At 63.2% G+C, this 56,159-nt stretch carries 58 protein-coding genes and 1 tRNA gene (1 of these 59 running past the window's edge); 37 read left to right on the top strand and 22 right to left on the bottom strand.

What is annotated here, in order from left to right:
- The 6 genes from VSX60_RS10070 to VSX60_RS10095 all read left to right on the top strand — a co-directional run.
- Positions 1 to 109, top strand: a 109-nt coding sequence (locus tag VSX60_RS10070) for a formate--tetrahydrofolate ligase (protein ID WP_327624117.1), incomplete at its 5' end; no start/stop codon positions are given.
- Positions 110 to 124: 15 nt separating this feature from the next.
- Complete coding sequence (locus tag VSX60_RS10075) at positions 125 to 979, top strand: universal stress protein (protein WP_327624034.1); 855 nt, start codon at positions 125 to 127, stop codon at positions 977 to 979.
- Positions 980 to 1,160: 181 nt separating this feature from the next.
- Entirely contained in the window at positions 1,161 to 2,108 is a 948-nt protein-coding gene (locus VSX60_RS10080) for a Bug family tripartite tricarboxylate transporter substrate binding protein (RefSeq protein ID WP_327624035.1), read from the top strand.
- Positions 2,109 to 2,161: 53 nt separating this feature from the next.
- Entirely contained in the window at positions 2,162 to 2,665 is a 504-nt protein-coding gene (locus VSX60_RS10085) for a tripartite tricarboxylate transporter TctB family protein (protein WP_327624036.1), read from the top strand.
- Positions 2,666 to 2,711: 46 nt separating this feature from the next.
- The gene (locus tag VSX60_RS10090; protein ID WP_327624037.1) at positions 2,712 to 4,235 is read left to right on the top strand and encodes a tripartite tricarboxylate transporter permease; all 1,524 of its coding nucleotides are present in this window, start codon (positions 2,712 to 2,714) and stop codon (positions 4,233 to 4,235) included.
- Positions 4,236 to 4,238: 3 nt separating this feature from the next.
- The gene (locus tag VSX60_RS10095) at positions 4,239 to 6,017 is read left to right on the top strand and encodes a hypothetical protein (RefSeq protein ID WP_327624038.1); all 1,779 of its coding nucleotides are present in this window, start codon (positions 4,239 to 4,241) and stop codon (positions 6,015 to 6,017) included.
- A gap of 73 nt (positions 6,018 to 6,090) precedes the next feature.
- On the opposite strand, the gene VSX60_RS10100 is transcribed toward VSX60_RS10095, so the two are convergent.
- From VSX60_RS10100 to VSX60_RS10130, 7 genes are all read right to left on the bottom strand, one after another.
- Complete coding sequence (locus VSX60_RS10100) at positions 6,091 to 7,143, bottom strand: ketopantoate reductase family protein (RefSeq protein WP_327624118.1); 1,053 nt, start codon at positions 7,141 to 7,143, stop codon at positions 6,091 to 6,093.
- 316 nt (positions 7,144 to 7,459) lie between these two features.
- Positions 7,460 to 8,440 (bottom strand): alpha/beta hydrolase, encoded by a 981-nt coding sequence (locus tag VSX60_RS10105; protein WP_327624039.1) that lies wholly within the window; start codon positions 8,438 to 8,440, stop codon positions 7,460 to 7,462.
- Between the two features lie 89 nt (positions 8,441 to 8,529).
- Entirely contained in the window at positions 8,530 to 9,468 is a 939-nt protein-coding gene (locus VSX60_RS10110; RefSeq protein WP_327624040.1) for an ornithine cyclodeaminase family protein, read from the bottom strand.
- Complete coding sequence (locus VSX60_RS10115) at positions 9,465 to 9,923, bottom strand: GNAT family N-acetyltransferase (RefSeq protein ID WP_327624041.1); 459 nt, start codon at positions 9,921 to 9,923, stop codon at positions 9,465 to 9,467. Before VSX60_RS10115 ends, VSX60_RS10110 begins: the two co-directional genes overlap by 4 nt.
- Before the next feature lie 97 nt (positions 9,924 to 10,020).
- Complete coding sequence (sseA, locus tag VSX60_RS10120; protein ID WP_327624042.1) at positions 10,021 to 10,866, bottom strand: 3-mercaptopyruvate sulfurtransferase; 846 nt, start codon at positions 10,864 to 10,866, stop codon at positions 10,021 to 10,023.
- Positions 10,867 to 10,967: 101 nt separating this feature from the next.
- Positions 10,968 to 11,732 (bottom strand): alanyl-tRNA editing protein, encoded by a 765-nt coding sequence (locus VSX60_RS10125; RefSeq protein WP_327624119.1) that lies wholly within the window; start codon positions 11,730 to 11,732, stop codon positions 10,968 to 10,970.
- A gap of 5 nt (positions 11,733 to 11,737) precedes the next feature.
- Positions 11,738 to 12,778, bottom strand: a complete 1,041-nt coding sequence (locus VSX60_RS10130) for a cysteine synthase A (protein ID WP_327624043.1) — start codon at positions 12,776 to 12,778, stop codon at positions 11,738 to 11,740.
- 293 nt (positions 12,779 to 13,071) lie between these two features.
- Between VSX60_RS10130 and VSX60_RS10135 the strand changes: the two genes are divergently transcribed.
- The 3 genes from VSX60_RS10135 (at position 13,072) to VSX60_RS10145 (ending at position 16,234) form a co-directional block, all read left to right on the top strand.
- Positions 13,072 to 14,103 (top strand): hydroxyacid dehydrogenase, encoded by a 1,032-nt coding sequence (locus tag VSX60_RS10135; protein ID WP_327624044.1) that lies wholly within the window; start codon positions 13,072 to 13,074, stop codon positions 14,101 to 14,103.
- A 210-nt stretch (positions 14,104 to 14,313) separates the two neighbouring features.
- Entirely contained in the window at positions 14,314 to 15,726 is a 1,413-nt protein-coding gene (mgtE, locus tag VSX60_RS10140) for a magnesium transporter (protein WP_327624045.1), read from the top strand.
- Between the two features lie 106 nt (positions 15,727 to 15,832).
- On the top strand, positions 15,833 to 16,234 hold the full coding sequence (locus VSX60_RS10145; protein ID WP_327624046.1) for a MerR family transcriptional regulator: 402 nt from the start codon (positions 15,833 to 15,835) through the stop codon (positions 16,232 to 16,234).
- A gap of 24 nt (positions 16,235 to 16,258) precedes the next feature.
- Here VSX60_RS10145 and VSX60_RS10150 read toward each other — a convergent pair whose 3' ends face one another.
- Positions 16,259 to 17,215 carry a heparan-alpha-glucosaminide N-acetyltransferase gene (locus VSX60_RS10150; RefSeq protein WP_327624047.1) on the bottom strand — a complete coding sequence of 319 codons (957 nt, stop codon included), beginning with the start codon at positions 17,213 to 17,215 and terminating at the stop codon, positions 16,259 to 16,261.
- Between the two features lie 95 nt (positions 17,216 to 17,310).
- On the opposite strand from VSX60_RS10150, the gene VSX60_RS10155 reads away from it, so the two are divergent.
- The 3 genes from VSX60_RS10155 (at position 17,311) to VSX60_RS10165 (ending at position 20,357) form a co-directional block, all read left to right on the top strand.
- Positions 17,311 to 18,141 (top strand): aldo/keto reductase, encoded by an 831-nt coding sequence (locus VSX60_RS10155; RefSeq protein WP_327624048.1) that lies wholly within the window; start codon positions 17,311 to 17,313, stop codon positions 18,139 to 18,141.
- On the top strand, positions 18,141 to 19,472 hold the full coding sequence (locus VSX60_RS10160; protein WP_327624049.1) for a mechanosensitive ion channel family protein: 1,332 nt from the start codon (positions 18,141 to 18,143) through the stop codon (positions 19,470 to 19,472). The genes VSX60_RS10155 and VSX60_RS10160 overlap by 1 nt, the downstream gene beginning before the upstream one ends.
- A gap of 135 nt (positions 19,473 to 19,607) precedes the next feature.
- Positions 19,608 to 20,357: a YdcF family protein gene (locus VSX60_RS10165; protein WP_327624050.1), complete on the top strand. Its 750-nt coding sequence runs from the start codon at positions 19,608 to 19,610 to the stop codon at positions 20,355 to 20,357.
- Between the two features lie 36 nt (positions 20,358 to 20,393).
- Here the strand turns inward: VSX60_RS10165 and VSX60_RS10170 are convergent, their stop codons facing one another.
- Entirely contained in the window at positions 20,394 to 20,690 is a 297-nt protein-coding gene (locus VSX60_RS10170; RefSeq protein WP_442873079.1) for a DUF3253 domain-containing protein, read from the bottom strand.
- On the bottom strand, positions 20,687 to 21,370 hold the full coding sequence (locus tag VSX60_RS10175) for a DUF599 domain-containing protein (RefSeq protein ID WP_327624051.1): 684 nt from the start codon (positions 21,368 to 21,370) through the stop codon (positions 20,687 to 20,689). The genes VSX60_RS10170 and VSX60_RS10175 overlap by 4 nt, the downstream gene beginning before the upstream one ends.
- Positions 21,371 to 21,632: 262 nt before the next feature.
- Here VSX60_RS10175 and VSX60_RS10180 point away from each other — a divergent pair, with 262 nt between their 5' ends.
- Together VSX60_RS10180 and VSX60_RS10185 are read left to right on the top strand one after the other, a co-directional pair.
- Complete coding sequence (locus tag VSX60_RS10180) at positions 21,633 to 21,758, top strand: hypothetical protein (protein ID WP_327624052.1); 126 nt, start codon at positions 21,633 to 21,635, stop codon at positions 21,756 to 21,758.
- Positions 21,759 to 22,013: 255 nt separating this feature from the next.
- Positions 22,014 to 22,451: a DUF1489 family protein gene (locus VSX60_RS10185; protein WP_327624054.1), complete on the top strand. Its 438-nt coding sequence runs from the start codon at positions 22,014 to 22,016 to the stop codon at positions 22,449 to 22,451.
- Between the two features lie 383 nt (positions 22,452 to 22,834).
- On the opposite strand, the gene VSX60_RS10195 is transcribed toward VSX60_RS10185, so the two are convergent.
- Positions 22,835 to 24,316, bottom strand: a complete 1,482-nt coding sequence (locus VSX60_RS10195; RefSeq protein ID WP_327624055.1) for a D-alanyl-D-alanine carboxypeptidase — start codon at positions 24,314 to 24,316, stop codon at positions 22,835 to 22,837.
- Positions 24,317 to 24,658: 342 nt separating this feature from the next.
- Here VSX60_RS10195 and VSX60_RS10200 point away from each other — a divergent pair, with 342 nt between their 5' ends.
- The 5 genes from VSX60_RS10200 to VSX60_RS10220 all read left to right on the top strand — a co-directional run bounded on the left by VSX60_RS10200 (position 24,659) and on the right by VSX60_RS10220 (position 29,309).
- The gene (locus VSX60_RS10200) at positions 24,659 to 25,045 is read left to right on the top strand and encodes a phasin family protein (RefSeq protein ID WP_327624056.1); all 387 of its coding nucleotides are present in this window, start codon (positions 24,659 to 24,661) and stop codon (positions 25,043 to 25,045) included.
- Between the two features lie 202 nt (positions 25,046 to 25,247).
- Positions 25,248 to 25,637, top strand: coding sequence for an ATP-dependent Clp protease adapter ClpS (gene clpS, locus VSX60_RS10205; protein WP_327646339.1), 390 nt, complete (start codon positions 25,248 to 25,250; stop codon positions 25,635 to 25,637).
- A gap of 8 nt (positions 25,638 to 25,645) precedes the next feature.
- Positions 25,646 to 28,144: an ATP-dependent Clp protease ATP-binding subunit ClpA gene (gene clpA / locus VSX60_RS10210; protein ID WP_327624058.1), complete on the top strand. Its 2,499-nt coding sequence runs from the start codon at positions 25,646 to 25,648 to the stop codon at positions 28,142 to 28,144.
- 71 nt (positions 28,145 to 28,215) lie between these two features.
- Positions 28,216 to 28,953 carry an AzlC family ABC transporter permease gene (locus VSX60_RS10215; protein ID WP_327624059.1) on the top strand — a complete coding sequence of 246 codons (738 nt, stop codon included), beginning with the start codon at positions 28,216 to 28,218 and terminating at the stop codon, positions 28,951 to 28,953.
- Positions 28,953 to 29,309, top strand: a complete 357-nt coding sequence (locus VSX60_RS10220) for an AzlD domain-containing protein (RefSeq protein WP_327624060.1) — start codon at positions 28,953 to 28,955, stop codon at positions 29,307 to 29,309. The genes VSX60_RS10215 and VSX60_RS10220 overlap by 1 nt, the downstream gene beginning before the upstream one ends.
- 29 nt (positions 29,310 to 29,338) lie before the next feature.
- Here the strand turns inward: VSX60_RS10220 and VSX60_RS10225 are convergent, their stop codons facing one another.
- The 4 genes from VSX60_RS10225 to VSX60_RS10240 all read right to left on the bottom strand — a co-directional run bounded on the left by VSX60_RS10225 (position 29,339) and on the right by VSX60_RS10240 (position 32,326).
- Positions 29,339 to 29,761, bottom strand: a complete 423-nt coding sequence (locus VSX60_RS10225) for an HIT family protein (RefSeq protein WP_327624061.1) — start codon at positions 29,759 to 29,761, stop codon at positions 29,339 to 29,341.
- Positions 29,762 to 29,857: 96 nt separating this feature from the next.
- A complete protein-coding gene (locus tag VSX60_RS10230; protein ID WP_327624062.1) occupies positions 29,858 to 31,084 on the bottom strand; it encodes a GNAT family N-acetyltransferase in 1,227 nt (408 codons plus the stop codon).
- A 38-nt stretch (positions 31,085 to 31,122) separates the two neighbouring features.
- Positions 31,123 to 31,857 (bottom strand): glycerophosphodiester phosphodiesterase family protein, encoded by a 735-nt coding sequence (locus VSX60_RS10235; protein WP_327624063.1) that lies wholly within the window; start codon positions 31,855 to 31,857, stop codon positions 31,123 to 31,125.
- Between the two features lies 1 nt (position 31,858).
- Complete coding sequence (locus VSX60_RS10240) at positions 31,859 to 32,326, bottom strand: RidA family protein (RefSeq protein ID WP_327624064.1); 468 nt, start codon at positions 32,324 to 32,326, stop codon at positions 31,859 to 31,861.
- A 136-nt stretch (positions 32,327 to 32,462) separates the two neighbouring features.
- On the opposite strand from VSX60_RS10240, the gene VSX60_RS10245 reads away from it, so the two are divergent.
- The 11 genes from VSX60_RS10245 (at position 32,463) to VSX60_RS10295 (ending at position 45,347) form a co-directional block, all read left to right on the top strand.
- On the top strand, positions 32,463 to 33,296 hold the full coding sequence (locus tag VSX60_RS10245) for an EipB family protein (protein ID WP_327624065.1): 834 nt from the start codon (positions 32,463 to 32,465) through the stop codon (positions 33,294 to 33,296).
- Positions 33,297 to 33,506: 210 nt separating this feature from the next.
- A complete protein-coding gene (gene rpsB, locus VSX60_RS10250) occupies positions 33,507 to 34,403 on the top strand; it encodes a 30S ribosomal protein S2 (RefSeq protein WP_327624066.1) in 897 nt (298 codons plus the stop codon).
- A gap of 339 nt (positions 34,404 to 34,742) precedes the next feature.
- A complete protein-coding gene (tsf, locus tag VSX60_RS10255) occupies positions 34,743 to 35,669 on the top strand; it encodes a translation elongation factor Ts (protein ID WP_327624067.1) in 927 nt (308 codons plus the stop codon).
- Between the two features lie 334 nt (positions 35,670 to 36,003).
- Complete coding sequence (locus VSX60_RS10260; protein WP_442873080.1) at positions 36,004 to 37,572, top strand: DegQ family serine endoprotease; 1,569 nt, start codon at positions 36,004 to 36,006, stop codon at positions 37,570 to 37,572.
- Between the two features lie 91 nt (positions 37,573 to 37,663).
- Positions 37,664 to 38,926, top strand: a complete 1,263-nt coding sequence (locus VSX60_RS10265; protein ID WP_327624121.1) for a replication-associated recombination protein A — start codon at positions 37,664 to 37,666, stop codon at positions 38,924 to 38,926.
- Positions 38,927 to 39,082: 156 nt separating this feature from the next.
- The gene (locus VSX60_RS10270; RefSeq protein ID WP_327624069.1) at positions 39,083 to 40,699 is read left to right on the top strand and encodes a BCCT family transporter; all 1,617 of its coding nucleotides are present in this window, start codon (positions 39,083 to 39,085) and stop codon (positions 40,697 to 40,699) included.
- A gap of 96 nt (positions 40,700 to 40,795) precedes the next feature.
- Positions 40,796 to 41,173 carry a fluoride efflux transporter CrcB gene (crcB, locus tag VSX60_RS10275; RefSeq protein ID WP_327624070.1) on the top strand — a complete coding sequence of 126 codons (378 nt, stop codon included), beginning with the start codon at positions 40,796 to 40,798 and terminating at the stop codon, positions 41,171 to 41,173.
- Between the two features lie 35 nt (positions 41,174 to 41,208).
- On the top strand, positions 41,209 to 42,195 hold the full coding sequence (locus tag VSX60_RS10280; RefSeq protein WP_327624071.1) for an RluA family pseudouridine synthase: 987 nt from the start codon (positions 41,209 to 41,211) through the stop codon (positions 42,193 to 42,195).
- A complete protein-coding gene (locus VSX60_RS10285) occupies positions 42,195 to 42,896 on the top strand; it encodes an HAD-IA family hydrolase (protein ID WP_327624072.1) in 702 nt (233 codons plus the stop codon). The genes VSX60_RS10280 and VSX60_RS10285 overlap by 1 nt, the downstream gene beginning before the upstream one ends.
- Before the next feature lie 45 nt (positions 42,897 to 42,941).
- A complete protein-coding gene (locus VSX60_RS10290) occupies positions 42,942 to 43,664 on the top strand; it encodes an ATP12 family chaperone protein (protein WP_327624073.1) in 723 nt (240 codons plus the stop codon).
- A gap of 150 nt (positions 43,665 to 43,814) precedes the next feature.
- Positions 43,815 to 45,347 (top strand): acyl-CoA carboxylase subunit beta, encoded by a 1,533-nt coding sequence (locus VSX60_RS10295; RefSeq protein ID WP_327624074.1) that lies wholly within the window; start codon positions 43,815 to 43,817, stop codon positions 45,345 to 45,347.
- An 11-nt stretch (positions 45,348 to 45,358) separates the two neighbouring features.
- On the opposite strand, the gene VSX60_RS10300 is transcribed toward VSX60_RS10295, so the two are convergent.
- The 3 genes from VSX60_RS10300 to VSX60_RS10310 all read right to left on the bottom strand — a co-directional run bounded on the left by VSX60_RS10300 (position 45,359) and on the right by VSX60_RS10310 (position 48,092).
- Entirely contained in the window at positions 45,359 to 46,354 is a 996-nt protein-coding gene (locus VSX60_RS10300) for a sensor domain-containing diguanylate cyclase (protein ID WP_327624075.1), read from the bottom strand.
- A gap of 170 nt (positions 46,355 to 46,524) precedes the next feature.
- Complete coding sequence (locus VSX60_RS10305) at positions 46,525 to 47,307, bottom strand: molybdopterin-binding protein (protein WP_327624076.1); 783 nt, start codon at positions 47,305 to 47,307, stop codon at positions 46,525 to 46,527.
- The gene (locus VSX60_RS10310) at positions 47,307 to 48,092 is read right to left on the bottom strand and encodes a cytochrome b/b6 domain-containing protein (RefSeq protein ID WP_327624077.1); all 786 of its coding nucleotides are present in this window, start codon (positions 48,090 to 48,092) and stop codon (positions 47,307 to 47,309) included. The genes VSX60_RS10305 and VSX60_RS10310 overlap by 1 nt, the downstream gene beginning before the upstream one ends.
- A gap of 240 nt (positions 48,093 to 48,332) precedes the next feature.
- Between VSX60_RS10310 and VSX60_RS10315 the strand changes: the two genes are divergently transcribed.
- Positions 48,333 to 49,391, top strand: a complete 1,059-nt coding sequence (locus tag VSX60_RS10315) for a type III polyketide synthase (RefSeq protein WP_327624078.1) — start codon at positions 48,333 to 48,335, stop codon at positions 49,389 to 49,391.
- The gene (locus tag VSX60_RS10320; protein ID WP_327624079.1) at positions 49,384 to 49,929 is read left to right on the top strand and encodes an isoprenylcysteine carboxyl methyltransferase family protein; all 546 of its coding nucleotides are present in this window, start codon (positions 49,384 to 49,386) and stop codon (positions 49,927 to 49,929) included. Before VSX60_RS10315 ends, VSX60_RS10320 begins: the two co-directional genes overlap by 8 nt.
- Positions 49,930 to 49,935: 6 nt before the next feature.
- Here VSX60_RS10320 and VSX60_RS10325 read toward each other — a convergent pair whose 3' ends face one another.
- Positions 49,936 to 50,388 carry a YaiI/YqxD family protein gene (locus VSX60_RS10325; RefSeq protein WP_327624080.1) on the bottom strand — a complete coding sequence of 151 codons (453 nt, stop codon included), beginning with the start codon at positions 50,386 to 50,388 and terminating at the stop codon, positions 49,936 to 49,938.
- A 78-nt stretch (positions 50,389 to 50,466) separates the two neighbouring features.
- Between VSX60_RS10325 and VSX60_RS10330 the strand changes: the two genes are divergently transcribed.
- The gene (locus VSX60_RS10330; protein WP_327624082.1) at positions 50,467 to 51,420 is read left to right on the top strand and encodes a DMT family transporter; all 954 of its coding nucleotides are present in this window, start codon (positions 50,467 to 50,469) and stop codon (positions 51,418 to 51,420) included.
- Positions 51,421 to 51,439: 19 nt separating this feature from the next.
- Here the strand turns inward: VSX60_RS10330 and VSX60_RS10335 are convergent, their stop codons facing one another.
- Entirely contained in the window at positions 51,440 to 51,796 is a 357-nt protein-coding gene (locus VSX60_RS10335; RefSeq protein ID WP_442873081.1) for a helix-turn-helix domain-containing protein, read from the bottom strand.
- Between the two features lie 189 nt (positions 51,797 to 51,985).
- Between VSX60_RS10335 and VSX60_RS10340 the strand changes: the two genes are divergently transcribed.
- A complete protein-coding gene (locus VSX60_RS10340; protein WP_327624083.1) occupies positions 51,986 to 54,004 on the top strand; it encodes an acetyl/propionyl/methylcrotonyl-CoA carboxylase subunit alpha in 2,019 nt (672 codons plus the stop codon).
- Positions 54,001 to 54,279 (top strand): acylphosphatase, encoded by a 279-nt coding sequence (locus VSX60_RS10345; protein WP_327624084.1) that lies wholly within the window; start codon positions 54,001 to 54,003, stop codon positions 54,277 to 54,279. Before VSX60_RS10340 ends, VSX60_RS10345 begins: the two co-directional genes overlap by 4 nt.
- Here the strand turns inward: VSX60_RS10345 and lipB are convergent.
- Complete coding sequence (gene lipB, locus VSX60_RS10350) at positions 54,276 to 55,028, bottom strand: lipoyl(octanoyl) transferase LipB (RefSeq protein ID WP_327624085.1); 753 nt, start codon at positions 55,026 to 55,028, stop codon at positions 54,276 to 54,278. The two genes, VSX60_RS10345 and lipB, sit on opposite strands and share 4 nt — an antisense overlap.
- Positions 55,029 to 55,186: 158 nt before the next feature.
- Between lipB and VSX60_RS10355 the strand changes: the two genes are divergently transcribed.
- Positions 55,187 to 55,271, top strand: a tRNA-Leu gene (locus VSX60_RS10355).
- Between the two features lie 142 nt (positions 55,272 to 55,413).
- Positions 55,414 to 55,623, top strand: coding sequence for a DUF6538 domain-containing protein (locus tag VSX60_RS22560; RefSeq protein WP_442873082.1), 210 nt, complete (start codon positions 55,414 to 55,416; stop codon positions 55,621 to 55,623).
- Positions 55,624 to 55,640: 17 nt separating this feature from the next.
- Here VSX60_RS22560 and VSX60_RS10365 read toward each other — a convergent pair whose 3' ends face one another.
- On the bottom strand, positions 55,641 to 56,159 hold the 3' portion of the coding sequence (locus VSX60_RS10365; protein WP_327624087.1) for a triose-phosphate isomerase. The gene runs 246 nt beyond the window's last position; the window shows 519 of its 765 coding nt (coding positions 247-765); its start codon lies beyond the right edge, outside the window — the gene reads right to left on this strand; it ends in the stop codon at positions 55,641 to 55,643.

The raw sequence follows: 56,159 nt of genomic DNA on the forward strand, positions 1-56,159 counted from the left end.
CGTCGTGGTCGTCTGCGGCGAGATCATGACCATGCCGGGCCTGCCGCGCGTGCCCTCGTCGGAATCCATCCGGCTCAATGACGAAGGCCTCATCGAAGGCCTGTTCTAGAAGGGATATGCGACCGTGATCCGCGAGATACTCGTTCCGGTACGTGGTGACGGCAAGGGCGACAACGTCCTTGCCCATGCCTCCGCCTTGGCCAGACGGTTCAAGTCACACGTCGTGGTGACCCATTGCCGTCCGAGGCCACAGGACCTGCTGCCCTATGGGGTCCCGGTTCCCACGTTCCTCAAGGATCAGCTGCAAAAGCAGGCGATCGAATTGGCCAACCAGGTCGAGAAGAGCTTGAAAAGCGAATTCGACATGCTGGTTCAAAAATTCGATCTGACGGTCTCCGATGAGCCGATCGCGGGAACGGCGACAGCGACTTGGGTGGAGGAAGAAGGACGCCAGGTCGAAGTGATCAAGCGCCATGGCCGGTTGGTCGATTTGATCGCGGTGGCGCAGCCGGATCGAGCCGGGATGCTCGGCGTCAACAGCCTCAAGGCAGCGCTGTTCCACACGGGCCGGCCCGTGCTGTTGTGTCCGCCGACCGACACGCCGCCGTTGCAGATCGGCACGCACATCGTCATAGCCTGGAACGGTTCGACCGAGGCAGCGCGGGCGGTCGCGCTGAATATCGGACTTTTGGAAGACGCCAGCACCGTCACGATCCTCACCGGTGGTGAGGAGGCGTACGGGACAACGTCCGAAGATCTCGCCAGCTATCTCAAGAACCGTGGGATTACGGCTGAGATCGAGAGGTTTTCGGCCGGCCACAACGTCGGCAAGGAGTTGCTGGAACGCTGCCGGAAGCTCGGGGCGGACCTGATGGTCATGGGGGCCTATGGCGACAGCCATGAGAAGGAGATCATGTTCGGAGGCAACACGCAGACGGTCATCGAATCGACATCGATACCGGTGGTTCTGGTTCATTAGGGAAGAGGTTCAGTGTGGTCCGGGAAATTCCGGACCGATTGTCATCGATTGACGAAGTCCCTAGAGCCTGATTTACAATAAGAACAGCCGTGTAAAACGGCGAGTGTGAATATCGTGCTTGCTAATGCAAGTAAAATTTTAATGGGAGGAAGACAAAATGAATATCAATAGAAGAGTTCTCATGAGTGTCGTCGGTGCGACCGCATTGGCTTCGACTCTGTTCACGGGCGTTGCCAATGCATGGGAGCCGACCAAGCCGGTCGATTTCGTGATCATGGCCGGCGCTGGTGGCGGGGCGGATCAGATCGCCCGCTTCATCCAGTCGGTTGCCGAGAAGAAGAAGCTGACCGTCCGGCCCCTCGTGCCGAACAACAAGGGTGGCGGCTCCGGCGCTGAGGCGCTGATCGCTCTCAAGGGGGCCAGCGATCCGGATCATACGATCCTCGTCACGCTGAATTCCTTCTTCACGACGCCGCTGCGCCAGGAAAATCTGGGCGTCGACATCACCACCTTCACGCCGATCGCGATGATGGGCGTCGATCCGTTCGTCCTTTGGGTCCACAAGGATTCTGGCATCACGAGTTTCGAGCAGTGGGTCGAGAAGGTGAAGGCCGAGGACGGGAAATACGTCATGGGGGGCACCGGCAAGGGACAGGAAGACTCGCTGGTCATCGCCTGGATGGAGAAGAACTACGGCGTCAAGATCAAGTACATCCCGTACAAGGGCGGCGGCGAGGTCGCCAAGGAGCTTGCGGGCCAACAGATCATGGCGACCGTCAACAATCCGTCGGAAGCACGCGGGTTCTTTCAATCGGGCGATGTTGTGCCCTTGGTAGCGTTTTCAGATGAGCGGCTGCCGAACCTTCCCGATGTTCCTACCATCAAGGAGCTTGGTAAGGACTTCAGCTACTACAATCAGCGGGCCGTCGTCGGTGCGCCGGGTATGTCGGAGGAAGCCGCGCAGTATTACCGCGATCTCTTCGGGACTATCTACGATTCCGAGGAATGGCAGGGCTACATGAAGTCCGAGAGCTTGGAAGGCCTTCCCATGAATGCCGACGAGCAGAAGACGTATTGGACGACGCAGGTCGATCGCCACAAGGAGCTGTTGAAGGAAATGGGTGAATAAGCCCAAATCCTGACTGAACGATAGCAACGATACTAAGTCTAGGGAGAGCCGGCATGCGCCGCGCAGAAATCGTAACCGCGGGCGTGCTGGCCCTCCTTTCAATATACTTGATGTGGAAAAGTACGGAGCTGGATGTCGGCTATATTCGGGGTGAAGGCCCTGGGGGGGGTGCTTGGCCATTCTGGCTGGCCGGTGTCATGCTGGTTTGCACCGGTGTCATTGCTTTCAATTGGTACCGGCGGACGTCGCCGCCGTCGCAGTCGACCGAACCTTTTCTCGACCCCTATGGGCAAAAGATGCTCGCGCTCGTGGGCGGTGGCATCATCGGGTTCGTCGCGCTGGTGAACATCCTGTCGATGTACGGCGCGATGTTCGTGTTCCTCATCTACTATCTGCGCTTTCTTGGACGTCACAGTTGGGTGATGACGATGACCCTCGCCACCGCGATACCTGTCGTCTTCTTCTTCTTCTTCGAGGCGCTTATGCGCATCACCTTGCCCAAGGGCATGGCGTTTCTCGAGCCGGTGTTCAATGCGTTGAACACGATCATCTACTGATGCGAACGGCTCAGGCAATTATCGAGCCCGCGGGGAGGCGGCAGTTATGATGGAAATTCTGGGGCTACTGGGGGACGGCTTCTGGCTGGCAATCCAGCCCGTCAATCTGATGCTGATCATTATCGGTGTCACGCTGGGACTATTCATTGGCGCGATGCCGGGTTTGGGATCGGTCAATGGCGTTGCCATCCTGCTTCCCATCACCTTCCTCGTGCCACCGGCCTCGGCCATCATCTTTCTCGCCGCGATCTATTACGGTGCCATGTATGGCGGCGCGATCAGTTCGATCACGCTGGGCATTCCGGGGGCTTCGACGGCGGTCGCGACGACCTTCGACGGACGGCCGCTGGCTCTGAAGGGCCGCGCCAGTCTGGCCCTTATCACGGCCGCGGTCGCGTCTTTCGTCGGCGGCACTGTCTCCAACGTGCTGTTCACGGCCTTCGCGCCTCCGCTGGCAACCGTGGCGCTCAGCTTCGGACCGCCAGAGATCTTCGCGCTGATGTTGCTGGCCTTCGCAACCTTTGTGGGCTTGGGCGGCGATGACATCCCGAAGACGATTTTCTCGATCTGCATTGGACTGGTTTTCGCGGCCGTCGGTTATGATGAGATTTCGGGGGCTCCGCGTCTCGTTTTCCTCGGCATTCCGGGCTTCCTGCACGGTGTGAACTTCCTGGTTCTGGCCATCGGCGTCTATGGCATCGGCGAGATGCTCTGGACCATCGATTCCACCCGCGGCAAGATCACCTCGACGATGGCGAAGATGTCGTTCCGCGGCATCAACGACGACACCAGGGAGGCGTTTCGACGGGGTTGGAAAGGCATGGGCATCGGCTCGTTCCTCGGGTTCTTCGTCGGCATCCTGCCCGCCGCCGGCGCTACTCCCGGTTCGCTGATGTCCTATGGTGTCGCCAAGATGTTCTCGCGCAATCCGAAAGAATTCGGGCAGGGCCATCCGGGTGGTGTCGCCGCACCGGAGGCGGCGAACAATTCCGCCTCGACCGGCGCCATGCTGCCGATGCTGACGCTCGGTATCCCCGGTTCTCCGACGACGGCCATCCTGCTTGGCGGCATGGTCATCTGGGGTCTGACGCCAGGGCCGCGCTTGTTCACCGATCAGCCGGAATTCGTTTGGGGCCTCATCGGTTCGTTCTACGTCTCGAACTTCTTCGCGCTAGTCATCAACATCGCCTTCATCCCGCTGTTTATCTGGATGTTGCGGATGCCCTTCACGGTCCTGGCACCGATGATCTTCATCCTGTCGGTCGTGGGTGGTTATGCCGCGACACAGGACATGCACGACGTCTGGCTGATGTTGATTTTCGGCTTCGGGGCGTTCTTCCTGCGCAAGCTCGATTACCCGGTGGCGCCGGCGGTGCTGGCGATCGTGCTCGGACCGATTGCCGAGCCGACCTTGCGGCAATCGCTGCTGTTCTCATCGGGCGATCCGTCGATCTTCTTCACGCGGCCGATCGCCGGACCGATCACGGTCATCGCCTTGATCCTGATCTTCCTGCCGCTGTTCAAGCTGATCTGGGACAAGACGCGGCGTCCGACCTCGAAACCTGCCTGATCGATGGCGGTCACCGAAAGCCCGGGGGACACGGGGGCCGAATTCGGCCCCTGGAATCCCGGGCTGAGTTCGACGATACCGCAGCGGCTTTTGCCGCTGTCGACCATGTTCCGTCCGGAAAATGTCGAGACCGGCTTTAGGGAGGCTCGCGAACTCGCCGACTTCAGCGGGCTCGACCCCAAGGACACGATTGCCTTTCGCGCGGAACGCTTGATCGTCCACGAACTGCTGATCCGGGTGACGGCGGATCTATCGGTGCCGGACGGGCCGGAATACGAGGAACTCGGAATCAACATGCGCGGGATGACCGCGCGGATCTACGACGAGCACGTCAGGCCGCGGCTCGGCGGTTTGAAGTCGGAGCACGAGCGGCTCGTCAGCCGGGCTCGCGATTTCTTCGCGGCGGAATTGCAACGACTGGACCGACCGCAGGCGTCGCCAGGCGCGGCACCGACAGCGAAAAGTGGTTTGCTGGACAGGTTGCTTGGCAGGGAGCGAAAGACGCCGTCACCTAAGGCCTTCCCGGATGACAGAGCCGCGCTCGAAGCCGCCACCGCCCGCTGGGCGGGGATGCAAGATTCGTTCGAGGCGGCCTGCGCCAATGCCCTTGCCACGGTCACCAGCGCGGTCGTCCGCACCCATGGCCGGTTGCCCTTTGACAAGACGATGATCGTCGACCTTGCGGCCAATTTTTTCGTCAACGACTATGGCAGCGCGCGATTGGGTTCCGCGCTGGATCCGATTATCGAATCGGCGGCGAAGGTCGAAGGCTATCGGTATCTTCCGACCCAGACGGAGCCGTTCGTCATGAACGTGAAGGGGGCGTCGGCCGCCGGGAAGAGTACCATCCGGCCGCATCAGCGCGCCCTGGCCAAAAAGCTCGGTGTGCCCTGGGAGGACTTTGCCCTCGTCAGCCCGGATTACTGGCGCAAGCATCTCCTCGACTACGGTTCGCTGGGGGCTGATTACAAATATGGAGCGATGCTCACCGGTCACGAATTGGAGATCATCGACCGGAAGCTCGACCGCTACATGGCCGAAAAGGCCGACCGGGGAACGATGCCGCATCTTTTGATCGACAGGTTCCGCTTCGACAGTTTCAGAACCGGTGACAATCAGGATCGCGGCAGCAATCTGCTGACCCGGTTCGGCCACACCGTGTTCATGTTCTTCATGGTCACCCCGCCGCCACACACCGTGGAACGGGCCTGGAAACGCGGGCTGACGACCGGACGGTACAAGGCCGTGGACGATCTTCTCCACCACAATATCGAGGCCTATACCGGCATGCCCGCGCTGTTCTTTTCCTGGGCGTTATCGGACAAGAAGGTTCACTACGAATTTCTCGACAACGATGTGCCGAAAGGCGAGCGCCCGCGTACAATAGCCAGCGGCTGGAACCGCCGGATGAACGTCTATGACGTCGATGGGTTGCTGAATATCGAGCGGTTCAGGAAAATAGATGTTCGCGCATCGGGTCCCGGCGAGGTTTACCAGGAGGGAGCCGATATCCTCGCGGAAAACCTGGAATTTCTGCGGCAATGTAGCGAGCGCCTCGACCAGGTTCGGTTCGTCAATCCCAAGACCGGCGAGCGATACGGCCTTATCGGGACGGAGAGCCGGGCGTGGTGGGACCGCAGCTTGTCATCCTGTCCGGACGAGCTCTCGGACCTCCTGGAAGGGGTCGTTGCGGACGCCGCGACGCATCCTCGAAGCGATACCGCAACCGGTGGCTCGGATATTGGGGACGAAATGAACTACATCATTGGCCAGCTGCATTAAACGCGCCGGCAAGCCGCGCCGCTGATCTGTTCCGGTTTCCTGCAAGGCGCCGAGGCGCCTTGCAGGAGCGATGTCACGCCGCCTTCACGCAATTCGCGGCCAGTTTCCGGTCGACTGTGTCGACCGTCACGTTGAGGGCAGGGTGCTCCATGCCGAGCGACAGTCCAATCCGCTGCACCAACTTGTCCACGCGTTCGATGGTCGTCGCACCGCCGGCAATTGCCCGCGCCGCCGACGATGGCTTCAACAGATTTTCAGCGGCTTTGGCATATTTGTCGAACGGCACAGGATCCTCCGGCGACGCCCCGAGACGGCTGACGATCTCGTTGACGAACCCGTAGATCTCTCGCGACAAATCGATGTCGCCATGGACCGCGTCGCGGATGGAGATGGGGTCTCCGGCGGTGATGCAGCGGTAGTTTCCCGTCGCCAGCATGCTCCACTTGGCAAGCGGAACATACAGCGAATCATGCACGCGAAGCTTGACGGGCACCTCGTGGCCGTCGAGCCGCACGGCGTCGATGTCGGCCGCCAGTTCGGCCAGCAGCCTGTCGTGATCCGGGTTGTCGAAACGCGCGACCTTGAAGTTGGTCGGAAGGCCGACATGCAGGACGTTGGCCTTGTCTTCGGGCGGGCGGAAGGCTTGCGGGTCCGGCGAGCACAGCGTCATCAGCGCAGGGTCGAACTGGTCCCAGATGCGGGCATCGGTGTAGGCGGTCCCGAGCTTGCTACAATCCAGCCCCGGCAGGCGCTTGAGGTAGGGCAGGGGCGGCATGTTCATGATCGACATGCACGGGACCGCCGCTTTGGCCGTCCGGTTCAGCAAATGCCTGAGGGCGGGATCTCCGTATTGCGGCTCCTGCATGGCGAGACAGACAAGGTCGTAATCCGCGGGATCGATTGCCTCCGGCGTGCTCGCGTCCACGCGCCCGGGCAAATCGCGGGAGAATATGCTCCGATGGGCATCTTCACCCTTGAGGCGAATGCGCACTTCTGTTCCCTCGTCGTTGATCAGGGCCGCCGTGGCGGCCCTGCAGAGCAGGGTGACATCGTGGCCGGCCATTGCCAGTTTCGTGCCCAGCAATGAGCCATATGAGGCGCCGAGTATGAGAACCTTATGAGGCATTGAGTCTGCTCCCTTATTGCCGTCTGGGGTGTCAGCCACATTATCTGGTATACCTAACACCAGAATGCGGGTTCTTCCAGACCGCTTGTCTGAATAGTTGTCGTTACGCGAAAGGTTGGTGGGAAAAGCAGAGGCTCGGCTCCGGCTGAGGCAGAGCTTCGCTACCCCATTCAACCATTATGCGAGGATGATGGACGGCGGTGCTGACTAAGTAAAATTCGGAAAATTTATCCGACCCATAAATAAAACTATGGGTGTATCCGAGATGCGCGCTCGGTGCCCACCCACCCAAGCGACTACGTGGCAAGCGCCGTGCTCAGGGTGATGGCAGCGATCTGATCCAACCGGTGATCTGGGCGGCAAGGGCGTCGGTCGTCTCGGGAGACAGAATATCGCCGGCGATGACGTGATTCTCCGGATCTCCGCTGGACGGCACCAGAACGGTCTTCGTCGGGCCGCCCCAGCGCGCCAACACGTCCTCGGTGGCGGCTGGATCGACAATCTGGTCCTGTGGCGAGAACAGCGCGAGGGCCGGGATCGTGATGGTGGACAGGTCTAAAGCCAGGGTGGCGCGGATGAGCGCGGCCATGGGAACGAGCGCGCCGATCGGGTAGGATGTCGTCCAGTTCTCGGCCTGCTTCTGATTGACGGGCGCAAAGCCATGCGTGGCACCTCCGATCCGCGGCAGGACTTTCCGCGCAAAGGGTAGATCCAGAAGGAACGCCCGGCGGTCCTTTAGGCCGAAATTCGGCGAAACCAGCACCAACCCTTCGACCCGGTCCATCAGGCCTGGAATGGTGGCGCCCAGCGTCGCCAGCGTGCCGGCGGTCGAGGTCCCGATGACGATGACGCGGTTGCCGATCGTTCGGCCAATGGCGATGGCCTCTGCGAGATCGTTGACCCAGTCGTTGACGCGTGCCTGTTCCATCGCGGCCGGATCGCGGCCGTGGCCTGTGAGCCGGGTGTAGAAGAGGTTGGCGTCGAGAGCCTTGGCGATCTTGTCGGCGAGCGGGCGCGTTTCGGCCTTCGTCGCTGAGAAGCCATGGACATAGACGATGGCGAGCGGCGTCATGGCGCGTGAGGCGGGAAAGGCCCAGACGATTTCCTTTTGGGCATTCTGCCGCAGGTTGGGGATGTCCGCCTCGCTGCGCAGAAGATAGGCGACGGGGTCGCCGCCGATCACCGCCGGATCGAACCGGACCGTCGTGTCGACCGGTTCGCGCGGGGCGAGGTACCAGAAGCCGGCTGCCGCCAGCAACAGGACGAAGACGAGGGCAAGGGAGAGACGCAGGATCACGGGAACCGTCCATTCGCGGCGGGAGACGATTCTGCTCTACCGCGTCTGACGCCGTCGGAAAACCATCGGCCGGGAATCCGCATCGCGCCTCAGCCCGCCGCCTCGACGACACGGCGGATGAGGGCCCCGACCATCAGGTCGAGATGCGCGCCGCCGCCGTTCTTGAAGGCGGTGATGGCGTCGGGTCCGCTGCGCCCGGCCGTGCCGGCGCACAAATCCGCGAGGTCGCCGCAGATCGTCTCTTCGACGATTGTCCCGGCGTCAAGCGGGATTTGAATCTCGCCGATATGGCCGAATGTGGTGCGACGCGAATCGACGAAAAGCTCGGAGCGCGTCAGTACCGCGTCGTCGGCCTCGCGCATGTCGGGGCGGAACGCGCCGATCAGATCGACATGGGTACCAGGCTTCAGCCATTCGCCCTTGAGGAACGGCTCGGTGGCCATCGTCGCGGTCGAGACGATGTCCGATTCGCCGACGGCGGATGCGAGATCGATGGCGACCGCGACTGGGACGCGGGCGCTGGAATACTCGGACGCGAGACGCTCGGCTTTCTCGGTCGTTCGGTTCCAGACGGTGACTGCCTCGAGGTCAGGAAAGATCTCGCAATAGGCTTCGATCAGCGAGTTGGCGACGGTGCCGGCGCCGCATATCAGCAACCGGCGGGAGTCCGGGCGCGCCAGCAGCCGGGCGCCGAGGACGGAGTCGCCGGCGGTTTTCCATTTGGTGACCAGAATGCCGTCGATCATGGCGACCGGGGCGCCGGTGGCATCATCGAACAGGATCATTCCGCCCTGGATCGATGGGAGCGGCGGGGCCTTGCCCGGATTGTCCGGATAGATGGTGACGGATTTCAGCGCGATGCCGAGCCCTTCGATCCAGGCGCCGCGATTGAGCATGCTGCGGCCCGACTGCGATAGCAAAAGGTCGCCGATCTCGGCCTCGGGCAGCCGGTGGCCTTCGGCGATCGCGTCGGCGACGGCCGTCCAATCGAGCAGCGGGTCAGCCTCGTCGAAACCGATGAACCTCATGTGGTTGCCTTCGCCGCGGCCTGTGTTTTCGCCTCTATTGCCGGCGTCTGGACCCGCCGGGTCGCATAGGGACGAAATCCATGCTTGTGGTAGAGCGGCAGCGCCGCCGGATGGTCGAGCGTGTTGGTTTCCAGCGTCAGACGACCGGCCCCCTCGGCGAACCCGACCGTGATCGCCTTGCTCAACAGGTAGTCGGCGAAGCCACGGCCGCGAAACGCCGGCAGGATACCGAAATGCACGATCCGCGCTTCGCGGAGGGCAGGGCGCATCTCGATCTCGAACCAGCCGGCGACAATCTCGTCGCATAAGAGCACGAAGATACGTGTCGTCTCATTGTGAATTTCCCGGCTCAACTGGTCGTCGGGCAGCAGCCGCGAGGTCCAGTGATGGGCATCGCCGAGCGCCCGGTAAAGCATCCGGTAGCTGTCGAGCCGGATGTCATGAACGCGCGTCACGGCGAGCGGTTTGTCGCAGGGCGGCGGTGGCACCTCGGTTTGCGGAGGCTCTCGCATTTCCAGGCTAATCACCTGTGTCGTCAGGAGACGCATCGTATCAGCGCCCGGTTTCGACCGGCGTATCGGCGGCCGAGCCCCACTCGGTCCATGAGCCGTCGTAAAGGGCGCACTGGCGGTTTCCGAGCGATTCCAGCGCAAGGTTGAGGACGGCGGCGGTGACGCCCGAGCCGCAACTGGTCACCACCGGCGCCTCGGGATCTAGCCCGGCCTCGGCGAAGATGGCCCGCAACGCCGCTTCCGATTTCAGCCGACCATTTTCGGAGAGCGCCATGAACGGCACGTTGAAGGCGCTCGGCATGTGACCGGCGCGCACCCCGGCGCGCGGTTCAGGCGCTTCACCGGTGAAACGGGCGGCGGAGCGTGCGTCGGCGATCTGCGGGCGGCCGCCCGCCACCGCGGCCTTGACCTCGTCGAGCGAGGCGACGGCGCTGCGATCGAAGGATGCGGCGAAGGAGACGGCTTCGGGTGAGGCGGCTCCGGTCTCGACCGGCAGCCCCGCCTCTTGCCAGGCCGGAAAGCCGCCGTCGAGCACGCGCACGTCTTTCGCCCCGAAGGTGCGCAGCAGCCACCAGACGCGCGGTGCGGTGAACAGGCCGACGCCGTCATAGACGACGATCGTATCGGTCTCCGAAACGCCGAGATCACCTACAGCCGCGGCGAAGACGTCCGGCGAGGGCAGCGTGTGGGGCAGGTCTGAGGCCGGATCAACGATTTCGTCTTGGTCGAAGAAGACAGCGCCGGGAATGTGCGCGGCGTCGAACTCGGGCCGGCCGAGACGGTTCTGCGCCGGCAGGTACCAGGAGGCGTCGACGATTGACAGGCCCGGCCGGCCGAGATGTTCGGCAAGGTCGGCCGGGGCGATGAGAAACGGGTTCTGGCTCATGGGAGGCCTCGGAAAGGGCGCACCGCGATGATAAGACGGGCGGTCAATTAGAATAGTCCAGCGGCGCGCGCAGCGGCAAGCCCGCGGGCCTGGCGAGAGGGTCAGCCGGGCAAGGGACCGAAACGGATGCGAAAGCGCCGGTTCGACTTGCCCTTCTTTTCGATCTTGCCGATGTGGATGTCGCCGACCTCGCCGGTTTCCTGCACATGAGTGCCGCCGCAGGGCTGGGTATCCACCGAGCCGTTTTCGCCGATGCACACCAATCGGATTCGCCCCGAACCGCGCGGTGGCTTGACGTTGGCGGATTTGACCAGCCCCGGATTGGCATCGAGTTCAGCCTCGGTGATCCAGCGGGTGAAGACCGAATGGTTTGCCGCAACGAGGTCCATCAGCTGCGCGGTCACGCCGGCCTTGTCAGCGGAGGCGTCGGGGATGTCGAAGTCGATGCGGCTCTCCTCCTCGCCGACGGCGGCGCCGGTGATCGGGAACGGGCAGACGACGGTGAGAAGGTGGCAGGCGGTGTGCATCCGCATCAGTTTGTAGCGCCGCTTCCAGTCGACATGCAGCACCAGGGTCTCGCCGGCGGTGGGGAGGGACGCGCCTTCCTCGGCGAGCATCACAACCGTTGCCTTGTCGGGCGCATACACCGTGTCGACGATCTTGATCTGACGTCCGTCAGCGGTCTCCACGAAGCCGCTGTCACCCGGTTGGCCACCACCAGCAGCGAAGAAATTGGTGCGCTCGAAGACCAGGCCACGCTCTCCCTCGATGCGCGTCAGAGGCGCTTCCAAGGTCGAAAGATAGGCGTCGTCCTGATAGACGCGCTCGGTCGCTGCGAGCGCGGCGGCACCGCCCGGTCCTCCCAACACGGTCACCCGACTGGCTCGAACGGAATGTCGAACGCCGGCTTCTTCTCGATCCATTCGGGCACCGGAAGGTCCTTGGAGCGCAGGAAGTCAGGGTTGAACATCTTCGATTGATACCGATTGCCGTAGTCGCACAGGATGGTCACGATGGTGTGGCCGGGACCCATTTCCCTGGCCATGCGGATGGCGCCGGCGATGTTGATGCCGGACGAGCCGCCAAGGCACAATCCTTCCTCCCTCACCAGGTCGAAGACGATCCTCAGCGCTTCGTCATCGGGGATTTGAAAGGCGAAATCCGGCGTGTAGCCTTCCAGATTGGCGGTGACCCGGCCCTGGCCGATGCCCTCGGTGATCGAGGAGCCTTCCGACTTCAACTCGCCATGGGCGTACCAGTTGTAGAGGGCGGCACCCATCGGATCGGCGATCGCGGTCTTGATCTGCCCGGAGCGGCGTTTGAGCCCCTTGGCGACACCGGCCAGCGTGCCGCCGGTGCCGACGGCGCAGACGAAACCGTCGACCTCGCCGGCCGTCTGGTGCCAGATCTCCTCGGCGGTGGTCACCACATGGCCTTCGCGGTTGGCGACATTGTCGAACTGGTTCGCCCAGATCGCGCCGGCCGGATGACTTTTCGCCAGCTGCGCGGCAAGGCGCCCTGACAGCTTCACGTAATTGTTCGGGTTCCGGTAAGGAACCGCCGGCACTTCGATCAGCTCGGCGCCCATCAGGCGCAGCGCGTCCTTCTTTTCCTCGCTCTGGGTCTCGGGAATGACGATCACGGTGCGATATCCGAGCGCGTCGGCAACCAGCGAAAGACCGATGCCGGTGTTCCCCGCCGTGCCCTCGACGATGATGCCGCCGGGCTTCAACAGGCCTTTTTCCTCGGCGTCGCGGACGATGAACAGGCCGGCGCGGTCCTTGACCGACTGTCCGGGGTTCAGGAATTCCGCCTTGCCGTAGATTTCGCATCCGGTCGTCTCGGATGCCTTGTGGAGCCGGATCAGCGGCGTGTTGCCGATGGCATCGAGAACGGAATTGTATCGGGACATGAGGCGAAGGACTCGAAAAGCGCGTGGGACAGGGTTCGAGCGAACCTATGGCCGCCGGGCGGGCGAGGCAAGACGATCCTTGCGAAGCGACCGCGTTGTTCCTTCACCACGGCCGCAGTAGCGCGGATCGCGCCAGCTTTACGCCGGCCGCTCCTCCCGATCGCGCTTCGGTCGCATATGCCGGTATAGTGTCGCGGCTTTCGTCTTGCGGGGCTGTCGTCATCCGTGGTGTGAGTCGTGCAATCCGAAGGCGGTTCGCAGCCGCCACCTTCAACCGCGTCGGAGCGCAGTCCATGCCGAAGCCCCGCCTTCCTCTCGTCATCAGCGCGCCCGAGCCAAGGTCGCTGGACCTGATCTTCTCGCCCGAGGCGCGGCTGGAACTGCATCGGCGCTACGACATCCACGACGCGGACCCGGCCGGCGTTGGATCGCTTGCGCCCGATATCCTGGCACAGGCGCGCTACATCATTGGCCAGCCGCCGCTGACGCGCGAAGCGATAGAGCGGATGACGTCCCTGCGCTGTATCTTCAACGTCGAGAGCAATCTCCTCGACAATATGTCCTACGATACGCTGTTCGCGCGCGGCATCCACGTCGTGACCACCGGGACGGTGTTCGCGGGACCGGTGGCCGAACTCGGCCTTGCCATGGCGCTCAATCTTGCACGCGGCATCGTCGATGCAGACCTCGCGTTCCGTGAGGGCAGCGAACTTTGGGGTAGCGAGGGCAATCGGACGGCGCGGCTCCTGTCCGGGGCCGATATCGGGATCATCGGCTTTGGCGATCTCGGTCGAGCGCTCAACCGGTTGCTTACCGGCTTCCGCCCGCGTGTGCGGGTCTTCGATCCCTGGCTGCCGTCCTCCATGCTGGTGGAGGCGGGCACCGAACCGGCGGGCCTCGACGAAGTTTTCGCCGAAAGCGATTTCATTTTCGTGGTTGCCTCGGTGACAAGCGAAAATCGCGGCTTTATCGACCGCGATAGCTTCGCGAAGATGCGTCCCGGCGCTGCCTTCATCCTGCTCAGCCGCGCCGACGTCGTCGATTTCCCGGCGCTGATGGACGCTGTCAGCAGCGGTCACATCGTGGCCGCCAGCGACGTCTTCCCGGAAGAGCCGTTGCCACGGGACCATCCGGTGCGCGGCCTTCCAGGCTTTCTGTGTTCGGCGCACCGTGCCGGGGCCTTGGATGCGGCTTTCAAGAAGATGGGTGACGTGGTGCTCGAGGACATGGCACTCATGGATCGCGGTCTGCCACCGCTGCGTTGCAAGCGGGCCGAGCGGGAGACGGTTCAGCGCATGCGTTCGCGGCCGGTTACGACAAACTGAGGCCGTGCCCCCGTCCCGGGAATGGTGAGCCTCGCGCGCGTGATCTGCATGCGCCAAAGCTTTACTCTGCGGATTTTCTTCTCAGATGATGCGAGGCGCCGAGCGCTGGACTACGGCCGCTTCCGAAGGGGCGGAATATGATCTAAATGCTCGGGGTGACGGTCCCGCTTTTCGGCGGATGCGAATTTTTCCGCTGCAGAGGGAGTGTGCATGGCTGATACGCGGCTCGACGAACATGTACCCGAAGCGGAGGTCCGGTCGGAATTATACGATGAGGACGGCTTCGTTGCCCGCGAGTTTCGCGAGCGCGTCGAGACAGCGATCGCGGCGGGCGATTCCGAGATGCTGCGGGGGGAAATCAGCCCGCTTCACGAGTCCGAGCTCGGCGATGTTCTCGAAGCGCTTGATAAGGACAACCGCCAGGCGCTCGTCCGGCTCCTGGGCGACGCGTTCGATTATACGGCGCTCACCGAGGTCGACGAAGCAATCCGCCTGTCGATCGTCGATGCGATGCCGAACGAGCAGATCGCCGCGGCGGTCCGCGAACTGGAATCCGACGACGCCGTCTACATTCTGGAGGACCTCGAGGAGGAGGATCGCAAGGAGATCCTCGAGCGCCTGCCGTTTCGCGAACGGATTCGGCTGCGGCGTTCGCTCGAATATCCAGAGGAATCGGCCGGTCGGCGCATGCAGACCGAGTTTGTCGCGGTGCCGCCCTTCTGGACCGTCGGCCAGACCATCGACTACATGCGCGAGGAGGAGGATCTACCCGAATCCTTCGCCCAGATCTTCGTCATCGATCCGAGCTTCAAGCTGCAGGGCGCCGTCGACCTCGACCGCATCCTGCGCGCCAAGCGGCCGGAGAAGATCGAAGACATCATGCACGAGACGCGCCACGCGATTCCGGCCGAGATGGATCAGGAAGAAGCGGCGCAGGTCATCGAGCAATACGATCTTCCCTCAGCCGCCGTGGTGGATTCGAACGAACGGTTGGTCGGTGTTCTCGCCATCGACGATGTGATCGATATCATGCAGCAAGAGGCCGAGGAGGACATCAAGCGCCTCGGCGGCGTCGGCGACGAGGAAATCTCCGATACGGTGCTGACCGCCGCGCGGTCACGCTTTTCCTGGCTGCTCATCAACCTCGCGACGGCGATCCTCGCCTCTCTCGTCATCGGGCTCTTCGACGCGACGATCGAGCAGATGGTGGCACTTGCCGTATTGATGCCGATCGTCGCGTCGATGGGCGGCAACGCCGGTACCCAGACCATGACCGTCACCGTTCGGGCCTTGGCCGCGCGCGATATCGACTTTCACAACGCCGGGCGAGTCATTCGACGAGAAACTCTGGTCGGGCTGCTCAACGGTTTGATCTTCGCGGCGATCATCGGCGTCGTGGCGGCCATCTGGTTCGACAGTCGCGGACTTGGCACGGTGATCGCGATCGCCATGGTCATCAATATGCTGGCCGCCGCGCTCGCGGGAATCCTGATCCCGCTGGTGCTCGACCGGCTCGGCGCCGACCCCGCCATCGCGTCCGGCACATTCGTAACGACGGTGACCGACGTTGTTGGCTTCTTCGCGTTTCTCGGGCTCGCGGCCTGGTGGTTCGGCGTCGAGTGAGGACGTCGCTGACGCGGCCGAGCCATTCGTTGAGCATTGCAATTGACTTTGACGTAAATCTATATTCATGCAACGCGGGTCATACGAGGCGGGAACCGGATCGCATATGCGCGAATATTACACGATCACGGAGCTGACGCGGGAGTTCGACATCTCGACTCGCACGATCCGGTTCTACGAGGATGAAGGTCTGATCTCGCCCATCCGACGCGGCCGGACGCGGCTGTTCCGGCACTCCGACCGGCAGCTGCTCAAGAACATCCTGCGCGGCAAGCGGCTTGGTTTTTCGATCGCGGACATCCGCGAAATCATGAACATGTACAAGAGCCCGCCCGGCGAGGCCGCGCAATTGCGGGCGATCATTCGGCGCGTCGGCGACAAGCGGCGTGAGCTCGAACAGAAGCGTCGCGACATCGAGGAGTTGCTGCGCGAACTCGACGCCGCCGAGGAGGCCTGTCTCACGCGCATGGCCGAACTCAGCGTGGGACAGGGCGCCCGCGCGGGCTGAGGCTGCGTATATCGGCCAGCCCCGCTACTTGGTTTGCTCGAAAGAGCACTGATTGGTGATCTCCCGGATGCGTGTCATCTGGGTTTCGTCCGGGCCACCTCCCATCAGCGCGTCGAAAAGTCCCTGCGCGCGCAACTCCCTTTCCGCGCAACCACAATAGCGCTCGCAGAATTCCCCGTCGCGTTCGGCCAAACAGGCCCGCTGGCAATCGGCGCGGAAGACGACTTGCGTGTCCGCCGGTGCGGCCAGGGAGAAAACGAAGACCATGCCGAACAAGATCGGCTGGTGCAGCAGGTAGAACAGCAGGGCATGGCGGCCGAGGACGCCCAGCCGCCACATCGGGCGGAGTGCCGGGTTCCAGCCGCGCATCCGGTCGAACACGCTGTGGGCGAGGGCGAAGCGCGCCGCCGCGATGCCTGCCAGGACCGCTCCGAAGAACGGGAAGATCGGAATGAAATCGTTGGAAAACGGGGGGATCTGGTAGAAACCGATCCAGGCGAACCATTTCGGATCGAAGACGGGGTGCGAGATCACGAAGGGCAGGGCGACCGTCACGATGGCGGCGAATGCGGTCACGAGCCAGGGCAAACGAATAAACAGCAACCCGAGCAGGCTGGCGACCGCGATCAATTGCAGGATGCCGAAGAATACGAAGCTGTTCGGCGTGGCGAAAAACGTCACGACCGTGATTGCCACAGCGCCGGCGACCACCTGCGCGAGGCGGATCAGGAAGGGACGCCAGCGGATCGTTCGCCCGTGAGCAAGTACCAGGCTGACACCGACGAGGAACAGGAAGCTCGAGGCGATGGCGCGCGCGAAGATCTTCCAGCCGCCTGAACCGGTCAGCCCGCGCTCGACATAGTTGAAGAACTCCAGATCCCAGGCGAAGTGGTAGATCGCCATCGCGAACAGCGCGACGGCGCGCGCGATGTCGATGAACTCGATGCGACCTCGGTTGGTCGGATTGACGGATTGGGACACGCGACTTCCTTGACGCTGGACACCCTTGCGGGCCGCCTATTTTGATGATGGAGGCCGCTAGGTCGATTCGGCCCTTTACCCTGGGAAGGCAATTCATGAAGATCATCGAGGCGAACGGCGCGCGCATCCCCGCGATCGGTTTCGGAACCTATACACTCGAAGGCGAGACTTGCGTCGATATGGTGGCGAAGGCAATCGATGCCGGCTATCGCCATCTCGACACGGCGCGCATGTACGGTAACGAGAAGGAAGTCGGCGAGGGAATTCGCCGAAGCGGCATCGATCGCGAAGAGCTGTTCGTCACAACCAAGATCTGGTGGACCGACATTGGTGAGGCCGACCTTGTGCCGACCGCGCGAAAGGCCTTCGAGGTATTGAATATCGGGGCGGTCGACCTGTTGCTGATCCATTGGCCGAACCACGAAATCGCGCTGGAAGAATCGATCGACGCGTTGAACGCGACGATCGGCGAGGAACTGACCAGACACATCGGCGTCGCAAACTTTCCCAGTGCCATGCTCGACGAGGCAGCTGCTATGTCGGCGGCACCGCTCGTCTGCAACCAAGTCGAATATCATCCCTTTCTGAGCCAGGACGATGTTTTGACGGCGTGTCGGCGCCATGACATGGCGATGGTGGCCTATTCGCCCATCGGAAAGGGTGGCGTGCTTCTGGAGAACTCGGTCATTCGCGACGCCGCCCGGCGCCACGGCAAGACTCCCGCACAGATCGTCCTGCGGTGGGAGATTGAACAGGATGGTGTCGGGGCTATTCCGCGGACCTCCCAACCAGATCGGCTGAAGGAGAACATCGACATCTTCGATTTCGCTCTGACCGACGTCGAGCGGCAGGAGATAACGGCGCTGACACGTCGCCGGGAGAGGCTGATCGATCCCTCCTTTGCCCCGAACTGGGACCGCGCCTGATGGACGAATGGGCGCTGCGGCGGATCGGCGCGGATGTCGTGGAGTGGAGTCGGGATCTTTTCGGCTTCTTCTACCAGCCGTCGTCACTTCTGCAGATTGCGATCGTCATTGCCTGTCTCGCCTTCGCCTGGCTGCTCGATCGCCTGTCGCGTGTGCCGATCGAACTTCAGGTCCGCAAGATCAAAGGCGCGCCAAGGTTCCTGCGTATCGTTGCCGCCATTCGCCGGCGGATGGGCCTGGTGTTCTTCGTCCTGCTCCTGTGGGGCGCCAAGCTCGTCGATGCGGCCGCGGGCGGGCCACGCTCCCAGATCGTCGCGATCGTCTTCGACCTTGCGCTTGCCTATCTCGTCATCGCGGTCGTCTCACGAATTGTCCGCAACCGCCTACTGTCGCGCGTGATCACCTTCGTCGCCTGGGGCTTGGCGGCGCTTTCCATTCTCGATCTCATCGGCCCGGTCGCCGAAGTGCTGGACCAGACCGCCTTGACCGTCGGGCAATCGCGCATCTCGGCGCTGCTCGTCATCAAGACCATAGCGGTTCTTGCCATTACCCTCTGGCTGGCATCGACCGCGGGAAACTTTCTGGACACCCGCGTTCAGCGCAGCGAGGAGCTGACGCCCACTCTAAGGGTGCTGATCGGCAAGTTCCTGAAGATCGGCCTGATCCTTCTGGCGCTGGCAGTCGCGCTCGCCTCGGCCGGCGTCGATTTGACCGCGCTGACGATTTTCTCCGGCGCAATCGGTGTCGGTCTCGGCTTCGGTCTGCAGAAGGTGGTCTCGAACTTCATCTCGGGCATCATCATCCTGACCGACCGGTCGATCAAACCGGGCGACACGATCTCGCTCGGCGATACCTTCGGTTGGATCAGAGAACTGCGCGCGCGTTTCGTCTCCGTGGTGACCCGGGACGGACGCGAATATCTGATCCCGAACGAGGACTTCATCACCAACCAGGTGATCAACTGGTCGTTCTCCAACGATCTGGTGCGTATCGACGTCGAATTCGGCGTCTCCTATGATTCCGATCCGCACGAGGTGATACGCATTTCCAAAGAGGCGACCGTCGCGCTCGAACGGGTCGTCAATCACAAGGGTGTCGTTTGCTGGATGACCGGCTTCGGCGACTCCTCCATCGATTTCGTCGTGCGCTTCTGGATCCGCGATCCACAGGCTGGACTCACCAACGTCAAGGGCGAAGTGTTTTTGGCGCTCTGGGATGCGTTCAAGGCAAACGGTATCGCTATCCCGTTCCCGCACCGCGAGATCATCATGCGCACGCCGGTCACCGTGGAGAAGTCCGGCGGTGCGGGCACCGGCGACGCGGAATCGTGATGATTTGACTGAGGCTGGCAAGGATACACGGGTCGTCAGCTTCTGATATGAGGGTGCCGCACTACTACCCATGCCAGGAGGCCGGCCCTGTTCTTCTATCTTGCCAAGCTCGGCTGGTTTCTCCTGCAGCCGCTGGTGGCCATCCTGCTCCTTGGAGCGCTCGGCTTGCTTGCCGGGCGGCTGCGCTATCGGCGGACCGCCGTGACGCTGTACTCGCTCGCGGCTGTCGCGCTGGCGGTCAGCAGCCTGACGCCGGCGGGCTTGGTGATGACGGCGTACCTGGAGAATCGTTTTCCGCGCCCGGAGCTTCCCGCCGAGGTTACCGGGATCATCGTCCTCGGCGGAGCCTTTGATACCCGTGTGGCACGAACCCGGGGAGTGCCGGAGCTCAATGAGGCCGCCGACAGGGTGACGGCAGCGCTGGCGTTGGCGCGGCGATATCCGGACGCGAAAGTGCTGTTCAGCGGCGGCGTCGCCGCCGTGTTCGAGGACGACATCCCGGAAACGGAGGCGGCCAGCGAGCTCCTTCTTTCGCTCGGCCTCGCGTCGGAGCGGCTGGTGCTCGACAGTCGGGCGCGCGATACGTTTGAAAACGCGCTCTACGCCAGACAACTCGCACAGCCGAAGCCGGGCGAGACCTGGCTGCTGGTGACGTCAGCCTACCATATGCCGCGTGCCGTCGGAACGTTCCGGGTCGCGCAGTTCCCGGTGCTGCCCTATCCGGTGGACTATCGTACGCCGTCGGGCACCGCGCTGTGGCGCCCGTCGAGCGCCACGACCCGAAATCTGGAGAAGGTGCATTTCGCGATACGCGAGTATCTTGGGCTCCTGGCTTATCGCTTGGCGGGGCGCACCGATGCGCTCATACCTGGCCCCAGAACCTAAGCCTTGGGCCCACGATCACGCGAATTATTCAGCCGATCAATTCTCGGTCGAGCGGGGTGCGGCCAGACGATAAACGCCCCGAAAATCATGCGGGTCGACGGTCTTGCCCTTGCGGCGGATATCAAGCCGGCCCGCATCGGCCAACCTGACAGCCTCGGCCCGGATCGGCTTCATCAGGCGTCGCCAGTTTTTCTCGTCGGACCCGGCGAGGGCCCGCGCCACCTCGGAGGGGCAGACCGTCTTGCCATCTTCGCGCGCCGCGACCGCCGTTTCGATCGCCTCGGTGATGGTGAGTTGGTCGGGTTGCGGAAACTGTTTCGGATCGTCGGTCAATTGATGAACGCCTTTCGGGCCGGGGAATAGAACTGGCGGTTGGCCAAGATCATGAGGACCAGGAAGGTCGTGAGAAACAGCGCATATGGGCCGAGAAACCAGCCGAGATAGGCCAGTGCGAAGAAGATCGCCCGCAGCCCGGAATTGAAATTCAGGCCGGCTTGCTGGTTGAGCCGCGCCGCACGCACGACGGCTCGTTCGGCTTCGGCGGGGTTCGCCTCTGCATCGGCATGCATCGGAATCGCGCCGATCAGGATCGAGCAATAATTGAACAGGCGATACGCCCAGCCGAACTTGAAGAACGCGTAGGCGAAGATCATCACCAGCCCAAGCAGCTTGAACTCGACCAACGCCCGGTCTAGCCGACCGTAGAATGGCAGATCCGACGCGATGACCGCGATACGCTCGGCCGAACCCAGCATGGCGAAGGTCCCGCCGATGGCAAAGATGCAGGCCGAAGCGAAAAATGCCGTACCCTGCTGCAGTCCAGCCATGATCGCGGTGTCGATCATACGCAGATCGCGCAGGAACATGACCCGCATCCAGCGTTCCCGCTGCTGGTTGATGGCGCTCGACAGGCCTCGCTCCGCGAACGGTCCTCGTTCCGTGAACCAGCTATAGCCGACCCACACGACGAGGAAAATCACCAGTGCTGCCAGATCGATTGTGTCGATGAGCATCGGCCATGCCTCTTCTCGTTCCATTTATGCCCACTCCCACCCAGTCGTAGGCCGCTCGTGCCGAGTCACAACAGTGACAGGCACCCGGGCAAGCGTTCCGTCAAGGTCGGGACAAGGCTGATGAGTGTAAATTCACCATCCGAAAATTTTCGGGGACAGCATCTTGTGAAGGCGGGGGTTAACCGATATTTAACCAATGCGGATCGCCGGACGGGGGGTCGTAAGCGGTTCGCCAGCTTCATGAATTAGGATTGTGTTTCAAATGGATGACAGCGTGCGCAAGTCGTGCTGGGGCGTAACCGTCTGGACGGTTTCGATCTTCTCGGCATTACTGCTTCTCGGTTTCCTCTTCAGCGTGCCCGAGACGATCGCGATCGCGGCCAACTGACGGCGCGGCCGGAGCGAACCGGCAAGACACCTCATTCGACTGTCCGACAGACGCGGCCCTGTGATGTCATCGCAGGGCCGTTTTGTTCGTTTCGGTATTGAGAAGGTGCTGCGATGGAGACCGTCTGTTGCCGCCTGTTTTCGGGCGAGGCAGCTTCTCGTTCGCGCCTCGGCCGGCAAACCTCGTCCACACCGAAGGCGATTTACCGTTCTCCAGCCTTGACGCAAGACGGGGATTGCCTCGACAAGCGTCGGTATGGCTCTGCATTTGATCAAACTGTGCGTCGGCGTCGAAAGCATCGACGAACTGGAAACGCATGTGGAAAATCGCGTCGCCAGGGCGCGCCGCGGCGGCCTGTCAACCGAGTATACGCACACCACCCGCATGACCCCGACGCGAGTCGACGACATCATCGATGGCGGCTCGCTCTATTGGGTGATCAAGGGCCAGGTCCAGGTACGCCAGCCAATTATGGCCATCCGGCCGTTTACCGACGGGGAGGGAATCAAGCGGTGCCACATTGTGCTGCAACCGGTTCTCGTGCGTACCGTCTGGCAGCCCCGACGCGCTTTTCAGGGATGGCGTTATTTCAAGGCCGAAGACGCGCCGGCCGACATTCCCGATTCCGGATCGGGAGAGGAGCAGTTTCCGCCGGATCTTCGCCGGGAACTGATGGAACTGGGACTTCTGTAATTTTCGCTGGCCGCCCATCGCTGCGAGCGGCGTGCGATCAGCGGAAGCGAAGCCTGACCGCCGGCGCTCCGCAAGGGCCCGCTGTCTTGATCCGGCTGTAACAGACCGGCTGCGACGCCCGCCAGGCCCGGGCGCCGTGCGACAGTAGCAGGCCGACGAGATCCTTTGCCTTCAGGCGGGAGCGCCCTTCGCGGACGTCGGAAAGACGCATCGCCGCCTGCTGCAATGGATGCAACCCTGCCGAGGAAGAGCGGCCCGGCTGATGTTCTGACGGGACTAGCCCGAGTCTGCTTAGCTCGATCGACATGACGGAACCCTTTTATACACAACACAGGGAAATCGTGGGACTGCGGCCGGTGGCGGTGCCCGCCATCCCGCGCGAGTCAGTTCGCGACCGCGTAGCAATTATAGGCGTTGCGCTTGAGCGCCTCGCAGGCGCTCCGGGCCTGATCCTTGGTGGCAAAACCCGCAAAGCGCGCGCGATGGAGCGTCTGGGAACCGCTTTTGACAGTCTCGGTGAATGGCACCGCCGATGATAGCGGCCCGCCCACCTTGTTCTTGGCTTCGCCGAGCATCGCCATAGCCTGGTCGGCACCGGGGGTCGCGGCGATCTGCACCACCCAGGGCGAGGCTGGCGTCGATGCGGGCGCGGCGCTCGCCGTGACCGAACCGGTCGTCCTCGGGTCGAGGTCCTTGCCACCGGGAATCGCTGACGGCGGAAGCGGAATACCGAAAGCTGCCGGAATGCTGCGACTGGATTCGGGGAACGGAGTCCGCCTCACCGGACGCTCCTGGACGAGGGCGGCCCGCAGAGCGTCTCGGCCGAGGAGAGGGCGGCTCCGCGGTTCCGGCAGGCGGGCGATTGCGGCCGCCGGCTCCGAACCGTAGGCAAGCGCGATACGCTCATCGATCGACGCCGGAATGACTGGCCGGGAATCGGGAACGGGACCGCGCTTGGGCAATTCGGCCACGACGACGTTTCCGATCGCGCGCGAGGCGACCAGCGGGCCGGTGTCGCGCGTGCTGGCCTTGGGGAAATAGCGATTCAGGAGTTCGACCATGTGGTCGTCGCGCGATCGCCCTGAACGCCCTCCCATCACGACGGCGACGAGGCTCTTGCCGTCACGCGCCACCGAACTGACGAGGTTGAAACCGGAGGCGTTGATATAGCCGGTCTTGATGCCGTCAGTTCCCTGGAAGCGTCCCAGGACGCGATTGTGGTTGCCCAACCGGCGTCCGCGAAAACTGTAGGAGCGCGTGCTGAAATATTTGTAATATTCCGGAAAATGCTCCCTGAGCGCGATGCCGAGCGTCGCCATATCGCGGGCCGTGGTTCGCTGCGCGTTGTCCGGCAGGCCGTTGGCATTGCGAAAGGTCGTCGCACGCATGCCGATCCTGCGCGCCTTCGCCGTCATCTGCTCCGCGAAGGTCGATTCCGAACCGGCAAGGAATTCCGCCAGGACCACGGCGGCGTCGTTGGCGGACTTGGTGACGAGCGCGTAGATACCTTCCTCGACCGTCAGCGTGGACCCGGTTTTCAACCCCAGCTTCGAGGGCGGTCGGCCGGCCGCATAGGCCGAGACGGGCATCTGGCTCCCAAGCGAAGCCCGCCTGTTCTTCAAGGCATCGAAGGTCATGTACAGGGTCATCATCTTGGTCAGCGACGCGGGATAACGCGGCGCGTCGGCATTCTCCGAATACAGCACCTGACCATTGTTGGCGTCGATGACAAAGCCGGCATATTTCGGATTGGCGTCGGCACCGGCGGCATGGGTCAGCGAAAGACCCGCCCCCATGGCGGCGAGCACGAACATCCTGGTCAGTTTTCTGGCGGCGGTCTTGAGTCCGTCGAATTGGTTACGCACGCGGCAACTCTCTCACTCGGGCAACACGTGACGGCGTGGGGCAGCGGAAAGGAACAGGCCCTGAAGGCTGGTCGCCATTCCACCCACACAACGTCGGCTTATTGTCCACGAGCGTAATCCGGCCGACTTACCAATCGGTTTATGGTTGTCGAATTGTTCGATCGCTGCATCGCAATCGACCGATTCGAGAGACTGCACTACCCGATAGTGCGAAGCGAATTTCGCACTGCAGCGTACTCTTGATTTTTATTGTGCATCGCAATATATTGTGACTGCCATCGGGCGCGGATCGCGATCATGCGCAACTGCCCCGCCGAACCACCAATCTCAGGGATTCGCACGATGAACGTTTACGAAGACGCCAGCAAAATCACTCAGGAAGCCATGGACAACGCGGTCAAGTCGGCGTCCGTCGTGACGAAGGGTTTCCAGCAGATCGCGGCGGAAACGTCGGATTTCACCAAGCGCGCCTACGAACAACAGGCGGAGATGCTGGAGAAGCTGTTCAAGACCAAGACCCTGGACAAGGGCATCGAGCTGCAGACCGATTACGCCAAGACCGCCTATCAGAGCTGGGTCTCCCAAGCGACGCGGATGGGCGAGATCTATGCCGACCTTGCCAAGCAGGCCTACAAGCCTTTCGAGCAGACGGCGCTGACCGCCGCGGATACGGGCAGCCGCACCGCCAAGCAGGCGGCTCAGTCGGTAGAAAAGAAGGCCGCCGCCTGATTTCCGGCATGTGAGCCGCCCGCAAGGACGGCTCCAGCCCCACGCAATATGTCGAAAAGGCTTGGCGGCTTGCCGGGCCTTTTTTGCGTTATCCTGGTCGGGCCGATCGTCGGCGGTCGACATGAACTCGCAATGATGCTTTGCCGCGAACGCGAGCCGTCTTAAAATCCCGGCTTCGGCACATACATACGATGCGATGACGATGGTGGCTGATTTGAGCGAAGACGCATTTCCGACCCGCGGCGGTGGTTTGGCCGCCAAGGCTCAGGCCGGCCGGGGGGATAAGGACGATACTGAGCGCGGAACGTCCGTCATCACGCGGACAAAGCCGAAAACCAAGAAGCCGAGCCTTTACAGGGTGCTGCTTCTGAACGACGATTACACTCCGATGGAGTTTGTCATTCACGTTCTGGAGCGGTTCTTTCAGAAGGATCGCGAGGCAGCCACCAGGGTCATGCTGCATGTGCACAACCACGGTGTTGGCGAATGTGGGGTCTTTACCTACGAGGTAGCGGAGACGAAGGTCACGCAGGTCATGGATTTCGCCCGCCAACATCAACATCCGCTGCAATGCGTGATGGAAAAGAACTGAGGTGAAGCTTGCCGACATTTTCGCAGAGCCTAGAGAAATCGCTGCATCAGGCACTGACACTTGCAAACGAGCGGCGACAGGAATTCGCGACCCTGGAACACCTGCTGCTGGCGCTCCTGGAAGACAAGGATGCGGCTGCGGTGATGCAGGGCTGCAGCGTCGACCTTGATGTCCTGCGTAGGAATCTGACGACTTACATCGACACCGAACTCGCCAATCTCGTGACCGGACATGACGAGGACTCCAAGCCCACCGCCGGGTTCCATCGGGTGATCCAGCGGGCGGTCATCCATGTGCAGTCCTCGGGTCGCGAAGAAGTGACCGGGGCGAACGTGCTCGTCGCCATTTTCGCCGAGCGCGAGAGCCATGCCGCCTATTTCCTGCAGGAGCAGGAAATGACCCGCTACGACGCGGTCAATTTCATCTCGCATGGGATTTCCAAGCGCCCCGGGGTCACCGAGAGCCGGCCCATCCGCGGCGTGGAAGAGGACCAGTCGACCGTCGGCCAGGACGAGGAAGGCAAGCGCAAGACGCCGCAGGATGCGCTGACGGCCTATTGTTCGAACCTCAACGAGAAGGCGCGCAAGGGCAAGATCGACCCGCTGATTGGCCGCGCCGAGGAAATCAACCGCACGATCCAGGTGCTGTGTCGGCGCTCCAAGAATAATCCGCTGTATGTCGGCGATCCGGGCGTCGGCAAGACGGCGATCGCCGAGGGGTTGGCGAAGCGAGTGGTCGAAGGCGACGTGCCGGACGTGCTCGCCGATGCGACGATCTTTTCCCTCGACATGGGAACGCTGCTGGCCGGAACCCGCTATCGGGGCGATTTCGAGGAACGTCTGAAACAGGTGGTCAAGGAACTCGAGGAGTATCCGGGCGCGATCCTGTTCATCGACGAGATTCACACGGTCATCGGCGCCGGCGCGACGTCGGGCGGCGCGATGGACGCGTCGAACCTCTTGAAACCGGCGCTGTCTTCGGGCGCGATCCGCTGCATCGGCTCGACGACCTATAAGGAGTACCGCCAGTTCTTCGAAAAGGACCGGGCGCTGGTCCGCCGCTTCCAGAAGATCGACGTCAAGGAGCCTTCGATCGATGACACGGTGTCGATTCTCAAGGGATTGAAGCCCTATTTCGAGGACTTCCACCGGGTGAAGTTCACCAATGACGCGATCAAGTCGGCGGTGGAATTGTCAGCCCGCTATATCAACGACCGCAAGCTGCCGGACAAGGCGATCGACGTGATCGACGAAACCGGGGCTTCGCAGATGCTGTTGCCCGAATCCCGGCGCAAGAAGCAGATCGGGGTGAAGGAGATAGAGGCGACCGTCGCGACCATGGCGCGCATCCCGCCGAAGGCCGTCTCCAAGGACGACGAGGTCGTTCTGGCTCATCTCGATGCGCAGCTGAAACGGGTGGTCTACGGCCAGGACGCGGCGATCGACGGTTTGGCCTCGGCGATCAAGCTGGCCCGGGCCGGACTGCGCGAGCCGGACAAGCCGATCGGCTCCTATTTGTTCTCGGGTCCGACCGGCGTCGGCAAGACCGAGGTCGCTCGCCAACTGGCGTCGGCGCTTGGTGTGGAACTGCTGCGCTTCGACATGTCGGAATACATGGAACGCCACACGGTCTCGCGGCTGATCGGCGCACCTCCGGGATATGTCGGATTTGACCAGGGCGGGCTGCTCACCGATGGCGTCGACCAGCATCCCCATTGCGTGCTGCTTCTGGATGAAATCGAGAAGGCCCATCCGGACCTCTTCAACATCCTTCTGCAGGTGATGGACCACGGCAAGCTGACCGATCATAACGGCAAGCAGATCGATTTCCGCAATGTGATCCTGATCATGACGACCAATGCCGGGGCGTCGGAGATGGCCAAGGCCAACATCGGCTTTGGACATTCGAGGCGGACCGGAGCGGACGAGGAGGCAATCAATCGTTTGTTCACGCCCGAGTTCCGCAACCGGCTCGATGCCATTATACTGTTCGGCGCACTGCCGACCCCGGTGATTCATCAGGTGGTCGAGAAGTTCGTCATGCAGCTCGAGGCTCAGCTCTCCGAGCGCGGTGTGACCTTCGAACTGGCGCCGGAAGCCGTCGCTTGGTTGGCCAACAAGGGCTATGACGAGAATATGGGCGCGCGACCGCTCAGCCGGGTTATCCAGGAGCACATCAAGAAGCCGCTGGCGGATGAGGTGTTGTTCGGCAAGCTCAAGCATGGTGGCACGGTCAAGGTCACCGTCGTCGAGGCGGAGGACGGTGAAAAGCAGCTGAAGCTGGAGGCGATCGCCGACGTGGTTCCGCCCAAACCGAAGCGTTCGTCCAAGGCGAAGAAGCGGGTGAAGGTCGCGGCCGACGGACCGGACTTCGACGACGCTCCGTCCGAGGATGACGACGATGCGGCCGGCGGGGGCGACGCCGAAGGCGAGCTTGCAACGGTGGTGGCGTCGCGCCCCGGCAAACGCCCAGGCACCGTGCCGAAGGTCCCACGCAAATCCTCCTGATCCGCAGATCCAAAAGGGGTCGCTCCATCGGCGATCCCTTTTTCGTGCACATCCTTCCAGAGACCTGAACGATGCATGGTGAGACAGCCGCACGAGATCGCTCGTCCCTGTTCTGGGCGCTCCGGGGCATCAGGGGAATCGCCAGCCCGCCGGCGCTGATCCTGACCACCGCCTTCGTCGGCTTCGCGGCACTCTGCCGCGATGCCGGCCTGACCTGGGTCGAAGCCTCGTTCATGACCGCCACGGTCTGGGCGTTGCCGGCGAAAATCGTTCTGGTCGGGGCCATCACCGCCGGTGCCTCGCTTCCGGCGACCGCTTTGGCGGTCGGACTGTCGTCGTTGCGGATGATGCCGATGGTCGTCGCGCTGATGCCGGTGATCAAAGGACCGAAGACCCGAACCGGGACGCTGCTCTTCCTGTCGCATTTCGTCGCGATCACCGGCTGGATCTTCGCAATGGAGCGGATTGAGACCGTGCCGCGCGACAAACGCACCCTCTTCTTCGGCGCCTTCGCCGTAACCCTGACGACGATCAACACCGTCCTCGTCGCCCTTGTTTTTAATTTGATGGGCCAATTGCCGGCCCTGGCGACAGGCGCGCTGGCGTTTCTGACGCCGGTCTATTTCCTGACGTCGCTCTTCGGAACGGCTCGCGAAGCATCCGGCCGTATTGCGCTGTTCACGGGAATGGCGGCTCTGCCGCCGGCCCATTGGTTCATACCCGGCTTCGAACTCCTGGTCGCCGGAATTGCCGGCGGGACGGTCGCCTATATGGCCGGCCGGATCATCGAAGGGCGGCGGCTCGCGTGATGGGCGATTTGAGCTTCACCGCGATTGCGGAGCCCTGGTGGCCCTTCGTCTTCATCCTTTTGGCGGGATGGCTGCCCACCGACATATGGCGTTATCTCGGCGTCCTGTCGGCCGGCCGCATCGACGAGCACTCGCCCTTCGCGGCCTTTGCACGGACGATCGCGACATCGCTGGTGGCGGCCGTAATCGCGCAGCTGGTACTGTTTCCCACCGGTTCGCTCGCCGCGATCGCCCCGCTCATCCGGGTCGGAGCTCTTGCGGCGGGCTTCGCGGCTTACCTGCTGTTGGGCCGGCGGGTGCTGGTCGCCATTCTCATCGCCGAGGCGATTCTCATCGGCGGCGCCGTCCTGACCTGAGCACAATCTGCGGGCCAGGTTGCGGACAATCAGCCGAGGGCGGCGCGAATGCGGTCGGCCTGCTCGGAGAGGACAGCCTGGTCGAGCATGCCGCCGGCATGACGTTTCAACGGCACCCCGTCATAGATCGGCACCACATGGAAGTGCAGGTGAAAGACGGTCTGCCCCGCCGGCGTCTCGTTGAACTGCGCGATCCGCACGCCATCGGCCTCGAAGGCTTTCTTCACCGCGCGGGCGAGCTTCGCCACCACCGGCATGACCTTCGCCAAGGTCTCGTCCGTGGCATCGAGGAGATTGCGTGAGGGTGTCTTCGGAATGACCAGGCAATGCCCCTTCGACTCCGGCATCACATCCATGATCGCGATAGCCGCCGCATTCTCGTAGAGCGTCTGGCTCGGGAGTTCGCCGCGAAGGATTTTCGCGAAGATGTTGCCGTCGTCATAGGTGTCCATGAAAATCCTTCCCCTCGGTGCTCCCCCGACGCGCGGGGATTGCTTCAACAGATGCGGCACCGCGCGGCTTTTGTCGACTGTGCCGCTCGCCGCGCATCAGGACGCATCTTTCTTGTAAGGCGTATGGCCGCCCAGAATCTCGCCGACACGCGCGACCTCGGCGCGTTCATGATCGAGATAATCCTCGATCGCGCGGCGCAGGCCCGGATGGGCGATCCAATGGGCCGAATGCGTCGTCACCGGCTCGTAGCCACGGGCCAGCTTGTGCTCCCCCTGGGCACCCGCCTCGACGACCGCCAGCCCATGTGCGATCGCATAGTCGATCGCCTGATGGTAGCAGACCTCGAAATGCAGATAGGGATGGTCTTCCACGCACCCCCAATTGCGGCCGTAGACCGTATCGGGGCCGAGGAAATTCAGTCCGCCGGCGATGTAGCGGCCGTTGCGCTTGGCCATCACCAGCAAGATCTGCGCGCCCATCCGCTCGCCGACGAGGCTGAAGAATTCCCGATTGAGATAGGGGCGACCCCACTTGCGGCTGCCGGTGTCCATGTAGAACTCGTAAAAGGCGTCCCATACGGCCTCGGTGAGGTCGCGCCCGGTCAGCCATTCGATCGAGATGTCGTTGACGAGCGCCTGTGCCCGCTCTTTGCGCAGGGCTTTGCGCTTGCGCGAGGCGAGGGTGCCGAGAAAGGCTTCGTAGCTGTCATAGCCCCGATTGTGAAAATGAAACTGCTGGTCGGTGCGGTGCAGCCAGTCCGCGTCTTCAAACGCAGCCCGATCGGCCGGCCGCAGGAAGGTCGCATGAACCGACGACACGCCGGTCCTGGCGGCGTAGCTCTTGGCTCCCTCGGCAAGCGCCATGCGGCGGGTTGCCGCGCCACCGTCGCCTCCGACCAGAAGACGTGGGCCGCTCGCCGGGGTGAAAGGCACCGCCATCTGCAGCTTTGGATAATAGCGACCGCCGGCCCGCTGGAACGCGTCGGCCCAGCCGTGATCGAAGACATACTCGCCTTGACTATGCGACTTCAGATAGGCGGGCGCGGCCGCGATGGGCTTCCCGCCTGGGCCTTCAAGAACCAGATGCTGGGGCAGCCATCCTGCCGGTTGGCTAACGCTGCCGCTGTCTTCCAGCGAACTAAGAAAGGCGTGGGAAACGAACGGGTTGATGGTGGTTTTTTGTGTGTTGACGGAAGCCGAATCGACCGCAACTGCCGCCAACTCGTCCCATCGCTCGGCCGCGACCGCGCCGATCGTATCGACGATCCTGATCGTGAATATGTCGTCGCCCTCGACTGGAGCGCCCTGCGGCTTTTCCATCATGGCGGAGAGTTATGTCGCCGGTGGCGCGACGCAAGCCTTCAGGACTCAGGTGTAAAGCCCTCGAAGGTCATCTGGTCGCAATAATCGCGGCTGCGGCGAACGTCTTCAGCCGTGCGGACCGTCCAGGAGATCACCGGCGCGCAGTGCTCGCGCCGAACCCAATCGACGAAGGCGTTCGGCAGATGGTGGACGTTGTAGGAGCAGAAGTCGCAGCCGCCTGCATAGATCTGCCGATGCGCCGCCAGAACCTCGGGCCGGGTTCCCTCGGCCGTGAGGCCGATCGGGCGGTTTGGGCGCGCTTCGAGCATTTGGCCGATGAGCCACGAATCGAACGACATCAGCGCGAGCTGGCCGGCATAGGCTTCGACGATCGGGCCAAGCCGATCAAAATAGCCTTCGTCGCGGGCCGGATCGAGCCCTTTCAACTCCATGACCACGGGAACGCGACCATCGACCATATCGAGAAACGCCGAGACTGTCGGAATGCCGACCCCGGTGGCGGCGAGGTCGAGTTCCTGGATCGCGGCGTCTCGGGTCGCGCGAAACGCGCCTTCGCGGCCGGTGAGCCGGTCGAGCGCGGCGTCGTGGAAAATATAAGGCGTGCCGTCAGCGGAGAGCTGGACATCGCATTCGATCGCCCAGCCCGACGCGATCGCCGCCTGTGCCGCCGGAATTGAATTCTCGGCGACGGCTTGATTGCCGTCATGCAATCCCCGGTGGGCGATCGGCCGCTCGACCAGCCAGCCGAGCGGACCGCTATAGCGGGCGATCATGTCAATCGATCTCGAAAAGCGCTTCGATTTCGACCGCTGCGTCCAGGGGCAGCGCCGGGACACCAACCGCCGAGCGCGAATGGCGGCCCTTGTCGCCGAGGATCTCGACCAGGAAATCCGACGCGCCGTTGGCGACCTTGTGCTGTTCGGTGAAGCTGGCGTCGCTCGCCACGAACACGGTGAGTTTGAGGAGGCGGTTCACCCGGCGCCAGTCGCCGCCGAGCGCGGCATTGGCCTGCGCGAGAATGTTGATCGCGCACAGGCGCGCCGCCGCCTGACCCTCTTCCAGCGAGACGCCGGCGCCGAGCTTGCCGACGACGGCTAGCTTGCCATCCTCGATCGGAAGCTGGCCCGATGTCTGCAGCAGCCGGCCGTGTACGACGAAGGGAACGTAGTTTGCCGCGGGGGCCGCCGCCTCCGGCAGAGTCACACTCGCGGCGCGCAGACGGGTCTCGATCGAATCGGCCATGATATTGTCTTCCTTCGTCTTCAGGGATAGGAGCGCCGGATGGGTTTATCGCCCATCACGGCCCACGGAATAGGGTGCTACGAAATTCCGATCGATCGGTAGCCCATCCGTCGATCCAGCGAAAGATCGTCCCGTCATGCGAGCGACAACCCTTCCGCTTTTGATCAGTATCGTTGGGGTGTTTTCCGCCGTTGCCTCGGCGCAGGAACTGGTGCCGCACCGGGCCTCCTACGACCTGTCGATGCGTGAGGGGGATAGCGACCTGGTCGACGCGCAGGGCCGGATCGCGATCGAGATGCGCCGGAAGACCTGCGACACATACGACCTCGACTATCGCTTCGTGGCGCGCTTCCAGCAGGAGCAGGAACTGATCGTCACCGATCAGCAGACGCGCTCCACCGAAAGCGCCGACGGCGAGCGTTTCGACTTCGAGACCAAGACCTTCATCGACGCCAGTCCGGAAAATGCGGTGATTGGCACCGCGTCGACGCGAGGCGACGTGACGCGGGTCGCCCTGACAGCCCCCAAGGTCCGGACCGTCGAGGTACCAAAATCCCTGTTTCCGATGCAGCATACGATTGCGCTGATCGGGCAGGCGAAGGCCGGCGCGCGGATCGTCGAGACACGGCTCTATGATGGCGACGAGGAGGTCGAGAAGCTTTTGACGAGTACCGCGGTGATCGCGCCGGCTTCGGAGTCTGGCACGGGGCGCGACGGGAAGGTGGCCGAGGTGACGCCAAGCGACGGGCGCGCGTCTCTATCTGACCAGCTTACCGGTCTCGCCGCCTGGCGTATCAGCGAATCCTTTTACAATTCCGACAGCGACCCGGACGGTCTGCCGATTTTCGAAACGGCCTATACGCTCTACGAGAACGGCGTCTCCGATGATTTGGTGCTGACCTTCGACGGCTATACCTTGGCCGGCGGCCTCGCGAGCCTCGACCTTTTTGAAATACCTGACTGCCCCTGAACCGACGGGGCGTAGCAACGCCGTGCCGTTAGAGGCAAGCCAAACGCGCGCTTGGCTTGCCTCGTCGCGGCTTTTGGTGTATCGGCGCGTCCATTCCACACACGGAAGTCGGGTTTCGACGGTCGAGTTCTGCTCGAACGACGCAATCCACCGGTGGCGGCATCCGGCCGCTTCTTTCCGTGGAGGCTCAACCGGTAAAGGAAACATACCATGGCATTGCCAGACTATTCCATGCGCCAGCTTCTCGAAGCGGGCGTCCATTTCGGCCACCAGACTCACCGCTGGAACCCGAAGATGGCGCCCTATATCTTCGGCGCGCGCAACAATATCCACATTCTCGATCTCGCGCAGACGGTGCCGCTTCTGCACCGCGCTCTGCAGGCGGTCTCTGACACGGTCGCCCGTGGCGGCCGCGTGCTCTTCGTCGGCACCAAGCGCCAGGCGTCGGACATCATCGCGGACGCGGCGCAGCGTTCGGCCCAGTACTACGTCAACGCCCGCTGGCTCGGCGGCATGCTGACCAACTGGAACACCATCTCCAAGTCGATCCAGCGCCTGCGCAAGCTCGACGAGATGCTCTCTGGCGAGGCCCAGGGCTTCACCAAGAAGGAGCGTCTGACGCTGCAGCGCGAGCGCGACAAGCTCGACCGAGCGCTCGGCGGTATCCGTGACATGGGTGGCGTCCCGGACATGATCTTCATTATCGACACCAACAAGGAGTCGATCGCGATCGAGGAGGCCAAGCGGCTGCATATCCCGATCGTCGCGGTAGTGGATTCGAACTGCAATCCAGCATCGATCGATTACCCGATCCCGGGCAATGACGACGCCGCTCGCGCGATCACTCTCTACTGCGACCTCATCGCCCGGTCGGCGGTGGACGGCATTGCCCGCCAGCAGGGCGATTCCGGCGTCGACATCGGTGCGCTCGAAGAAGCACCTGTCGAGGAGGTGATCGAGGAAGAGACGGTTGCTGCTTCGGCAAGCGAAGAAGCTGCCCCGGCAAGCGAAGAAGCGGCTCCGGCTGCAGCCGCCACCGAAGAGCCGGTCGCTGCTGAGCAGGCTGAGGCCGCCGGCGACGAGAAGACCGAGGCGGCTAGCGCCTGAGCAAATGTCGAAGAGCAAGGGTTCCGGCGTGGTTGACGCCGGGACACTGCCTCGAGCGTTGCATGAGCAAACGGATGCATGGTCCTGTTTGAAAGTCTCGATCGATTTTCAGGAGGCATGCCGAGATCACACCGAATTCGGACCGCACGGGTTCAACGCCGGCACCGTGATCGCATCGAATGAGTGAGCGGAGGCGGCGGAGAACCAGCTCCCGTTTTTCTTTGCCCGGCTCTCGCGGCCGCGACTCGACCCACCAAGGTGCCGTAACCGAGGCGCCACATGTCCGGCGCACCCGTTCCCATCGAGCCGGTGCGCCCAATTATTTCTGAAGAGGCAAACATGGCAATCACCGCTTCAATGGTCAAAGAGCTGCGCGACCTGACCGGCGCCGGCATGATGGACTGCAAGACCGCTCTGGCCGAGAACGACGGCAACATGGAAGCGGCGGTCGACTGGCTGCGCACCAAGGGCATCGCCAAGGCGGACAAGAAGTCTGGCCGCACCGCCGCCGAAGGGCTGGTCGGGGTCGCGGCCGAGGGTTCCAAGGCCGTCGTCGTCGAGGTGAACTCGGAAACCGATTTCGTCGCCCGCAACGACGCCTTTCAGTCGATCGTGCGCGATATCACCAATGTCGCCCTGACAACCGATGGCTCTGTCGAGGCGGTCGGCGCGGCGACCTATCCGGGTTCGTCCAAGAGCGTGAACGACACGATCAAGGATGCCATCGGAACGATCGGCGAGAACATGGCCCTGCGCCGTTCGACGATGCTGAGCGTCGGCGAAGGCGTCGTGGCGACCTACATTCACAATCAGGTAGTCGACGGACTCGGCAAGCTTGGCGTTCTCGTGGCGATCGAATCGGCCGGCGACAAGGCGGCGCTGAATCAGTTCGGCCGTCAGGTCGCCATGCATGTCGCCGCGACCAATCCGCTAGCATTGTCCGCTGAAGAGATCGACGCGGCCACTGTCGATCGGGAGCGGGCAATCTTCGTCGAGCAGGCGCGGCAGTCGGGCAAGCCGGAGAACATCATCGAGAAGATGGTGGAAGGACGCCTGCGCAAATTCTACGAGGAGGTCGTGCTTCTCAAGCAGGCCTTCGTCATCAACCCGGATCTGACCGTCGAGAAGGCGCTGGCCGAGGCGGAAGCCGGTTTCGGGGCTCCTGCCAAGATCGTCGCCTTTGAGCGATTTGCGCTCGGCGAAGGGGTCGAAAAGGAAGAGACCGACTTCGCCGCCGAGGTCGCCGCGGTCGCCGGCAAAAAGTAAGCATCGCCCGGCATTCCGTCATCGGAATAGGCCGGAGCAGACGGGAAGAGGGTGGCCGCTTTTGAAGCGGCTGCCCACGACATCAAGAAGATCGCGATGGCGCTAGCCGCAAAGCCAACCCCACACACGAGCTGCGCCAACACACCCAACCGGCGCCGTCTCACGAACCCGATCAGACAAACTTCGCCGCTCGAAACAAAAAACTCCGCCGAAAATCGACGGGGTCTGTCAGCACTCTGACGGGCCTCGATAAGGCCCCTTTTTCATGGCTCTCGTCTGGTTTAAACCGGAGCCGACTTCCAAAGGCGAGTCGGCGGGGAACGACAGGCGGGTGATGCGGTCGCAACAGGTCTTATGGGTCGCTTTGATCGCGACCTTTCTAGCAGCCTCGCCAACTCTGGGGGCTGATCACGGCTGGAGCGTGGGCGGCTGGATCGACGGATTGCTCGGTGAGCAGACGCCGGACCGCGATGGTGGCAGGGTCGACAGGCAGCAGTCCTCGGGCGAGCCCGGGACGCGCACCAGCGCTGAAGACGATCAAGGGCCGGTCGTTTTGGCTCCTGATAAATCTGCTGGCAAGGCGGAAGCGGTGCCGACCAGCCGGGCGGAAATCGATCTCTCCTTCGCGCCGCTCGTCAAGGAAACGGCGCCGGCCGTCGTCAACGTCTATGCCGCGCGCGTGGTCCCGACACGGCAATCACCCTTCGCGAACGATCCCTTCTTCGGCCAGTTTTTTGGCCAACGGTTCGATGACCGGCCACGCATGGAGTCGGCGCTCGGTTCCGGTGTGATCATCGATTCATCTGGCCTCGTCGTTACCAACAACCATGTCGTCGAGAACGCCGACGAGGTGAAGATTGCCTTCAGTGATGGTCGCGAATTCGAAACGAAGGTGCTTCTCAAGGACAAGAAGGTCGATCTGGCGATCCTTGCGATCGATGGCACCGGGCCGTTCCCCTCGCTGCCGATCGCCGACTCGGACGAATTGGAAATCGGCGATCTCGTCTTGGCGATCGGCAATCCGTTCGGCATCGGCCAGACTGTCACCACCGGTATCGTCTCGGCGCTGGCGCGCAACCATATTGGCGTCAACGATTTCGGCTTCTTCATCCAGACGGACGCGGCGATCAATCCCGGCAACTCCGGTGGCGCCCTGATCGACATGAAGGGGCGGCTGGTGGGCGTGAATACGGCGATCTTTTCGCGTTCCGGCGGCTCCAACGGCATCGGCTTCGCGATTCCCTCCAACATGGTGGCGAGCTTCCAGCGCGCCGCCAAGGCGGGCGGGCGTTTCGAGCGTCCCTATGTCGGCGCAACCTTCGCCTCGGTTACGCCCGATATCGCCGATGCGCTCGGTCTTCCCCGGCCGACCGGTGCGCTAGTACAAGCGGTGGTGAAGGATAGCCCGGCCGCAGAGGCCGGCATCACGGTTGGTGACGTTATCTTGTCTGTCGACGGGTTTGCGATCAACAATCCCGATGCCCTCGGCTACCGGCTGGCGACAGCAGGCGTCGGGCGCACGGCGAAGGTGAGCGTTTTGCGTGGCGAGGATCGGGAAACCATCGATCTCCCGCTGCAAGCGGCTCCCGAAAACCCGCCACGAGATGAGCGCAGCCTGTCCGGCAACAACCCGTTTTCCGGCGCGACCGTGCTCAACCTGTCGCCGCGCGTCGCCGAGGAGCGGGGGCTGCCAGCTGACAAGACCGGGGTCGTCGTGGCGACCGTGGAACGCGGATCGTTGGCGCAGCGCTTCGGCCTGCGGCCAAACGATATTCTTCTGACCATCAACGGCGACGTCATTGCCTCGACGAAGTCGTTGGAGGAAATGCTGAAACGGCGCTATCGGGGCTGGCAATTCGAAGTTGAGCGGGACGGTCGTCGCATGACCCAAATGGTGCGCTGACTTGGCGGATCTCTTTGGCGGCGGCGATCCGGGACCGTCGACCGGCACAGGGAAGGGCGCGCAGACGCCGGCCGACGATCCCTCGCGGCCGCTGGCTGACCGGCTGCGGCCGCGCGCGCTTGCCGAGGTCGCCGGTCAGGAACATCTGACCGCGGAGGGCGGCGCGCTGTCGCGCATGCTCGCAACCGGCAGCCTTGGCTCCATGATCTTCTGGGGACCACCCGGCACCGGCAAAACCACCGTCGCACGGCTTCTCGCCAATGAAGTCGATTATGCTTTCGAGCAGATCTCGGCAATCTTTTCCGGTGTCGCGGACTTGAAGAAGGTCTTCGAAGCGGCGCGACTGCGCCAGTCCAACGGCAGGCGAACGCTGCTGTTCGTCGACGAGATCCATCGCTTCAACCGGGCGCAGCAGGATTCGTTCCTGCCGGTGATGGAAGACGGCACGGTCGTCCTCGTCGGCGCCACGACCGAAAACCCGTCCTTCGAGCTCAACGCCGCGCTTTTGTCGCGGGCCCGGGTTCTCACCTTTCGCCCGCACGGGTCGGAGAGTCTTGCCAAGCTGCTCCTGCGGGCCGAGGCGGCGGAAGGCCGGCCCTTGCCGCTCGACGAGGAGGCGCGGGCGGTGCTGCTGCGGATGGCGGATGGTGATGGTCGCGCGATCCTGACATTGGCGGAGGAGATCTGGCGTGCGGGGCGGGCGGGCGAGGTTTTCGACGCGGCCAGCCTGCAGGACATCGTCCAACGTCGGGCGCCGGTCTACGACAAGGGCCAGGACGGTCATTACAACCTGATCTCCGCTCTGCATAAATCGGTGCGAGGATCGGACCCGGACGCGGCGCTCTACTGGCTTTGCCGAATGTTCGATGCCGGCGAGGATCCGCTGTATCTCGGGCGCCGGCTGGTGCGAATGGCGGCTGAAGATATCGGGCTGGCCGATCCGCGGGCGCTTGGCATCGCGCTCGCAGCCAAGGACGCCTACGACTATCTCGGCTCGCCGGAGGGCGAATTGGCGCTGGCCGAAGCGACCGTCTATCTGGCGGCGGCGCCGAAATCCAACGCTGTCTATGTCGCCTACAAGGCGGCGATGCGCGCCGCCAAGGAACGCGGTTCGCTGCTGCCGCCCAAGCATATCCTCAACGCCCCGACGACGCTGATGCGCTCGGAGGGCTACGGCGCCGGCTATGCCTACGATCATGACGCGCCGGACGGGTTTTCCGGCCAAAGCTATTTCCCCGAAGACATGGGACGGCCGGTTTTCTACCGCCCGACTGAGCGGGGGGCAGAGGTGTCCATCGGCGAACGTCTTCGATATTGGGCGGAGCTGCGGGAGAAACGGCACACCCAGGACTAACGCGTCGGCCGAATTCTGTGGGATTTACCCTAATCAGGCCGCGCCGGGTGCCCAGAGGCCACGTTTTGTGGCAGACTGATTGCAAGTCCCTATTCGTAAGGACCGCTGTTTTTCTTTGCAATCCAATTGCAGTACTGATTTGAAAGTGAGGTTTCGATGTCGCTCGAACCTGGCCAGCTGGCCGAACATTCCGTCACCGACTATGAGGTCGGGCAGGACAATCTGCGGAAATACGGTCTGGATATCCACAATCCGGTGTTCCCGGTTTCCGCCGGACTGATCATCGCCTTCGTCGCTTTCACGCTGCTGTTTCCGACCGTCGCCGACGATTTCTTCGGCTGGCTGCGTCCTGCGCTGACCGCGAATTTCGACTGGGTCTTCCTCATCGCGGGCAACATTTTCGTCCTGTTCTGCCTGTTCCTCATCGTGTCGCCCTACGGCTCGATCCGGCTGGGCGGCAAGGACGCCAAACCGGAATATGGCTATTTCGGCTGGTTCGCGATGCTGTTCGCGGCCGGGATGGGCATCGGCCTGATGTTCTACGGCGTCTCGGAACCGATCTCGCATTTCTCCACCTCGCTCGCCGGCGATTCCTGGGCGCCCCTTGGTGGCGCCGTTGGCGATACTGAGGCCGCCCGCCGGCTCGGCATGGCTGCGACGATCTATCACTGGGGGCTCCACCCCTGGGCGATCTACGCGGTGGTCGCCCTGGCACTGGCTTTCTTCAGCTATAATTGGGGCCTGCCACTCACCATGCGCTCGGCCTTCTACCCACTGCTGGGCGAACGCGTCTGGGGCTGGCCGGGTCACATCATCGATACGCTGGCCGTCTTCGCAACCCTGTTCGGTCTCGCCACGTCCCTCGGTCTCGGCGCGGAGCAGGCAGTCGCCGGATTGAACTATCTCTTCGGCGTTCCCGCGACGACGCTCAGCAAGATCGTGCTGATCGTACTGATTACCTGCGTCGCACTGGCTTCCGTCGTTGCCGGCCTCGATGCCGGAGTGAAACGGCTGTCCGAGATCAATATGGGTCTCGCGCTGCTCTTGCTGGGGTTCATCTTCCTGGTCGGGCCGACCATGGATATCGTTCGTGGCATCTTCGGCAATTCGGTTGCCTATCTGCGCGAGGTCATCCCGCTCTCCAATCCGTTCGGCCGCGTCGACGACAACTTCAGACAGGGCTGGACGAGCTTCTATTGGGCCTGGTGGATGAGCTGGTCGCCCTTCGTCGGCATGTTCATCGCGCGGGTCTCGCGCGGCCGCACCATTCGGGAGTTCTTGACCTGCGTCCTGATCATCCCGACCGTCGTTTCGATCATCTGGATGACGGTATTCGGCGGGACGGCCCTTACCGAGACGATCGACGGCTTCGCCGGCATCGTCGACGCGGCGCTCGAAGTGAAACTCTTCGTTATGCTCGGCCAATTGCCGCTGACGTCGATCTCATCCTTTTTGGGCATCGTCCTGGTGATCGTGTTCTTCGTCACCTCGTCCGACTCCGGCTCGCTGGTCATCGATACGATCACGGCCGGCGGCAAGATCGACGCACCGGTGCCGCAACGGATATTCTGGGCGACCTTCGAAGGCCTGGTGGCGATCGCGCTGCTGGTCGGCGGCGGGCTCGCTGCGCTTCAGGGTGCGGCGATCGCGACGGGCTTTCCGTTCGCGTTCCTGCTCATGGCGCTGTGCTGGTCGACCATGCGCGGGCTCCATGCCGAACGGCGGCAGCCGTTCCTGGAACAGGCGAAGGCCGAGGCGAACGCCGCGGAGTAGCGGTTCCGTCACGGTTCGCGGCGGCGCCGACAATCTAAGCTCGGCGCCGCCGCCGCGTGGCTAGCCTCACTTCGATGGGGCGGCTATAGAGGCGGCATGTATCACCTCATCCTCGTTGCCGCGGGCGGCGCGATCGGTGCGAGCCTTCGACACTTGTCGAACCTTGCGGCGCTTCGTTTTCTCAGTCCGAATTTTCCGTTTGGTACTGCCTTCGTGAACGTCTCCGGATCATTCCTGATGGGTATCGTGATGGAGATCGTTGCGCGCCGCTTCGGTGCGTCGAATGAATTGCGGCTGTTCCTCGCCGTCGGGCTGCTGGGCGGGTTCACCACCTTCTCGTCCTTTTCGCTCGATGCGGTGGCGCTCTATGAGCGCGGGGCGTTCGGTTTGGCGGCGTTTTACGTCATCGGTTCCGTCGTCGCCGGAATCGCGGCGCTGTTTGCCGGATTCGCCGCGGGACGGGGGCTAGTCTGATGGCGGCTGAGGCAAGCCAAGTAAAGGAAAAGACAATGGCGTCTGTCGAACAGCGACGGATCGAGGAGGACGAGGCCGGCTTGCGTCTCGACCGCTGGTTTAAGCTGCACTATCCGGGCCTCGGCTTCGGCCATCTGCAGAAGTTGCTGCGCTCGGGTCAGGTGCGGGTCGACGGCGGCCGCGCCAAGTCGGACACGCGCGTTCTCGCGGGGCAGATGGTCCGCGTGCCGCCGATGGGAACCGACTCGGCACGGGGGAAGGTCGGCCCGCTGACCCGCAACACGATCCGCGACCAGCACGATGGCGACGTGTTGGCGCAGATGCTGATCTACGAGGACGCCAAGGTCTATGTCTTCAACAAGCCGGCCGGCCTTGCCGTTCAGGGTGGCTCGGGCGTCTCCCGGCATGTCGACAAGATGCTGGAGGCCTGGCGCAGCCGTAAGGGCGAGAAGCCCCGCCTCGTCCACCGCCTCGACCGCGACACGTCCGGTGTCCTCGTCGTTGCCCGCACGCGCGGCGCTGCGACAGCGCTGACCAAGGCGTTTCGCGAGCGCGACACCAAAAAGGTCTATTGGGCGGTCGTCAAAGGCGTCCCGACACCGCGGGACGGGCGCATCTCGACCTTCCTTGTCAAAGAGCAGACGGAGGACGGCGACCGAATGCGCGTCGCCAAACACGGCGAGGAGGGGGCCGACCACGCACTGACCCATTACCGGGTGATCGAAAATCTCGCCCAGAACTTCGCCTGGGTCGAGTTCGAGCCCTATACGGGGCGGACCCATCAGCTGCGCGTCCACGCTCTCCATATCGGGCATCCGATCCTCGGCGATCCGAAATATTTCGAGCACGACACCAATTGGGAGTTTCCCGGCGGCGTCCAGAAGCGGCTGCATCTGCATGCGCGTCGCATTGTCATACCCCATCCGGACGGCGGTGTCGTCGATCAGATCGCGCCGCTGCCGCCGCATATGGTGCAGACCTTCAATCTCTTCGGTTTCGACGAAGGCGCGTTGGGCGACTGATGCGCGCGGTTCTGTTCGATTGTGACGGCACCATCGCCGATAGCTGCGGCCTGATCTGCGACATCATGCGGCGGGTCTTTGCCGAGCACGGATTACCCGAGCCGGAGGATGCCGAGACGCGCGGCATCATCGGCCTGTCGCTGGACGTCGCGATCGGCCGCCTGCATCCCACCGCCGAGCCGCCATTGCTCGCCGCGATGGTCGAGGGCTACCGCCGGACTTTTCGCGCATCGCGGGCGGACGAGCGGTTTCGCGAGACACTGTTCCCGGGCATGAAGGCGCTGATCGATCGGCTTTCGGCCCGCGAGGACGTGCTGCTCGCCATGGTGACTGGCAAGTCGCGTAGCGGCGTGGCGGCGATCTGCGAGACGCATGGCATGGAGTTCCATGCCGTGCGCACGGCCGACGATTGTCCATCCAAGCCGCATCCGGCCATGGTGGAGGAGTGCTGCGCCGAATTCGGGCTGGACCCGCGCCATGCGCTCGTCGTCGGTGATTCCGTCTTCGATATCGAAATGGCGAGAACGGCCGGTGCCCCCGCGCTGGGTGTCGCCTGGGGCACCCACGAAGCCGCGCCGCTGCTCGCCTCCGGCGCTTACGCCGTTGCCGAGACGGTCGACGAACTCGGGGCGTTCATTGACGCCTGGCTGCTCGGCGACCCGCTCCAGGCGGAACGCGGCCGTCGGGTGACGATCGACTGATGCCGCGAAGGGTTCGGCTTTCGCCATGACGACAGGAGACACGCGATGACCACCGGCACGGGTCGATCCGGACTGCCCAAACGGTTCTATCAGACCGTTACGCTGGCGGAAGCTGCCGGCGGGTTCTCCGTTCTGCTGGATGGTCGCCCGGTCAAGACGCCGGGCCGCCGGCCGCTCGCTGTGCCGCTTCCCGCGGCTGCGCAGATGATCGCGGCCGAATGGGAGGCGCAGCGCGAACGCATCGACCCGGCGACCATGCCGATGACGCGGCTGGTCAACACCGTGATCGAGGCGATCGCCGACGATCCGGTTCCGGTGCGCGACGATATCGGTCGCTACGTCGAGACCGATCTCTTGTTCTATCGAGCCGGTTCGCCGGAACGACTCGTGCAGCGCCAGCGTGAGGGCTGGGACCCGATTCTCGATTGGGCCAAGGACAGCTTCGGCGGCCGCTTCGTCCTCGCCGAGGGCGTCATGCATGTCGCGCAGCCGCCGGCCTCAATGGAGGCGTTTCGTGCCTGGCTGGCGAAGATCGACGATCCGTTCCGCATCGCCGCGATGCATCAGGCGACGACGCTCACCGGCTCGGCCCTGCTGGCGCTCGCGGTCGCCGAAGGACGGCTGTCGGCCGAGGAAGCGTGGTCGCTCGGGCACCTGGACGAGGACTGGAACATCGAACAATGGGGCGCCGACGAGGAGGCGGCGGCGCGGCGGCGCCAGCGCTGGGAGGAGATGCGCGTGGCGGCGGTGTTCCTGGGGCGCGCGTAGCGCAAAAGGGCGTATCGCTTTCGCATTCCTCGGCCTATTCGACTTACCGCCGATTGCCGGCGTCGTTCGATGCATTTATCCGGGTATGATGATGCCGTGAGGCAGGCGCATCGGCCGACATCAAAGCCGAGCGGGCAGGGGGGACGAAAGATGCACGAGATGCTGGCCGAACTGGAAGTCCGGCGCGAACGGGCGAGGCAAGGCGGCGGTCAAAGGCGCATCGATGCCCAGCACGAAAAGGGCAAGCTGACCGCCCGCGAGCGTCTCACGGTGTTTCTCGACGAGGGTTCGTTCGAGGAATTCGACATGTTCGTCCAGCACCGGGCGACGGATTTCGGCATGGCGGAGCAGACGATACCCGGCGATGGCGTCGTCACCGGGTGGGGCACCGTCAACGGCCGCACCGTGTTCGTCTTCGCCAAGGATTTCACCGTCTTCGGGGGCTCGCTCTCCGAGGCCCATGCCGAAAAGGTCCAGAAGGTCCAGGATCTGGCACTGCGCAACCGCGCGCCGATCATCGGCTTCTACGACGCAGGCGGCGCGCGAATCCAGGAGGGTGTCGCCGCGCTCGGCGGCTATGCCGAGATCTTCCAGCGCAACGTGCTGGCCTCGGGCGTCATCCCGCAGATTTCGGTGATCATGGGGCCTTGTGCCGGCGGCGACGTCTATTCTCCGGCGATGACCGACTTCATCTTCATGGTTCGCGACACGTCCTACATGTTCGTCACCGGGCCGGACGTGGTGAAGACAGTGACCAACGAGACGGTGACGGCCGAGGAACTCGGCGGCGCCTCGGTCCACACCGTCAAATCCTCGATCGCCGACGGCGCCTATGACAACGACGTCGACGCGCTGTTGCAAATGCGCCGGCTGATCGACTTCCTGCCGGCATCGAACACCTCGCCGGTACCCGAACTCGACTTCACCCAGTCGGTGTTCGAGGAGGATCGCTCGCTCGACACGCTGATCCCCGACAACGCCAACAAGCCCTACGACATGAAGGAGCTGATCCGGAAGACGGTCGACGAGGGCGACTTCTTCGAGATCCAGCAGGCCTTTGCCGGCAACATCGTGACCGGCTTCGGGAGGATAGAGGGTCGCACCGTTGGCATCGTCGCTAACCAGCCGATGGTGCTGGCCGGCGTCCTCGACGCGGATGCAAGCCGCAAGGCGGCGCGCTTCGTGCGCTTCTGCGACTGCTTCTCGATTCCCGTCCTCACCTTCGTCGACGTGCCGGGCTTCCTGCCGGGCACGGCGCAGGAATATGGCGGGCTGATCAAGCACGGCGCCAAGCTCCTGTTCGCCTATGCCGAGGCGACGGTGCCGAAGGTCACGGTGATCACCCGCAAGGCGTTCGGAGGCGCCTATGATGTGATGGCGTCGAAACACCTTCGCGGCGACATCAACTATGCCTGGCCGACGGCGCAGATCGCGGTGATGGGCGCCAAGGGCGCGGCCGAGATCATCCACCGCAAGGATGCCGCCGATCCGGACAAGATCGCCGCTCACGCCGCCGCCTACGAAAAGCGGTTCCTGTCGCCCTTCGTCGCCGCCGAACGCGGCTATGTCGACGAGGTGATCATGCCGCACTCGACCCGCCGCCGGGTCGCGCGAGCGCTGGCCATGCTCCGTAACAAGGATCTCGACAACCCCTGGAAGAAGCACGACAACATTCCGTTGTGATCAGGTTGCCGTCACGCGGCAGCGGCAAAATTCGCGACGATTCGGTTTCGGCCGCTCTGCTTGGCGCGATAAAGCGAGGCATCGGCCACCGCAATCAGCTGGTCGAGCGAGGTCGCGCTCTTCCCCTTGGTGGCGACGCCGATGCTCAAGGTAACAGTCATCGGGCAGCTCGGAGCCGGATGGGGTATGGCCGCATCCCGCATGGTCGCGAGAATACGCCGCGCAATTTTCATCGCCTCGCCATACGAGGCGCCGGGTAGAACGACCACGAATTCCTCTCCCCCGTACCGGGCGACGAGATCGGAATCTTGGCGCGTCTCCGCGACAGGAAGCTTGGCCACCTGCCGCAGGCACTCATCGCCGCGCTGGTGTCCGCTGGAGTCGTTGTACGGTTTGAAGTGGTCGATATCGAGCATGAGAAGCGAGAGCTCGGTCCCCGAATTGATCGCGAGAAGCCACTCTTCCTTGAGATGTTCGTCGAAGCGACGCCGATTGGCCAGACCGGTAAGGCCATCTTGGCTCGCCAGAGTCTCAAGCGCGTCCTGGGCATTTTTCTGAGGCGTGATGTCACGGAGCGTTTCAACGACGGCCATCAGCGCCCCGCTCTGGTCAAAAACCGGACCCGCGTCTATCGCGAGATAACGGCGGCCGGAGCCGTTTGGTAAAACACACCAGTTTTCCGCTGCGAGAATGCTGAAGCGGCCGTCTTTCGCCTCTCTATCGATTTGCCGCCAGTCGCTACGGTCGACGGTATAGAGAGCCTCGATCCTTTCCGATCCCGTAGCCTCCAGCACCAGATCGGCTAGACAAGGCCGTGGGTCCTCATAGAAAGCAGCCCAGTGCCGTTTGGTGCCGAGAACCGCTGAGGCACAGACGCCGGTCAGCTTTTCGCAAGCGCGATTCCAGATGATCACATGGCCGGACGCGGCCAGCACGAATGTCGGGACGACGAGATGCTCCAGCAACTGGTTCGCAAATTTGGTGTCGCTTAGATCCATTGTCACCATGTTGCGGCCCTCCCAGTCGAATCCTCACCCTAGGGAAGTCACAGTAATCACCCAAACTTAAGAAAATATTCTCGTCTCCGGAAAACAAAGAGGCAAAGTCGTCGAGCTTGCTGCCGGCAACCGAACCAAAGGACCAAATCTTGGGGGAGAATTGCCCATGGACAGGAGATTCAGATCCCGGCAAACCACTCGTAGCCATTGTCCTCCCAATAGCCACCGCCGCCCTGGCCGTAGCCGTCGAGCGTGTCGGTGACGCGGATGGCGCGGATGTATTTCGCCATCTTGTAGCCGAGCTGTCGCTCGATCCTGACACGCAGCGGCGCTCCGTTTGATATCGGCAGGGTCTGGTCGTTCATGCCATAAGCGAGGATCGTCTGCGGATGCCGGGCGTCGGTGAGGTCGATCGATTCGTAATATTCGATCGGGCGCAGGAAGCCGCTGCCCATCGAATCAAAGCATTCGAACACCACGAAGCGCGCTTCCGGCTTGACGCCGGCCTGATCGAGCACGGCGGCGAGCGGCGTGCCGGTCCATTTGGCGATGCAGCTCCAGCCCTCGACGCAGTCGTGCCGGGTAATCTGGGTGCGGGCGGGCATGTTGCGGAGTTCGTCGAGCGAGAGGCTGAGCGGTTTTTCGACGAGGCCGTCGACAGGCAGGCGATAATCGGAGAACTCCGCCTCCGCGAGGGCGCGATAGGCCGGGTTGCGCGGGTTGGTCGAGCCGTTCGGCCGCATCGGCTGGCGAATCTCGCTTTCGGAAAATTCGCGGGCGAAGGTATCCGAGCCGAGCAGGAAGCGCTGCACCCGGTAGGTGAGGGAGTTCGCGGTTTCGAGAACGTCGCGGATCTCGTTGTCGCGGACCCCAAGAAAGTCGAAACAGCCGGCGAGCGGTGCGGTCGAGGCGATCGTCGCCCCGGTGAGAAAGCGCCGGCGGGTGAGCTCAGAGCGGGTCATCATTCGGACTCCGGATCGGCGCGGTACCAGCCGGTGATCATCGAGCGCAACTCGTTGAAGGGTCCGGCGAGGACCATCATGACGATGTGGACGACGAAGAACAGAACCAGATACAGCATCAGGATGAAATGGATCGTGCGCGCTGTCTGGCGGCCGCCGAAAACATCGAGCATCCACGGTGCCCATGCATTCACACCCGGCGACATGGTGAGGCCGGTCGCGATGATCAGCGGCAAAGCGATGAACAGCACGCTCGCATAGGACAGCTTCTGCAAGGCGTTGTAGCGGGCTTCGCGGGAAAAGCGCAGCCGCGCGTGGTCGGCGGCTTCGCGCGGCAGGTGACGGATGTCGTCGCCGCTCGGAAAAAGCTCCTTGATGTGACGGTTGATCAGGCTGGCGACGAGCCAGATGAGAAGCGTGATGGCGAGGCCCCAGGCGAAGAACAGATGCACGACCCGGCCGGTCGCCAGATCCCGGTAGCCGGGGATGGTCAGCCAGGATGGAAAGCTCTTCGGCTGAAGTCGGTCGCCCTCCCAGACCGCGCCGAGCCAGCCGGTGGTGTCAAAGGCTTGGCCGAACAGGATCGTCCGGCCCTTCATCGCGGCGCCGTCCATGTAGGCGCCGATCGACAGGATGGTGTTGTCGTAGGCGAAACCTGATTCCTGGCCGATATAAAGGTCCGGCCGCGCCATGAAGATCTGCAGGCCCGAGAGCAGCAGGAAGAACAGGCAGAGCGTCCAGGCCCAATGGGTGATCCGCGTCCACAGCCGCTGCCGGTAGATCAATGGTCGCTCGAAGCGCGATGAAACGGCCAGTTTGAAGCCTCCCTCGGGTATCCGCGACGATTGGCCTCGCTCCAGGTCGCCGCCTTGGACACCAGTCTTGAGGGTCGAAAGCTGCGTGGGTCAAGACGTTTGGGATCACGACCAGTCGCGTGCGGTGACGTTTTCGTGTCAGCCGTATGCGCAACGAACACTGCCGCGCGGCGTTTGCGGGGAGTATGCTCGATCCGGATCGGATTGCTCTTGGCCCAACCGTCTGAACATTCACCGCGCATTGTCGGCCTCGCCACCGCCGTGCCGCCCTATCCGCTGCCGCAGAGCGAGGTCGTTGCCCACGCCGCCGAAACCTTCGGTAGCCGGTTTCGCGATTTCGAACGGCTGCGCCCGGTGTTCGAGAGCACCGGCATCGCCATGCGCTATTCGGTGCGCCCGTTCGACTGGTTCCATGCCCGGCAGGATTGGCGGCAACGGACCGAGGCGTATCTGGACGGCGCCACGGCGCTGTTCATCGAAGCCGCCGAAAAGGCGATCGCCGCCGCCGGCATCCTGCCGTCGGACATCGACACCGTCGTCACCGTGTCTTCGACCGGCATCGCCACGCCGTCGCTGGAAGCCCGCACTCACGGCGTGCTTGGCTTCCGGCCCGACATCCGCCGGGTGCCGGTCTTCGGGCTCGGCTGCGCCGGCGGTGTCTCGGGCCTCTCGCTTGGCGCGCGGCTCGCCCGCGCCGAACCTGGCTCCAAGGTGCTCGTCGTTGCGGTGGAGATCTGCACGCTGGCTTTCCGCTCGGACGAACTGACGAAAAGCAATATCGTCGCCACCGCCCTGTTCGGCGACGGCGCGGCCGGCGTGGTGCTGACCTGCGACAAAGCTGCGGGGCCGCGGATCGTCGCCACCGGCGAGCATCTGTGGCCGGACACGCTCGACATCATGGGCTGGCAGGTCGACCCGATCGGCTTCGGAGCAATCTTCTCCGCCTCGATCCCGGACCTCGTCACCGAGAAGATGCGGCCGGCGGCCGAGAATTTTCTGGCGCGACATGGCGAAGTGATCGATGATCTGGATGGCTTCGTCTTTCATCCCGGAGGGACCAAAGTGGTCCAGGCGCTCGAAAACTCGTTTGATCTGCCTCAGGGCGCGCTCAACATCGAACGCGAGACGCTGCGCGACTTCGGCAACATGTCGGCGCCGACCGCCCTGTTCGTCCTGAAGCGCAAGCTGGAGGTCGGGCTTGCCGGCCGACACCTCGTCTCGGCGCTCGGCCCCGGCTTCACCGGCAGTTTCGCGCGGCTCGATGCTTGAGGCGGTCGAGATCTACCCGAGCGTCTGGGCGACGGCGGCGATCCTCGCCTATGTGACCCTGCAACGGGTGATCGAGCTCAGCATCGCTCGCCGCAACACCAAAAGGCTGCTGCGCGACGGCGCCTTCGAGGTTGCGGCGCCGCAATATTCGCTGCTGGTCGCATTGCACGCGGCTTGGCTTGGGCTACTGTGGCTCACCGCCTTTGGCGAGCCGATCAATCTCGTGTTTCTCGGGCTGTTCGGCCTCACTCAAGTGCTGCGCTTCTGGACGCTCGCCTCGATCGGCAGGCGTTGGACGACGCGCATCATCGTCAAGCAGGGGGAGGCGCTGGTCACGAAGGGGCCATATCGCTTCATGGCGCATCCGAACTATGCGGTCGTGGTGCTGGAAATCTTCCTGCTGCCGGCAGTTTTCGGGCTTTACGCACTCGCGATCCTGTTCTCGCTGCTCAACGCCGGCGCGCTGGCGATCCGTATCCAGGCGGAACAACGCGCGCTCAAGAAGCACACGCGTGGGCGGAAAAACCTGAAATTATGAGCCGTTTCAGTCGTTTGCCGCCGTGCGCCTCAACACCAGATCGAGCGTTTGGCGAAACCTTGAGCGGTCGGTGGTCGTGAAGGCAGCGTTATAGCCCTTGCTCTCGCCGGTTTCGCGCAGATGCTGCTTGAAAGCCCGCATTGACAAAGCGGTGCCGATCGATTCGCTGGTGAACTCGTGCCCCGTCGGGCCGAGAGCGGCGGCGCCTTTTTCAAGAGCCCGCGCGGCCAGCGGGATGTCGGCGGTGATAACGACGTCTCCCGGATTGGCGGCTTCGGCAATCCAGTCGTCGGCCGCGTCCGCGCCTTCGGACACGACAATGATCCGGGCGTCGGGATAGCGCGACGGCCGCATACCGCCGTTGGAGACTAGCACCGCGTCCGCGCCATGCCGGACGGCGACCTCGATCGCCTCGTCCTTGACCGGGCAGGCATCGGCATCGATCAGGACTGTGGTCATTCAGATATCCTTCCAGGCCAAGGCTAAGACGATTCCATTTCTCGTGGCAGCCATAACGCGATTGTGCCATGGACGAACATGACCTCACTTGCCGAGACCTTCGAGAACACACCCGCCGAGATCGTTCGCGGCATCGTCATTCTCGTCGTCGGCTCGGCGATCATTCCGTTGCTCGACGCCTTCGGGAAAATTCTGGTCACCACCCATGACATTTCAGCGGGCGAGGTGGCTTTGGTCCGGCTCTTCTCGCAAGCTGCGATGATCCTGCCGTTTCTGCTGTATGTCGACGGCCCGGGTGCCCTTAAGACGCGTCGTCTCGGGCTCAATCTTCTGCGCGGGGCGTGTCTGGGCCTGGCGGGACTCGCCTTCTTCGCGGCGCTGCGTTTCATGCCGTTGGCCGATGCCACGGCCGTGTTTCTGATCGAGCCGATGATCCTCACGCTGCTGGCTGCGTTCCTTCTGAAGGAGACTATCGGCTGGCGGCGGATCGTTGCCGTCGTCGTCGGCTTCTTCGGTGCGCTGATCATCATCCGGCCGAGCTATTCGATGTTCGGTATCGTCTCGCTGCTCCCGGTCGCGGCGGCATTCTTCGTCGCCCTCTACCTCATTTTGACCCGCCGCGCGTCGCGGGGATCGACCCCGCTGGCGATGCTGTTTTACGCCGGTGCCGGAGGGGTGCTGGTTTTGTTGATCGCCATGATCATAGGCCATCCGCTGGGAATCGCCGATCTGACGTTCCGCTGGCCGGATCGCGGGTCGACCTGGATGCTCCTGATCGGCGCCGGTCTGATCGGCACGGCCGGCCATCTCATGTTCATCCAGGCGTACAAGCTTGCGCCGGCCTCGGTGCTCGCACCCTTCGGCTACGTGGAGATCGTCTCCGCCGTGTTTCTCGGATATCTGATTTTCGCGGACATGCCCGACGGCCCGAAATGGCTCGGCATGGCGATCATCGTCGGGTCCGGGCTGTTCATCTATTTTCGCGAGCAGCGCATCGCGCGTCATCCGCAGAAGCCGCCGATCGTGCGCTAACGCGAGTCCGGCGAATGGATCAGCCGGATTTCGCGGCCAGCGCTTCGAGCCTGGTGATTTCACCGTCGAGCACATCGCGGCGCGAGCGCAAGAGGTCGAGCTTGGCGGCGCGGCCGGTGTCGTCGAGATCCACGTCCTCCGCACCCTCGCCATAGCCGCCGATCAGCCAGGCTGGGCTGACGCCGAGAATGCCGGCGAGCATGATCAGCTTGTTCGCCCGCGGTTCGGCGCGGTCGCGCTCCCAGCCGCGCATCGTCTCCGGCTTGACACCGAGCTTGGTCGCTAATTCTGCAATGTCGATCCCGAGCGCCTCGCGGCTGCGGCCAATCCGTCCGCCGATCGTGTCATCGTCCTGCTGTGTCATCGGTTTGGTCAAATCTGTCTCCTCTTAACGCCGGCCGAAATCCGGATTCTCGCCTAGCGCGGCCGTGACGGACCGCGGCAAGTGCGATCGGATCGCGACATTCGTTTCTTAGACGAGTGTCGGCTTGCAGGATTTCCGCCCAAAGGTCAAAACGGACCGGTCGAGAAGACGCCGCCGCCCTGTTTCGGAGTACCCGCCGCCATGTTCAAGAAGATCCTGATCGCCAATCGCGGGGAAATCGCCTGCCGGGTCATCAAATCGGCGAAGGCCATGGGCATCAAGACGGTCGCGGTCTATTCCGACGCCGATCGCAACGCAGTGCATGTGGCGATGGCCGACGAAGCGGTGCATCTCGGGCCTCCGCCTGCGGCCGAAAGCTATCTCCTCGGCGATAAAATCCTCGAGGCCTGTCAGGCGACGGGCGCCGAGGCGGTGCATCCGGGCTACGGCTTCCTGTCCGAACGCGCCGCCTTCTGCGAATTGCTGGAAGACAACGGCATCGTCTTCATCGGCCCGAAGCCGAAGGCGATCCGCGCCATGGGCGACAAGATCGAATCGAAGCTGTTCGCCCAGAAGGCGGGCGTCAGCATCGTCCCCGGCCATCTCGGCATCATCGAGGATGCCGACGAAGCGACAAGGATCGCCGCCGAGATCGGCTATCCGGTGATGATCAAGGCCTCGGCCGGCGGCGGCGGCAAGGGCATGCGCATCGCCTTCGACGAGAAGGAATGCCGCGACGGCTTCGACCGCGCGCGATCCGAAGCGCGCTCGTCCTTTGGCGATGACCGGGTGTTCATCGAAAAATTCGTCGTCGAGCCCCGACATATCGAGATCCAGGTGCTGGCGGACGCTCACGGCAACGCGGTTCATCTCGGCGAGCGGGAATGTTCCATCCAGCGACGCAACCAGAAGGTCGTCGAGGAGGCGCCGTCGCCCTTCCTCGATGCGAAAACCCGTGCGGCGATGGGCGAGCAGGCCGTGGCGTTGGCCAAGGCGGTCGACTACCAGAGCGTCGGCACCGTCGAATTCATCGTCGACACGGGCCGGAACTTCTACTTCCTGGAGATGAACACGCGGCTGCAGGTCGAACACCCGGTGACCGAACTTGTCACCGGCGTCGACCTCGTCGAGGAAATGATACGGGTGGCGGCGGGCGAGCCGCTCAGGCTTCGGCAGGATGACATCAAGCTCAACGGCTGGGCGGTCGAGAGCCGTATCTATGCCGAGGACCCGTTTCGGGGCTTCCTGCCGTCGATCGGCCGGCTCACGCGCTATCGTCCGCCCACCGAAGACCCGCTCGGCGAGGCCACCGTGCGCAACGACACCGGCGTGACGGAGGGCTCCGAGATTTCGATGTTCTACGACCCAATGATCGCCAAGCTTTGTACCCATGCCGACACCCGCGAGGCCGCGATCGACGCGATGCGCGACGCGCTCGGCCGGTTCGAGATCGAGGGGATCGAGCACAACATCCCGTTCCTCGCCGCCCTGATGGCCCATCCGCGCTGGCGCGAGGGGCGAATCTCGACCGCCTTCATCGACCAGGAATACCCGGACGGCTTCGAGCGGCCGGCGGCGTCGGACGAAACCAGGCGCATGGCGGCGCTGATCGCGACGACGATCGAGATCGCCCGCAAGCTGCGGCTCGATCATCATATCGACCGGTTGCGCGAGCATTCAGGCGCGCTACCGCCCGCCTGGGTGGTGAAAGTCGATGGGGACTATCTGGCGGTCGACGTGGCGCGGACGATGACCGGGGAGGGCGGCGGCGACATCCTCTATCGAATGACCGTTGATGGCCAAACCTTTACCGTCTCGACAGACCATCGGCCCGGCATGTCCCCCTGGTCGGGTTCGATCGACGGGGGAAAGCGGACTGCGCAAATTCGTTCGCGACCGAATGGGATGACCTTGTTTCTCGACGGGATCTGGCTTGAGGCCAAGGTGATGTCGCCGACGATCGCCGAACTGGAAAAGCTGATGCCGGTGAAGCTGCCGCCAGATACCTCGAAATTGCTGCTCTGTCCGATGCCGGGCCTCGTCGTGTCGATCGCGGTGGATGAGGGGCAGGAGGTGAAGGCCGGCGAGACGCTGGCGATCGTCGAGGCGATGAAGATGGAGAATATCCTGCGGGCCGAGCGCGATCTGACCGTGGCGAGCCTCAAGGCGGCGCCCGGCGATAGCCTGGCGGTCGACGCGGTGATCATGGAGTTCCAGTGACCACGGCGATACATTGTCTGGTGCGGGGCCAGGTGCAGGGCGTCGGCTACCGCGCATGGTGCCAGGGCGAAGCCGTGACACGGGGGCTTTCCGGCTGGGTGCGCAACCGCCGATCCGGCGATGTCGAGGCGGTGTTGGCCGGGCCATTGGACGTGGTCGACGAAATGCTGGCGGCGCTGTGGACCGGGCCGGCCGGCGCTTCGGTGTCGGCGGTCGAAGGAACGCCGACGAAGGAACGTCCGCGTGGCGATTTCGACGTGAGGCCGACGGTTTAACGGGTCGCGTCAATCGTCGGGCCGAACACCGCCTCGAATTGCCGTCGAAGCAGGATATCGACCTGCGGCATTGATGCGAGAACGCCGAGATCGGCAAGACTCGTCACGCCGTGGCCGCGAATGCCGCAGGGCACGATGCCGGAGAAATGCTCCAACTCCGGGTCGACGTTGAGCGAGATGCCGTGGAAGGTCACCCAGCGGCGGACGCGGATGCCGATCGCCGCGATCTTGTCTTCGGCAATGCTGCCGTCGACCATGGTCGGACGCTCCGGCCGTCGCACCCAGACCCCGACGCGGTCTTCACGTCTTTCGCCCTTGATCTGGAAGTCGCCGAGCGTCGCGATGATCCAGGCCTCCAGCGCTGCCACGAAGGCGCGCACGTCCTCGCGCCGTCTTTTCAGATCCAGCAGCACATAGGCCACGCGCTGGCCGGGGCCGTGATAGGTGTATTCGCCACCGCGGCCTGCGGCGAACACCGGGAATCGCGTGGAATCGACGAGGTCTTCGTTCCGGGCACCGGTGCCGGCCGTATAGAGCGGCGGATGCTCCAGGAGAATCACCGTTTCAGGCGCCGTTCCGGATGCGATCTCCGCGACCCGGGCCTCCATTATCGCCAAAGCCTCGGGGTAGGGGGTCGGGCCGTCGATGACGTGCCACGCCACTTGCGCCGAACCGGGCCGCGCCAGGAAGCGCTCCGCCACGGTCGATAGCCGGGAGCCGCTCATCGCTGTCTCGATCGTCGCTGTCATGGAGGGTGTTTAGCCGGTCCGAACGCCGTCGAAAAGCGTTGGCCGCGCGCCCGTGAGGACAATGCCGACCGGGATCGGCCGAATAGCCCTTGTGCGACCGGGTAAGTCTTGTTACATGCCCGCCACCGATGGCCTCGCGCCCTTGGTAGACACGGCGTGCGGTCGTGGCGGAATTGGTAGACGCGCAGCGTTGAGGTCGCTGTGGGGCAACCCGTGGAAGTTCGAGTCTTCTCGACCGCACCAGCCTTTCTCATTGGAAATGTTCGAGTTTGGCATCTACGCCGAAGGCCGATTGCATTTTCCCACCAGTTGCATCGAATTTTGCGCCACACGCTTTCAAAATGAAGGCCTGCAGACGATGGCCTCGTTCCTTAAGCGGCGCGGGATGCGGTGGATATTCCACTTCTTTCGGCGTGTACCCCCTGACATCGTTGATTTGGTGGGTTTTTCCTTCTGGGAACGATCTCTCAGAACCAGTGACGAACAGGCTGCTGCGATAAAGGCGCGAACCTTGGCAGTGGGGACTGACGAAGTCATTAGCCAGCCCCGTACAGACGAGATAACGGTTGATCGATCTTGGCCGGCCAGTTCGTAGCGTTGTTTTGCGAGACATCAGCCGAGCGCCGCGACGACGGCGGCAACGATGCCGAGATATCCGTTCGCCTCCCAGGCCGAGCGGCCGATGAAGAGCCCGTCAATGTTGTCGCGGCGCGCGAGGTCCACGCAATTGCCGGGATTGACGCTGCCGCCATAGAGCACGGGCAGCGGGCGGCCGATCAGCGATGCGACCAGCGCCTTGACGTTCGCCTGCTGATCGTCGGCAAAGTCGGGATCGGCCGGCGTCCCCCCTTCGCCGATCGACCAGACCGGTTCGTAGGCCAAGATCACCTCGGCGCCCTCGGTCCATTCCACCTTCGACAGCGCCGCCTCAGTCTGTCGCTTGAGGACGGCGGCCGTTTGGCGGGCTTCGTATTCGGCGCGGGTGTCGCCGATACAAACGAGGGCCGTGAGCCCATGATGGACTGCGGCGGCCGTCTTCAGCCCCACCGTCTCGTCGCTCTCGTTGAAGAATGTCCGCCGTTCGCTGTGGCCGATCTCGACGAGGGTCCCGCCAGCATCCGCGACGTGGAT

It is taken from the genome of Aurantimonas sp. A3-2-R12 (assembly GCF_036016755.1).
Classification (GTDB): Bacteria; Pseudomonadota; Alphaproteobacteria; order Rhizobiales; family Rhizobiaceae; genus Aurantimonas; species Aurantimonas coralicida_A.

Coding starts and splice junctions, on each gene's coding strand:
- VSX60_RS10080 (WP_327624035.1), top strand. CDS start 1,161: ATGAGTGTCGTCGGTGCGACCGCATTGGCTTCGACTCTGTTCACGGGC.
- VSX60_RS10085 (WP_327624036.1), top strand. CDS start 2,162: ATGCGCCGCGCAGAAATCGTAACCGCGGGCGTGCTGGCCCTCCTTTCA.
- VSX60_RS10090 (WP_327624037.1), top strand. CDS start 2,712: ATGATGGAAATTCTGGGGCTACTGGGGGACGGCTTCTGGCTGGCAATC.
- VSX60_RS10095 (WP_327624038.1), top strand. CDS start 4,239: ATGGCGGTCACCGAAAGCCCGGGGGACACGGGGGCCGAATTCGGCCCC.
- VSX60_RS10100 (WP_327624118.1), bottom strand. CDS start 7,143: ATGCCTCATAAGGTTCTCATACTCGGCGCCTCATATGGCTCATTGCTG.
- VSX60_RS10110 (WP_327624040.1), bottom strand. CDS start 9,468: ATGAGGTTCATCGGTTTCGACGAGGCTGACCCGCTGCTCGATTGGACG.
- sseA (WP_327624042.1), bottom strand. CDS start 10,866: ATGAGCCAGAACCCGTTTCTCATCGCCCCGGCCGACCTTGCCGAACAT.
- VSX60_RS10130 (WP_327624043.1), bottom strand. CDS start 12,778: ATGTCCCGATACAATTCCGTTCTCGATGCCATCGGCAACACGCCGCTG.
- VSX60_RS10135 (WP_327624044.1), top strand. CDS start 13,072: ATGCCGAAGCCCCGCCTTCCTCTCGTCATCAGCGCGCCCGAGCCAAGG.
- mgtE (WP_327624045.1), top strand. CDS start 14,314: ATGGCTGATACGCGGCTCGACGAACATGTACCCGAAGCGGAGGTCCGG.
- VSX60_RS10145 (WP_327624046.1), top strand. CDS start 15,833: ATGCGCGAATATTACACGATCACGGAGCTGACGCGGGAGTTCGACATC.
- VSX60_RS10155 (WP_327624048.1), top strand. CDS start 17,311: ATGAAGATCATCGAGGCGAACGGCGCGCGCATCCCCGCGATCGGTTTC.
- VSX60_RS10160 (WP_327624049.1), top strand. CDS start 18,141: ATGGACGAATGGGCGCTGCGGCGGATCGGCGCGGATGTCGTGGAGTGG.
- VSX60_RS10175 (WP_327624051.1), bottom strand. CDS start 21,370: ATGCTCATCGACACAATCGATCTGGCAGCACTGGTGATTTTCCTCGTC.
- VSX60_RS10180 (WP_327624052.1), top strand. CDS start 21,633: ATGGATGACAGCGTGCGCAAGTCGTGCTGGGGCGTAACCGTCTGGACG.
- VSX60_RS10185 (WP_327624054.1), top strand. CDS start 22,014: ATGGCTCTGCATTTGATCAAACTGTGCGTCGGCGTCGAAAGCATCGAC.
- VSX60_RS10200 (WP_327624056.1), top strand. CDS start 24,659: ATGAACGTTTACGAAGACGCCAGCAAAATCACTCAGGAAGCCATGGAC.
- clpS (WP_327646339.1), top strand. CDS start 25,248: ATGGTGGCTGATTTGAGCGAAGACGCATTTCCGACCCGCGGCGGTGGT.
- VSX60_RS10215 (WP_327624059.1), top strand. CDS start 28,216: ATGCATGGTGAGACAGCCGCACGAGATCGCTCGTCCCTGTTCTGGGCG.
- VSX60_RS10220 (WP_327624060.1), top strand. CDS start 28,953: ATGGGCGATTTGAGCTTCACCGCGATTGCGGAGCCCTGGTGGCCCTTC.
- VSX60_RS10225 (WP_327624061.1), bottom strand. CDS start 29,761: ATGGACACCTATGACGACGGCAACATCTTCGCGAAAATCCTTCGCGGC.
- VSX60_RS10230 (WP_327624062.1), bottom strand. CDS start 31,084: ATGATGGAAAAGCCGCAGGGCGCTCCAGTCGAGGGCGACGACATATTC.
- VSX60_RS10235 (WP_327624063.1), bottom strand. CDS start 31,857: ATGATCGCCCGCTATAGCGGTCCGCTCGGCTGGCTGGTCGAGCGGCCG.
- VSX60_RS10240 (WP_327624064.1), bottom strand. CDS start 32,326: ATGGCCGATTCGATCGAGACCCGTCTGCGCGCCGCGAGTGTGACTCTG.
- VSX60_RS10245 (WP_327624065.1), top strand. CDS start 32,463: ATGCGAGCGACAACCCTTCCGCTTTTGATCAGTATCGTTGGGGTGTTT.
- rpsB (WP_327624066.1), top strand. CDS start 33,507: ATGGCATTGCCAGACTATTCCATGCGCCAGCTTCTCGAAGCGGGCGTC.
- tsf (WP_327624067.1), top strand. CDS start 34,743: ATGGCAATCACCGCTTCAATGGTCAAAGAGCTGCGCGACCTGACCGGC.
- VSX60_RS10260 (WP_442873080.1), top strand. CDS start 36,004: ATGCGGTCGCAACAGGTCTTATGGGTCGCTTTGATCGCGACCTTTCTA.
- VSX60_RS10270 (WP_327624069.1), top strand. CDS start 39,083: ATGTCGCTCGAACCTGGCCAGCTGGCCGAACATTCCGTCACCGACTAT.
- crcB (WP_327624070.1), top strand. CDS start 40,796: ATGTATCACCTCATCCTCGTTGCCGCGGGCGGCGCGATCGGTGCGAGC.
- VSX60_RS10280 (WP_327624071.1), top strand. CDS start 41,209: ATGGCGTCTGTCGAACAGCGACGGATCGAGGAGGACGAGGCCGGCTTG.
- VSX60_RS10285 (WP_327624072.1), top strand. CDS start 42,195: ATGCGCGCGGTTCTGTTCGATTGTGACGGCACCATCGCCGATAGCTGC.
- VSX60_RS10290 (WP_327624073.1), top strand. CDS start 42,942: ATGACCACCGGCACGGGTCGATCCGGACTGCCCAAACGGTTCTATCAG.
- VSX60_RS10295 (WP_327624074.1), top strand. CDS start 43,815: ATGCACGAGATGCTGGCCGAACTGGAAGTCCGGCGCGAACGGGCGAGG.
- VSX60_RS10300 (WP_327624075.1), bottom strand. CDS start 46,354: ATGGTGACAATGGATCTAAGCGACACCAAATTTGCGAACCAGTTGCTG.
- VSX60_RS10305 (WP_327624076.1), bottom strand. CDS start 47,307: ATGACCCGCTCTGAGCTCACCCGCCGGCGCTTTCTCACCGGGGCGACG.
- VSX60_RS10320 (WP_327624079.1), top strand. CDS start 49,384: ATGCTTGAGGCGGTCGAGATCTACCCGAGCGTCTGGGCGACGGCGGCG.
- VSX60_RS10325 (WP_327624080.1), bottom strand. CDS start 50,388: ATGACCACAGTCCTGATCGATGCCGATGCCTGCCCGGTCAAGGACGAG.
- VSX60_RS10330 (WP_327624082.1), top strand. CDS start 50,467: ATGACCTCACTTGCCGAGACCTTCGAGAACACACCCGCCGAGATCGTT.
- VSX60_RS10340 (WP_327624083.1), top strand. CDS start 51,986: ATGTTCAAGAAGATCCTGATCGCCAATCGCGGGGAAATCGCCTGCCGG.
- lipB (WP_327624085.1), bottom strand. CDS start 55,028: ATGACAGCGACGATCGAGACAGCGATGAGCGGCTCCCGGCTATCGACC.
- VSX60_RS22560 (WP_442873082.1), top strand. CDS start 55,414: ATGCGGTGGATATTCCACTTCTTTCGGCGTGTACCCCCTGACATCGTT.